This is a genomic window from Neobacillus sp. NRS-1170 (genome assembly GCF_050468025.1).
Map to the genome: position 1 here is coordinate 1 of NZ_JBITPF010000022.1, position 52724 is coordinate 52724.

A 52724-nucleotide genomic window follows, 5' to 3' on the forward strand; every position below is an offset into this window, starting at 1 on the left:
TCGGCCCGCCACCTAGCTGTCTACGCTTAAAGACTAATGTTACCATTAGCCCTCCAAGACTCGCTACGAGCGAATGGCTAGTTCTTACTCGGCGGGAATCCCACCCGCTATATGATACGACCTAGGCTCGGCCGCACAACTGCTTCGTTAGTTGAAGAAGACATGCCAATTGCAACGGCAGCTTGATCATATATTCCTGCAACAGTAATAACAATTTAAACATTAATAGTGATAATCGTTATAACAGTAGACGAAATAAAAAATCGACCATTATGGCCGACTCATTTGACTTGTCATCGTTTTTCATTCGCTCAGCTACACCTGTCGTTTCTTTGCCCTGATAAGCGTGCTTTTACTTATGCCTGTTATATTTTCCACTTGCATATATGAGTTCGTTTCGAGGAGTTTCAATGCATGCTCGATTTGGGCTTTTTTAAACTTCTTCGGGCGGCCTTCTCTAAAATCTTCACGCTGCTTAGCTAATGCTTTGCCTTCTTGGGTTCGTTCCACAATCATATTCCTTTCCATTTCCGCCACTGCTAACATGGTTTGAAGGAAGAACCGCCCCATAGTTGTGTTTTCGAGTAAACCCACATTCAGTACGTGTACGCGAACACCCTTGTTGAATAATTCTTCTACAACATCAATACCTTCCCGTACATTCCTTGCTAACCGATCAAGCTTAGTCACAACTAATGTGTCGCCTTCCTTTAACTCTTTAAGCAGTAAACTAAACTTCGGTCTTTCCAGCTTCGTACCAGTGAATTTTTCCTCAATAATCCTGTCGCATCCTTCATCTTGTAACCTTTCAATTTGTACTTCCAAATCCTGTCCTAAAGTGCTTACGCGGCAGTACCCATATTTCATAAAATCATCCTCTTTCCTGGGTTAATTTTTGAATATAAGTTATGACACCAGCTGATAGCCTTATTTTATTACTTCCATATATTGGTGTCAATACTTTTAAGTTATGACACTAAGATTCAACAAATCATTTATTTCATAAAACAAATGCCACAAGTTTTATGGGAATCCAAGGGAAATTATAAATTCCGTCGAAATGAAGATAAAGGTAGTAATCCTGGTTTATGGTGTCCACATTGTCTTTCATATAACTCTTCCGTTTTAGGTTATGTTGACAAATAAATAACACTATGAAAGTAACTTCCTAATGTTTTAGATCATTTTTACACTTTCTTTCAAGACTGCCAAGCTTTGAGAAGGAATACTATTCTTAATTAATAAAGGACTATCCATATTAGATAGTCCTCACTTAACAATAATCAATCTACTATTTCTATTTTTCTACAAGAGATCCCGTCATTTCAATCGCAAAGAGTATTATCTTCTTTCAAGATTACTCAATAAACTCTTAAGCCTCGTTATTTCAAAATTACGTTTCTTGAACCACTCCTGCGACCAAATTCGGTGTATTTTCCAACCAAGATTTTCAAGGACCTGCTGGCGTAATCGGTCTCGGTCGCGGGCTACTTTCGAGCTATGATAAGTCTTGCCGTCACACTCAATTGCGCAAAGGTACGAATCCTGTTTATGAGGATCAACAACGGCCAAATCAATTTTGTAACCAGAAGCGCCCACTTGTGTGTGTACTTCATACCCCATATCGACAAGAACATCGTAAACATCTTCTTCAAAAGGGGAATCATACATCTTTACGATATTTGAAGATTTATAAACCGGCAAGTGTCCATTCATAGCCATTTCCATATAATCTCGTAAACGGTGAACGCCTATACTCTGTGTCCGTTCCAATGGAATGTCTTGGGGCAACAATGAACTGATTAATTTAACATGATATTTCGCCCGAGTAATGGCCACATTTAAGCGACGCTCTCCCCCGTTTTTACTTAAAGGCCCAAAGTTCATATGAAGGCTGCCATCAGGTGCTTTACCGTAACCGACACTGAAGAAGATGACGTCCCGTTCGTCCCCTTGTACATTCTCCAGACTCTTCACAAAAAACTCATCATGTTTGCCTTCTTTAAAGAATCGTTCCAGGGAAGGATCATTCCGTCTCATACTATCAATTTGATCCCGGATTTCTGTAGCTTGAGCTTCACTAAACGCGATCACCCCTAAAGAACGGTTTGAATGTTGGCGGAAGTGTTCAAAAACCAGTTTGGCTGTAACCTCTGCCTCTCTTAGGTTACTTCTTGTTCCGCCGCGGTCATATAAACCATCTGGAACGTGAACAAATTTTACGCCCAGTTCATCCTCATGCTCAGAACTAGGGAAGGTAATCAAACTGTTTGAATAAAAAGCGGTGTTCGAGAAAGAGATGAGCGATTCGTGTCTGCTTCGATAATGCCAGCGTAATCGCATATTCTCAAGAACATACATACACTCATCCAAAATGCTCTCATACTCTACATCGTTTTCATCCTCAAATTCTTCTCCTACTCCGCCAGCCTTAAAGAAATCAGTCGGAGGCAGCTGTTTGTTATCTCCTACTATGATAACTTGGGATGCACGAATAATAGATCCAATCGCATCTTCGGGAAAAATCTGAGATGCTTCGTCAAAAATAACGACATCGAAAGCAATATCGTCTGCATCTAAGTATTGGCTGACCGACAAAGGACTCATCAAGAAGCATGGTTTTACCTCCAAAGCAAGGGCGGACGTCTGGGATAGCAGCTTTCGAATCGCTAGATGCCGCTTCTTTTTTCCGATTTCATGAAGCAAGACCCCTTGCTCCCTTCGATAAGAAAGGCTATCGATGGCATGTTTCCGTTTTTTCTCCAATATCTCTTGCACCCGCATAGCATTTTGATCAAGACTCCTTAAATCACTTTGACGGAAATCGGTAATTGCTCCAATAGCTCTTTCCGCATCGAAGTCATAAAGGATTTCCTCATCTTGATAAATTTGGTCCAGCCATTTGCGATAGAATCGTTTCTGGAATAATTGGACGAATGTGCCGTTTGAGGGCTTTTCGTTTTCAAGATGTTCCAAGAAAGAAGATAGTTGAGAGTCTCTTATTCTCTTTTCCAGTCTTTGATAACGAATCCATTCCTCCAGTTCCTCTTTCGACTGAATACGCTCATTAATCCAGGAATAATAACTGTGTAAGGAGCTTTTTTGTAACTCTGCACCCTCTACCACTAGGGATTCTTTCACGAAATAAGTTTCCAGCTGACGGTATAGCTGCTCATGCTGTTTCAAAACCCCTTTGCTTTTTTCGAAAAGTCGAAGTAATTCTTGCTTGTGTTCAGGATTCGCCCCTTCTGAAATGTACGTTACCAAACGAGCAGGAACTTCACCATGGGCAAAATGCTTGATCCAATCCTCAATCCACGCCAAGGCGTCAAAAATGACATCCCAATTTGTCGTATACCCAGAAAAGTAATGGCCGAAAGTATCCTTCAAGTAATCCAAATCAGCTTCAAGGGCCATCTTCTGCTCCTGAACGACGATTGCTTCTTGAAGATCTTCCTTTAGCTCTGATGGGGCTAGATATTCCCGTTTGAAAAATCCATTTATCTCATCGTAGTGTTCCATCCATTCTCGGAGACTCTGCTGAAACCATTGGAAACCGCCGGCAATGCTTTCGATTTCCCACAAGTTTGTCTCGGTTCCCTCTAAATTCCAGAAAAGGGACGGAACTTTTTGAGTTAATACATGGATCGTTTGTTCCAAGGTTTGTACTGCCCGTTCCATTTCTGAATGGTGGCCGTCATCCTTGAAAGTATCCCCTATTAAAAGTGTTTGGAGCTTTTCGGGAATATATGGAGTAAGGTTTCGTAGCGCTTTTATATCTGACAACGCCATTTCCACCATATCCCATGACGTTTGTTCCATTTTGTACCACGATCCCATGACTTCCTTTAACTGAGGCTCCTGTTCCATTATTTCATTTTTCAGCTGGATGACTGCTAATGATAGGCCGATGTCCTCCAACAGTTCTTTCAACGAAAGGCGAGAAACTGTACCTGGTTTTCGTACATCCAAAAATATTTGAGTATTCGTGTAGAATGCTTGCAGGTTTAACTGCAGTTTCTTTATTTCATGAACTGTGTCCGGGATCGGCCATTGTTCTACGGGTTGAGCACTCCGTTTCATGAAGAGATTAGGAAAATCCCCATGAAGCGTTTCCAAAATCCCCTTCATTTCAGCGGTAATCGATGCTAATCGTTCGTATTCTGAAATCAATTGCTCCAAAGGTCCCGTCGATTGAATCAAGGTTTCTTTTAAAGGCGCCGGGATGATGGAACCTGGGAACATTTGCTGAATTTCCTGTAACACGGAGTAAGAGTCTGCAATTCGATTCCATTCCGTTTCAAGCCCTTTATAATGCCTTCCGAGATAAGCTCGAAAATCCGCTTGATGGTCTTCCATCCATTTTTTGTACTCCAAAACCCGTTTGGCGGAGCGAACTTGTTTACTCAATGACTCAAAGTCGTATTTATTCTTTTGCTTCAATTTGGAAATCAGCCATTTACGATCGCGGCGGAAACTTCCGTTAAAAACCCGCATAGGCGATTGGTAAATGGTTTCAAAGCGCTCCAACATCTGGAAGATGCGTTCATCTAATACTTCTTCCTCGTAGATTTCCAATGTCGCAGATAATTCCTGCTGGTACTTCTTATGAATATTTTTGGACTCCTGAATGAAACTATAAATTTCATGTTGCCGATCCGACTGAAACCAAGAAGCGGTTGGCCTTGGGTCTTTGGCAATCAACTCCATCATCGGTTTCAATCTTGACACCGACTTTAGATTGGATAATTCCGTCTCAATCGAGTCTGATACAAATGGCTTAACTTGGTCGAATTGTTGGATCTGAATCAAAAACTTTGCCATACGCTCCTGAATGGATACCCGCTTATGAAAAAGAGCATCATCATTTGCATCCGACTGATTGGAAGGAGAGAACAAAGGCAGTAGTTCATTTCCCTGTGCCTCTATATTTTGCCGCAGAGCATACAGATCGAGTTCAAGTATGGACGGATCATATTTTTGGTTCAATTGATCCCGTTTCTGCCCCCATTCCGAATACCTTTGCTTCGCCTCAAGGATGGATTTAGTTACTCCTTCTAAATCAACGAACCACTGCTGGGTTGGGCGGGGCTTTTTTAACACTACTGACATAAGACCATTTAAAAAATGAATATCCTCCATTTTTTTTATAGGCGGAAGCCCAAATTCATCTGGAATTGTCCCCAAATCGTTCAAGGTTTGCAGCGAAGCTCTTCCCTGTTCAATCGTGTTGCTTAGGATGTCTCTCTCTTGTATGAGCGCCTTTGGATCCTCCGAACCGAATGCGTCAAAAAAGTCCTCGGACAGCATGAACAACTGAACAAAAATATTGGCGATGTCCTTTTCTAATATTTCAGGGTGAAAGATGGTTGAAAGAAACGAGCTCTCCTCTAAAAAAGAGGACATTTTCTCCTGATATTCTCTAGCCTTTCGGATTGTCAATTGAATGGATTCGTTGTCAAACCAATGTTTCGGAGGATTAGGCGAATATTTAGCCATTTCAATGATGCTATAGTTTCGGCGAATGTCTTCAATCGAATCACCGCTCAAGCCCAAAGTTTGTTGAATAGATTCCGACTGTTGAATAAACTCATCTAAATTTTTCAGAAGCTCTCGAAGAAACGATTCCAATTTCGACGCCAATTCAAGACTATAAATCGGCTTCTTAAACCCCTTCCAAACCGGAGTCTGTTCCGTTAAAAGTAATCGCCCTCGATAACGCTCCAAATTATTCAAGTGGGTCAGAATATATTCGTAATTTGTCGATTCGTCCATTTCAAAATCAAACAACATTTCTTGAATCTCATCGAGTTTCGCTAAGGTTCCATGAATTTCATAGGCGGATTTGCCAAAAGGTTCGCGGATCTGGTGCAGTTTCTCCGAGTATGTATTGAGCTGATTCCTTAAGTGATTGATGTTCGAATACAGTTCATGTTGAATTTGTTTCTGCTTGGGGTGATTATTGATCGCCTGTTGGAAAGCGTCCAATACTGAGCGTTTATTTGCTTTATGACTGTGCAGTTCCAAGCAAAATTCACCGAGACCGACCTGTTCCAAACGGGATTTCACCACTTCTAGCGCTGCCATCTTTTCCGAAACAAATAATACTTTTTTGTTCGCCGCCAAGCATTCGGCAATGATGTTCGATATTGTCTGGCTTTTTCCGGTTCCCGGCGGACCCTGTAAGACAAAACTCACACCATTTTTAGCAGCGATAACGGCTTGCTGCTGGCTCGAATCCGCATCTAACACTAGGTATGATTCCTGTGCGGGCACTTTACGATCAAGATCATGTTCATCCGGTACCGATGATAAATCCGCCAAGTTTCCGTTTTCGTCTGGTTCCATTCCGGAAATTTTACCGATAAGAGGGTGAGTTTCCAGCAAATCTCTGTAATTTTCAAGATCTTTATACATCACGAGCTTACTGAAAGAAAACAATGATAGATAGATTTCCGGAGAAACAGACCATCCTTCTATATGGTCAATTTGTTCAGAAATCGCGCTCCAGATTTTTTCAAGCTCCGCATCTTCCTGGTCAGTCAATTCCGGGAATGAGATGCCTTTTTCCTCCCTTAATTTGTGAGCCATGAAAGGATTGAGTACAATTTCATCCTCCACCATTTTCATTCGAAAAGGTTGGTTGGCACTGGAGCGGTTCAATTCAACAGGAACAAGCAACAAGGGCGACATAAACTCTTTATCGTTCCCTTGTTCTTTCCACCTGAGCACCCCAAATACAAGATACAGGGTCTGAATTCCTTGCTCATTTAATCGGGTACGAGCGTCTAACCGTAGTTTGCCGACCAATTTATTAAACTGCTCTTTCTCTTCTGCGATTTTCTTTCTTTTTTCCGGTTCTTCTTCTATTGAGTTCATCATTTTTTGGATCTGCTCAAATATAGGATTCTTCAACTCTTCTACATTTAAATTTTTAGATTCTTTCACTAAATGGTCAAACAGTTCTTGCGGTTCTTCAAAAAACTGTAAAGTGTTGTTCTTTTTGGGCCGGAAATTTAAGAGAACATTACGATTCGTTAAATCAATTAAATCCCTCTTCCATTTTTCTATCTTGGCCTGTATTAATTCGCTACCCGTGGAGACTTTCACTTTAATCCCACCTATTTCATAAATTAATCCTTACGTTAGCAAGGTGTTTATTTCAAAGAATTATTTATTGGTTTGCTAAGATTAATAAAATATATGTAAAAATTTATATAAATAAACATTATTGCCCATATAATATTTTATCATTTCAAAATTTTATACTCAATCTTTCGGAAAATAATAGTTTTAAATCAATCCTCAACTTAACCACCACGCTGAAAAAGGACTCAGTTGTCCTTTTATATTGCCAAATAACGCAACCTATTTATTTATGTAGAAAACAGATGAAATAGTCGTTTGTAAAGGATGCTTCAAGATACTTCAATGAATGGGGCAAATAATATTTCATGATTTAACCAAATCCTGTAAAATAAAAAGAAAATAGTTGGGGGAATTGAAATGGGGCTGAGTTTCCGTAAAAGTTTTAAAATCGCACCAGGTGTACGAATGAATGTAAGTTCCAGAGGAGTAGGGGCCAGTTTCGGAGGAAAAGGGCTTCGCTACTCGGTAAACTCGAGAGGCCAAAGAAGAATGACCGCCAGTATTCCTGGGACTGGAATCTCGTATTCTACTTCCTCAAGTGGCAGTAAGAAAAGCTATAAATCTTCCGCCTACCAACGGCAGCGGGAACTTGACCGTATTCAAAAAGAAAGGGAAAAGCTGCAGGAAATAGAACGGAACCGGCTTGAGGTGGATCTCTTTCAAAATAGACTGGACATGATCCGATCCATCCATAAAGAATGCGATGAAGAGGTCAACTGGACCGATATCCAGCACACGAAGCCACCATATGCCAAAGAAAATCCTGGACCAGAAGAAGGGGCAGCTTTGGAGAAAATCAAAAAATATCAGCCAGGTTTTTTCGCTAGGTTGCTTAAACAGGAAGAAAAGAAAATGGAGTTTCTGAGGAAAGAAGTGCTGGAAGCGAGAAAGCGTGATGAAGAAACATATACCGCTTGGGAACACATGGTGGAGACAGCAAAAAGGATTGTTGATGGAGACATCGATGCCTACTTTGAAATCATCGCGGATTTTGCTCCGCTGGATGATTTAAGCGAATTTGGCAGCGGTTTTGAGTTTTTTGCGGAGGATGCGTCTTCCATGGAAGTCGAGTTCGATGTCCGATCGAAGAGCGTGGTGCCTGCGGAAATAAAGAGTCTGACGTCGACCGGAAAGCTATCCGTAAAAAAAATGCCGGTGTCCCAGTTTTACGACATTCAGCAGGACTATGTTGCGAGCTGTGTGATTCGAATTGCCCGTGATTTGTTTGCCCTTCTTCCGGTCGATTCGGTCCTGATTCATGCAATGGACCAACAATTCAACACAGTGACGGGGTACGAGGAAGAGATGGTTATATTATCTGTCCGAATATACCGAAACACCTTGAACCTCCTCAATTTCAACGCAATCGACCCGTCTGACGCCTTGGCTAATTTTGAGTACCGCATGAATTTCCGGAAGACTAAAGGATTCGCCCCTGTTGATAAAATAGTGATGATTTAAGATTGAAGCCAATAGAAACAATAAAATGCAGGAAATCACTTCCTGCATTTTTTGTCCATTTAAAAGGAAATCTTAATATACTTGTTTATTGTTCGCATGCATAATTGTCATGGTCGCGGTCCATTTTTGCCTGATATGCAGGGTGGGAAGAAGGAACTCCGTCAGGATAAACTTTTCTAAGTTCCGTACAGTTTGCAAATGAAGTTTGCGTGGTTTGGACAGGCTTTGTTGTAGCCGCCTGTTGCTGCTTCTTTTGTGCCTCAGCTTGTGCCTGCGCTTTTGCTGCTGCCTCGGCTTCCGCCTTAGCCTTAGAAGCAGCTTCTGCCTGTGCTTTAGCTTCAGCCTCTTGCTTCGCTTTTGCCTCAGCCTGTTCTTTTGCTTTAGCTTCTGCTTCTTGTTTAGCTTTTAATTCTGCCTCAGCTTTCTCTTTTGCCTTTTGTTCTGCTTCTTGTTTTGCTTTTAATTCAGCTTCTTCTTTCTTTTTATCCTCAACAACAGCTTTTTGTTCTTTGTCTGATTTGTCTTTTTTATCTTCAACTTTAGTGGAACCAGCTGATTCTTTTGAGTCTGGACTAATGGCTCCACCTATGATCATTAATACAAAACAACCAGCGGCAAATAACATCCACTTCTTACCTTTTCCTGTTTTCCTAAATGCACTTACAATAGCCATAATAATAAATACAATAAGACCTAAAAAACCCATAACTCCAAGAAATACATCCATGCTTTTTTCCCCCTTATTTTTTTTAGCTAGTACACAGTCAATTAATACGATTGGAAAAATGGAAAAGTTTCAAAAAACTACAAATAAATAACCCTTCGTCAAGTAACTTGCCCCTTAGTTTAGCAACAAAAAAAAGAGCTGCCGCCGCAACCCCAATCTTAAACTCAAGCACCCTTTAGCTTAAGTACATTTTTTCACATACTTACTTTGGTAATGGATAATTAAATGCCCACCAATTCTTGTTAATTAACATACGCCTGCTTTACTTCATACCATATTCAAAAAATGGAGTTGATCTCATGGCGAAATGGATTGATGTATCAACAGCAAAACACCAATTAAAACTTTTTGATCGTCACAGGCTTTTAAAAACTTACCCCATTGCAGTTGGAAAAATATTGTCAGCAACACCTACAGGAACATACACGATTATCAACAAGGACCCCAATCCTGGCGGACCCTTCGGAGTGCTTTGGATGGGACTGTCAAGACCTCATTACGGTATACATGGAACAAATAATCCATCTTCTATAGGTAAGAATGTTTCGCATGGTTGTATAAGAATGTTTAATCATGATGTTCTAGAATTATCATCTTTAGTTCCAATTGGTACGAATGTTTTTATTCATAAATGACTCTATAATCCTCGCCCTTATTGCCTTTCTAGTTTAGGTCAATCATGCCTCTTTCACCAAACTGAACATTGAGGGGATCGCCGTGGCAATCTCCTCCTGAATAAAAGCACCCGTTAGCTTAAGTATAGTTTTTCACAATCTTACCTTTAGATTATTATTTTACTTTGTTCGTCATTAAAATATCTCTTATCTGGTCAACACTACGAACAATATGAGTAGGATTAGATTGACTTATTTCTTCAAAAGAACCGTATCCATAAGTTACTCCAATTGAATCGATACCAAGGTTTTTTGCACCAATAATATCGTGCTTACGATCTCCCACCATAATAAAGTTATCAAGTATATAATCTTTATACTTTTCAAGTATGTATTGGATAATTTCAGTTTTAGATGTTCTTGTACCATCAAGATTACTTCCGACAACGAGATCAAAATAATGATCAATATTAAAATATTTAAGAATTTGTTCTGAGAATACCGTAGGTTTGGAGGTTGCTACGATTAAGGTATATTCTTGTTCCTTTAATGATTTTAAAAGTGGTGGTATATTGGGATATAATTCATTTTCGAACATACCCCTTTGCTTAAATCGTTCTCTATAAAAATCAATTGCTTTTTGTGATTTTTCCTCAATAAAACCGTAATATTCGGCAAATGAAACTTGAAGTGGTGGTCCAATAAAACATTCAAGTTTATCAAGATTCGGTTCAATAATGTCCAATTTCTCTAAAGCATATTGAACTGATTTAGTTATACCTACTTTCGGGTCAGATAACGTGCCGTCTAGATCAAATAAAATTATTTTATATTCGTCCATAAAAAATCCCCTCCAATATCATAAAAAGCCAACCCAATTTTACCATATAAAAGTTTTAAATATTTAAATAAATCAACGGCTAATTAAACTAACCTGCATCCATTTATTGAATAACACCGCGATCTCTATAGTTTCAATTAATCCACAATGAACCTTCTCGATAATGGTAATGAAAGGATAATTGTACTATCTATGTAATACCACCTTGGGATTACATAGATAGTACTTAGAAGATATTCCCTTTTTTCAACAAAACTGCATCATTAGTTCAATAAAAAAAGATCGCCGTAGCGATCCCATCTTTAACTATTGCATCCCTTTAGTGTGAATCAATTTTTTTAATCGATAATGCCCCGAACACTTTGGGGCTTCGCTTAATAAAATTATTACTCTGCTGAATAAGCAGTTCCCCAAACGATTACAAAACCTGTTTCATCTGCAGCAATGTAGATAGATCCAGTATCGATGTCAGATGTTTCACTAGCCTTAGCCTGTGCAATTAAATCATTTAGTTCTGCCTCAGTTACTGGCGCACCTAGAGCAAGAGCAAGCTTTTTAAACAATTCTTCGTGTGCAGCATCAGCATATACTATTCCATCTGCCACAACACTAGCGATGTATTCATCCCCATCGTATAAATCATAAACAGCATTTTCTGCGTCATATTCAACAGTTACGCCGTATGGAGTAGCAACTTCTTTAATTTTATTTAATGTTGGGTCAACGGCTACAACAGCACCGTCAGCTCCAATTTGTTTACCTTCAATCGTTGTATTGACTGCCATGATTCCAGTGCTGTAGAAATAATAAGTTTTTCCGGTAATGTTATTCCAGCCAAGCGCCATTTTACCGGAAGTTGGATTTAGGTAGTACCACTTGCCGCCTGATTGAAGCCAGCCTGTTTTCATTGTTCCGTTTGCATTTAAATAGTACCAGTCTGAACCAGATTTTACCCAGCCTGTCTTCATCACGCCTGAGCTATCAAAGAAATACCATAGATTAGAAACTTTTACCCATCCAGTTTTCATGGTACCGCTCGTATCTAGAAAATACCATTTGCCACCTGAAAGTAACCAGCCAGTTTTCATGGTCCCTGATGAATTAAAGAAGTACCAGTTAGTTCCCACTTTCACCCATCCTGTTTTCATGACACCTGTTGAATCAAGATAATACCATGATCCACTATAAGAAAGCCAACCAGTACGTTTAACACCGCTGGAATAGTAATACCACTTTCCATTTATATTTTTCCAACCAGTACTTGTTGTTGTCTTGGTGCCACTAGTTGACTTGCTCGATATAAAACTACTATAATCACCAGCAGTCACTTCACATGGATACCCATCATTATCACCATCGAGGCGGTGAGGATCATTACTTGCACTATATCCATTGCTATACCAAAAATCCATTACAGCTTGTTTACTTGAAAAATCTTTACAATCCATATCGGTGAATGCCAAAGCTTTTGGCTGGTTCCCCAATAGTATTGCTGCAAGCAGCACAGTTACTAAAACAAAAGTTTTTTTCATATGTATCGCCCCCATTTTTTGGGATTTTTTCCCTAGGAAACTATAACACTATTTCTCTATCAAAGGAATAGATATTGAATTAAAATATTTAGACATTTTTCGACAGAAATAATAGTAAAACGAACTACGCTTCTAAAATCAGGATTAGTTTAATTCGAAAATTTGCCACAAAGAATTTATCATTTTTTGTCTATTTCTCATGTAAATAGTTTTATAGGATTGTGTTTTTGTGTATAAGTAGATTAATTTGAGCGTGAATGCCACAAACCCCAGCGTACTAGTCCCCCAACCATAGGTGTGAGATTCGCGTAAGTCAAAAATACAAAAAACACCCTCTACAGAGGATGTTAAGGAATTATTAAAACTCGCTAAAGTAAGAGACAACCGTAGAAATAACCATCAAATGATTTCATTAGTTAGGTAAGTTCTTTAGGTACTTATCTTTCAATAAACCCATTATTTGTAGCGGCCCAAGCTTGTTTTGTTTATATTCCAATATTGCTTCGGCCCTCCATATCGGGTCTCCTGATCCATTATATCTTTGCCTAAGTTTCCTGACTGTTGCAACTGCCTGGTGTGCCCATTCTAAAAAGTCATCTCTGTTCCAGCACATTACATTTTGTGCAAAAACGGCAGCATCAATTTCAATATATTTTGCTGTTGTGATCATTAATGGTACAATCTCTGCATCTTTATTTAGGTTATGCAATTTTTCTTTAATCCAGATAGGATGGTTAGCAGCCTGTTTTACATCCTTCGCAGGAATCCTTTTCTCGGGCGATTCATAAATCTTGTCTTCAAAAACCAAGCAAATCTCATTATTAACTATCCACCAAGGGTCAGGAGCTGAAGTTTCCTCGGAATTTTTAGCATCATATCCTAAAAGATTTCCTAATTTCTCATGTCCTTTTTCGAATTTTGTACCATCTTCTGAAATTAAATTCTCAAGAATCCCATTTAACTCTTTTTCAAACCGCCTGTTACTGGCTAAACCTAACCTATTTAACTGGTTCTCTAACCCTTCAATCACACTAGGAATAAACGGATCGACTTGTTCCTCATCTTGGACAATATTCTGGAGAGTAGCGAGTTTATTTAGCCATGGTATCGTATTTGTACAAGCAGCAGCTCTTTTATAATAATCGTATACTTGTGCTGCATAAGTGTCTATACCCTTCTTTGATGCTACCCACGCGGTACTCCCACCAATATAATACCAAAAGCTCCTATAACCTTTTACATCATCCCCACCTAATTTAACCAAAATCTCTTGAACCATTGAAATCGCTTTATCAAAATCTTGATTCCACAAAGCGTAAATAAAATTAACTTCGTATTTAGCCGCGGCAAATAACTTGTTAGAAGCTGGTAATATTGATTGTTCACGTTCATTTCTTTCATCCAATATATCCTGATCAGCAGCATTCCAATCTTCACCATGGTCTAAGAATATTTGAAAATTCTCCAATAATTCATCCCGATCTGTTGCACTTACCGACTGGTCGTACCCATATTTTATTTCAGCTTGTAACTCAGGATGAAATAGTTCCAACTTTTTACTGGAAACCAATTCATCTATTAACTCTTGTCCAAGTACACAAACAGCAGCATAATCAACAGGGTGACGGGTGCATCTACCCACCGCCTGTACAAGCCTTGTTCTTACTCTATCATTAAAAATTACTGAAGCAGCCATACGCGACATAAGAAACTTTTCCTGAAGATGGGTAGCACGGGGTATCCCCTTCAATATTAGCAACCTACAGTCATCGTCTGCTAAATCAATTCCATCAAATCGATTAGCCATTACCGCAACTACTCCCGATCCTTTAGTAAAAATGTCCTTCGAGCCTTCAATCTCCTTCGCCTTAATAACCGTATTTGTTGTTTCTTGAGTGATAAGTTGCTCTAAATTTGTTACATTCTTTTCATCTGGAACCAGGATAAGGCTTCGGTCTACTTTTGTAATCAATTGTGCGGTAAAATTTAATGCTTCTTCTTCATTCATAATTGCTTCTGGAAACAAGAAAAATCTTCGCCCTAAACCTTGTTTGTCCCAACCTTCTGGTGCTGCAAGTCTATATATATCAGGAATTCCAATTATCCTCTCCAAATCCCCATTTACACCCAATGTTGCCGACATATAAATCCTTTGTTTAGCCCCTGCAAAAGGGAGATGAAGTAAAGATGGAGGAATTAGAGGCCTTATTAATAAATCATTCCAACTCATATAGAAGTGACAGGCATGCAAATTATTTCGTATCATACTCCACGTGTATTGTAGGCTTGTACCTTGCACATTGCCATCAATTAAGGGAACAATATCATTGATGTACTCGTAAAAATTAAGTGTCGGTAATTTTTCAACCCATAATTTTTCTTGACTAAAAGGGTCTCTTGCTTTCATAGTCTCATAGTGGCTATGGCTCAAAACAGGCTTTAATAATTCTATAATCTGATTATATAATGTACTATTATCAAAGCGGTTTATTGTTAATGACCACAATGAAGGGATGTAGTTTTCTGACGTATGAGCATCATCTAAGATAATTACATCTGCATCATTGAAATATGTATTTGTATTAAATAAACCACTATAGGTTGTTACAGCTATAACATCAGCCTGAGTGTATTGTGATTTCATTCTGGGATCGTATTCTGACTGTTTGCCAGTAAATGCAACAGTTTTAATACCATACTTCTTTTCGGAATCCTCAACCACTTGATTAACCAATTGTTTAGTGGGACAAAGATATACCACCTTTTCCTTATTCACTCTTCGCCGATATTCACCAATTAACAATCCAACTAAAGTTTTACCGCTGCCTGTTGGCAACTCCATAGCGACGTCAGGTAAACCCAAGCCTTCATTCATATATTTTTCAATCATCTCATTCTGATGATCAAGCAAACCTTTTACTTCGCGATTTTTTATATCACGAAATAAAGTCACCGGGCTGGTTACGGTTCCACCACTTTTCACTCTTCTTTTAAATGCCATATTTACCACACTCATTCCATAATATTGAAAAAATCCCTTAATTTAAATATATCAGTTACTATGCATTTATCAAACTATTGAATGTTAAAATCACAGAAAATTCCCATTGTGTTTTATTAATATCACTCTTTAATCAATATGGTAAACACGTGCCTAATGATTACTTGATGATTTGAGGCTGGGAAGAATGAATTACAAGCGGGTGAAATATTCGCCTGTAGGAGACAATCCTTATGCTGTCCATTTAGTTGCAATGGTAACTTACTCTCCTTAATTTTCCAACTATGTTTGTATCATGGCATAAGACCTTATCTCCAATAATTATTGCTAAAAAAATAGAGAGAAATATAATCATTATGACTGTACCTCTCTCATTAATTAGTGCAGTATTAACAAAACATTATGCATCAGCAGCACCTGGATCAACAAATCCAAACTCGATCTTATTGTTAAAGGCACCCTGCAATTCCTTCTTTTCCACAAATGCACCATTGGTTTTGGCTATAAATTCCGATGCCTTTAAACGATCTTTCATCTCCGCATTTTCATCCCTCATAATCTCCGTCCAAAACCGCTTTGTTTCCGTTATATCCGCAATTAATTCCACATCCAATTGAGCATTCCGCTCCTTGATGTAATCTTGGACCTTAGGATTCCTGAGCAGGCGGCTGGCGTTTACCTCGGCAGCATTCCCTTCGGCTTCGTAACTTGCTCTTAGATAGCTCGCCGATGCATTTCCAGTCTCGATATAAAAATCAGCAAATTTCTTTTGTCGAATATTTAATTCGCCCAATGAAATCACCTTCTTCCCATTTATAAAAAGAACAAATGTTCTATTTAATTTTAACATATTTTATAACCATAAAGTAGTTAGCCATAACTGAAACTATAAAAAAGGTGTGTTTATTAATCCATTTTTTCTCCTTCCTTTTTGTCGTTTAGCTTCATTTGTAATATTAATTCATATTTAGCAATTTCCTCTTTAATATCGAGTGACTTAATTTTATGTTCATGTTCCAGCCTTTCCATGTCCAGTTTCCTAAAATAAATGAGGTTTTTTAAATAATAAATCGATAATTCTTCAGGATCCTCAGGGACTTGATCAAAAGGAAGCCACATTTTTATGTTTTTAGCTACCACTGCTGCACCAAATTCAATTAATTTTGAAGCCACGGTTGTGGAATCCTCTTCCTTATCTGCAATACCAGTAATAAAACCCATTTTTGAAATAGAATTACCGGGTTCTTTAACCTTTTTATCAATAAATTTTATTAGGGATGCCTGGTCAATTTTATAGATTTTTCCATCTTGTACAGCTTCTAATTCTCCACTTCTGATCCATCTACGCACTGTCTCTTCACTTACATTAAACATTTCACTAACTTTTTTTGTTGTTAACATATCAGCACCCTGTTTCTATTTTTAATGTTAACTTCCCCACTATATACAACACACATGCGTGTGAAACATGACTGAAAGATGACAAATTTTAGTGACTAATTTGTTATATATTTATGGTGTGGCTGTAGGGGGTGATGGGATGAAAGCAAATTAGGAATTAGAACTCTAGGTTGCAGATGTATTAGGGATTCTTTCGCAAACTTCGTAAAGAGCTAAATAGTGAGGAAAAGCGTTCTTTTTTAGAAATAATTGAAAAGTTAATGAATGAATCAAGAAATTAAATCACTGAAAATCCATAGTGGAACAAGCGATAGACGTTCAAAACTAAATACTCTTGCCAGAACGATTCTGGCCGGCGATGTCTACTGTCCGTTATCCAGGGAGGCACTCGACCATGCTGTAGGTAAGCTTTTTGATGTACCTTAGACAACAATGTCAAAAGTATGGAGTGAGGACGGGTTAGATGCCCATAAATTTTCCAACAAACTATTTTTAAGAACTAATAAGGAGCGATTTATAAGATTATTAATTCCATATCTCATTTTGGAAACAATTTTAAAGACATACTTGACGCATCAGCAAAAGAGCTACAGCTGATGTACCTATAGATGTTGCAATGATTATTATTGCTGAATGTGTTCTTGGACACCCATATGTTATCTTGCGTTGAATCAATATATAGGAGAAGACGTTTGAGTTTTTTAATAATTTGGGTGATTTCTGGGATTACTTGAGAACTATCATTGAAATAAATAATTTGTCATTTACTGAAGTTAAGTGTGCTAGCGATAGCGAAGGATTAATTAATTAGGAGTGAATGCAGTGATACTCAAATCATTGTCGGATGAATCATCAGTTTATACAGAGAAATTAAGAGACTTCTTTGAGGCGATAGGGATTGAGAGGGTTATTTTTGTGCCGTACGGAGTTCGCAAAATTTATATTAGGGTAAGTGAATACACTGGCCTATTTTATATCAGCATGTGGAGAAAGTGTGAGGAATTAGCAGTTTCAAATGATTTTCTTACTATCGAAGAAAGCTTGGAATATGCCAAAACGATTGCTAAAGAGTCCGGATTATCTGAAGAGGCAATTGAATTTTCTATTACCCAGTTGCAAAAAGACTTTCAATTTTATTCTGGAAGGAGACTTAAATAAGTGTTACTGCAGTAGATAACACAACAAATAGTTAAATTGATTGTTTAATATTCATTTCATAAGCCGTCCCTGGCCTGCGATGTCAGGGAACGTATTGTACTCTCAAAAAAATAACCGCCTAGTTGCAGCTAGTACGGTTTAAATGGACATTTAATTCCACCATGAAAGCTGGTGAACAAAATTAAAAATATACAACGTGATTATAACATACAGGAAATAAAAAAAAACATGTCAATCTTGGATGTGGCAAATGAATTTGGTTTGAAACTAAAACGGTCTGGTAAATCATATTTCACTTTGTGTCCTATGCATGTGGAACAAACTGCTTCCTGTTCACTCGTACCAAATTCAGATTCTACTAAAGACTATTTCTACTGCTTCGGTTGTGAAGCTGGCGGAGACCAAATTAATTTGTTTGCTAGCTTAAGTCCCATGTCAAATAGAGAAGCTATCAATTATTTAGCGAACCGTTACGGACTATCGCAGGAACAGCCATTGCCGGAGCCAATAGTTCGTGAATATGCAAGAAACAAACGGGATAGGTCCGTGGAGAGAAACTTTCTTATCAATTATAAACAAGTTTTTTACGATTTATGCACTATTCGTGATTCGGTAAACAATTTAATAAAGCAATATGAGTTTATAGAGCTATTGGTGGATGATGAATTAGTAATTAAGTATTACCAAGATAAAGAGCACTATGAAGAAATATTAGAACGGCTACAAGAAGGATTGTTTGAAAAAATTAATTTCAACAAGCAAATTGAAGTTTTTATTGAAGCAAAAGGAGTGTTAACAAAATGGAAAAAACTCTTGCAGAAACGTTAAAACAGTACAACATTGACAAGGACTTCGAGGATGAAAATCTTTTTGACTACGAGAAACATCGAAGTCTCCAGGCAAGATCACAAATGGACTTATCAGATTTGGGAAATGCCGAACGATTAATTCATGTATACGGGGCTGATTTTCGCTATCACATTGAACGTAAAAAATGGATGAACTGGACCGGAAAGTTTTGGGATGTGGATTCTAGCAATCTGTTAAATATGAAAGCAGTTGAAATTGTTAGAGAGTTAAAAGATGAAATTAACTACATTGATGGCAAGGCAGAAAAGGAGGCATTTTCAAAACATATCGTTCGCTCTCAAGCCGCCCCAAGAATCCAGGCAATGGTTCAATTAGCTGATTCAGTTTCAGAGGGTATTACAGTTACACAATCTATGTTCGATAAAGATGATTACTTACTTAATGTAGCAAATGGGACCCTTGATCTTAAGAAACTCAAGTTAGGAGGGGTTAATAAAATGGTGTTAGGCGGGCATGATCGCGCAAACTATATTACCCACTATATTGACATTCCCTTTAATCCTATTGCAAAATGCCCAACATGGGATAAATTTTTAGACGACATATTTATGGGGAACCATGAAATGATCAGGTATATTCAAAGAGTCATTGGATATGCACTAACGGGAAGCAACAAAGAAGAAGCAATGTTTATCTTTTACGGTCCAAAGGGTCGTAATGGGAAATCGACACTAGTAAAAGTAATTCAAAGGCTGCTAAATAACTATGCTGCCACAACTGACCCATCGACATTTATGAAAAGCGGTAAAACGGCAAGGCATACTCTTGCGGAGCTTGTGGGTGTACGATTCCTGTCAACATCTGAAGTTGAGCGTGGAGAAGAATTAGCTGTTCAATTAATAAAGCAAATAACCGGACGTGACCCGGTCGAAGCCGAAAGAAAATATGAAAATCCCTTCACATATTTACCGACTTATAAGATATTTATGCTTACTAATAATAAACCTGGTATTTATGAGCGCAGGAAGGCTATTTGGGAAAGGATACACTTGATTCCATTCAATAGATATTTTGAAGACCATGAGCGGGATAAAGATTTGGATGCAAAGCTAGAGGCTGAATTGGAAGGTATTCTTCGTTGGGCATTGGAAGGCTGCATGGAATGGCAAAGTCAAGGATTGACCCCTCCGCAAGAAGTTCGGGATGCGGTAAAACAGTACGAAAAAGAACAAGATATTATCGGTCAATTCATCCTAGACTCTTGCTATATAGAACCAGCAAATGAGGATTGTTGGGAAGCCCCCGACCGCTTATATCAAGATTATAAATCATGGTGCGCTGCCGGCGGTTATATACCTCTTAATTTGAATAATTTCGGGTTAGAAATAAAAGAAAGATTTCCATTTAAGAGTAAACGAGTGAATTTTAATGGCAAAACGCAACCTAAAAAAGTGTATATTGGAATACGTTTAAATTAATGCGTAGTAAACCTGTGGCAGACATATAGTAGTAAGCTCTAATCCTTACGGTTCTAAGCTGTAGTAATCGTAGTAGTCTCTCTTATATATTTCTCTATAAGAAAATATAAATATATTAAAATAAATTTTTCTTTAGAGCCTACTACGGCTACCACACCTCAAAGATGTTTGCTGAACGACAAAAAATTTATAATCCGAAGTTAATGGAAATATGAGGTGAATAATATGCCTATTGCAGAAATCAGCGTGAACGTGAATAGTGAAGAAGTAAGGAAGTACATCAATGGAAAGCTTGATGAGTCCATCAATGAGGCTTTATTTACTTGGGATATTGATCAGATGTCGAAACGAACTTGTATGAGCAAGTCGTTTCTTGAAAATGAAATCCTGCGAGACCCACGGATGAGGTTACTTGAAAGGCGAAAAGAAAAGGGCAAAAGGTATTGGTTTTATGAAGAATCTAAGCGCGTAATCAGAGAAATTATGGACGAGTGGTGAAATCATGCACTGGATTGCAAATATTCCCAAAAATGATATGGTAATATATGTACAACGTTATCTATATTTAACGAAGCGTTGTTTACATTCTTATATTCCCCCAAAGGCGTCTGTCCACGCAAGAAAGGGAAGATTTTAATGAAACTCTTAAAAACTAAAAAGGATAAGGACCTTTATTATTACTTTAACACCAAAGGAGAAAAAAGGTGGTGCTATCGATACCGTTACTATGATGAACTAGGAACTCGTAAAGAGAAATACCAGCAGAATTTCACAAGTGAAAAAGAAGCCTACAAGGCACTTCTAGAAGTAAAGACTGGTATTGTAAATGGGAACATAAAACAAGTGGAAAACTCAAATCTGACTGTTTCTGAGTGGTTAGATATTTGGTTCGAAACACATAAAAATGACTGGAAGATTACATCCCAGCTGCAGAGGAAGAACGCAATAAAATACCAAATGAAGCCGCTTCTCGGAAAATATAAGCTGGCTGAATTGGACAAGACCACTTATAAGCGAGTTTTCATTAATGAGCTCATGAAAAAATACGAGCCCAGCACGGTCCGCTTATTTCATCGGCTTTTTAAAGTGGCTGTTAATGCTGCTGTAGATAGTGAAATTATCCCGCGAAATCGATTCATTAAGATAACCATTAAAGGTAGTGAGGATGCTAATGATAACTTTCTAACTGCTGAGGAACTGAAAGTTTTTTTGGTAGCCGCTAAAAATCTGGAGAATATTACAAATTATACAATGATCCTATTACTAGCTTATACAGGAGTACGGAGAGGTGAGGCATTGGGGCTAAAGTGGAATGACGTGGATTTTAAAGGAAAAACTGTGACTGTTAATCGGACGAGAGATAAAAAAGGGGTCCGTACGCCAAAAACGAAAAACAGCTACAGGACCATTAGAATCGATGATTCTCTCATTCATCAATTAAAACTATACCTCACCTGGTGCAAACAAACAATGCTGACATTTGGAAAGCACTTATCTGACGATGACTTTATTTTTATCTCATATCAATCAGGAACACCAATGGGAGAAAACACGCTAAAATATTGCTTTGACCGAATCATAAAAAAAACTGGTCTAAAAACAATCACTCCGCATGGCTTACGTCATACCCATGCAACGATTCTAATTGGTCAAAAACAGCCAGTTACTGTGATTGCTGAACGACTAGGAAACACTCCCCAAATGATATGGGATACCTACGGTCATAACTACAAAGCCCTGGAGGAAGAATCGGTTAACGCTTTTTCCGAGGCACTAAATTTATAAACTGGGGGAAGTTTTGGGGGAGGTTTTCAAAATACCACCTTCACCCCCTAATAATACTAGGGTTTTTACAACCATTGAGCATTACTCTCGTTAATAACAATGAACCCCAAGCCACTTTTTATGGCTCGGGGTTTTTTTCTATTTTCTATTGTTTAATTTAATGGACATCCAATATCCAAATCCAAGTAGAGCATAGATTAATACAAGTACAATGGATGTTAATACCCTTTCACGGACTGCTCCATCTGCAAATATAACGGGTCCAAGCCCGAAAAATGTGACAAGTGCAATGAGAATGATAAAGAATGCATGCAATACATATTTCATTTACGTCACCCCCATTTTCTCTTCTTATTTATATAGACGAAAAAAAAGGACCTTGGATTCACCAAGGTCCTTCTTTACTTTTCTTAATAATTGATTAGAGTGTATTTCTTTTTGCCTCTTCTGATAATTGTAAACTGTCCTTCAATCCGATCTGTATCCGCGAGGACGTAAGCAGTATCTGTTATTTTTTCACCATTAATGGTAACTGCTCCATTTGAAATATCTTCGCGAGCCTGTCGCTTAGAAGGTGAAATCTTCGCTGCAACCAAAAGATCAACTAAATTTACTTCATTTGCTGACTCATAGGCAGGCACATCCTTAAAGCCTTGTGCAATCTCGGCAGCGGTTAAGCTTTTCACATCGCCGCTAAACAGAGCCTGAGAAATTTTTATCGCCTGCTCTAGTGCAGAATCACCGTGAATGAGGCGTGTCATTTCTTCCGCCAAAACCTTTTGAGCTTTACGAAGATGCGGCTCTTCCTGGACAGCTTTTTCTAATTGTTCAATTTCCTCATGAGAAAGGAATGTGAAAATCTTTAAGTACTTCACTACATCAGCGTCAGCAGTGTTAATCCAGAATTGGTAGAACTCGTATGGAGTTGTTTTTTCCGGATCAAGCCAGATTGCACCGCTTTCTGTTTTTCCGAATTTTGTTCCATCTGCTTTAGTTACGAGCGGAATAGTTAAACCATATGCCTTAGAGCCTTCCGACTCGATTTTGCGGATTAGTTCGAGACCAGATGTAATGTTCCCCCATTGGTCGCTGCCGCCAATTTGTAATTTACAATTATGATTCTGGTACAAATGAAGGAAATCCATTGCCTGTAGGATTGTGTACGTAAATTCTGTAAACGAAATTCCTGTTTCAAGGCGAGAGGCAATTGTGTCCTTAGCCAGCATGTAATTCACGCCAATATGCTTTCCAATGTCACGCAAGAACGTCACGATATCCATCGATCCGGCCCAGTCATAGTTGTTAACCATTATGGCACCATTTTCTCCTTCAAATTCAAAAATGGATTGTAATTGTTTTTTGATTCCGTTGACATTGCTCTGTACTGTTTCGAGAGTCAAAAGCTTTCGCTCTTCACTTTTTCCACTTGGGTCTCCGATTAGCCCAGTTGCACCACCGACTAATACGATGGGACGGTGGCCGTGCTGCTGGAATCTTCTGAGTGTTAAAAATGGAAGTAAGTGTCCAATATGCATACTGTCTGCAGTAGGATCCACGCCGCAGTATAAAGAAATTTTTTCCTTGCTAACTGTATCCTTTAAGCCTTCTTCATCCGTTTGCTGATAAATAATCCCTCTCCACGCTAAATCCTGTAATAAATCCATTCTAAATCCCTCCAATCAAAAATAAAAAACGCCCCTGCAAAATTGCAGGGACGAGATAATCGCGGTACCACCCAGCTTGAGGAAAATTCCTCCAACTCAAAAAATATAACGGTTTAACCGTTCTCTGCTACTGCTCTTTTCACAGAGAAAGCTCGAGGATGTAATTCATTCTTCTATTTGTGACAGCTTTCACCGGCCGCTGACTCTCTAATTTACAGGGATAGAAGAACTACCATTGGTTCCCTTCAACGCTTTTTATAAAATTAGCTTATTGCATTTTTACCATATCTTACTTCCCATGTCAAATGCGATATGGAAATTTCAGAAAAATGTAGAACGTTGTCAGTTTTTATACCTTCTATATGCTATAATGTATGTGATTTTAGATGAGGTGATGCTATTAATGAATGAAAAAATTCAAGCATGGCTGGAAAAAACAAAATCCATGCTTAACTTAATAACCCATAAAAAGGCGGTAAAAGGGGCACGAATTACATATTCTGTTTTTTGGAACCTATTCCTGTTGGTTTTAACAGTTGTCATCCTTGGAGGTTCATTTGCCACAGGTGTTGGAGCTGGTTATTTTGCCTCACTAGTAAAGGACGAACCTGTCCGTTCATATGAAAGTATGAAAAAAGATATTTATAATTATACAGAACCATCGGAATTATATTTTGCTAATAATGTTTATTTAGGAAAAATGCGCTCCGATCTTGAACGTGAAGAAGTAAGGCTAGATCAAGTATCAGACTACCTAGTCAATGCAGTCGTTGCTACTGAAGACGAATATTTTTATAAGCATCAAGGCGTAGTGCCAAAGGCAGTTTTCCGCGCCCTCTTTCAAGAAGTGACCAATTCTTCCGTCCAATCTGGCGGCAGCACATTAACACAACAATTAATTAAAAACCAACTCTTAACCAATGAGGTTTCCTTTCAAAGGAAGGCCAATGAAATTTTACTTGCCCTTCGTTTAGAGAAATTTTTCGATAAAAAAGAAATCCTTGAAGCTTATTTAAACGTATCCACCTTTGGCAGAAACTCATCAGGCCGAAACATTGCTGGAGTTGAGGCAGCCGCAAAAGGGATTTTTGGAAAAAAAGCAAGTGAATTAACCCTTCCGCAGGCAGCATTTATCGCAGGATTGCCTCAGAGCCCTTTTGGATATACGCCTTTTACGAGAGAAGGTAAGGTCAAGAACAATCTTGAACCAGGACTTACACGGATGAAAACAGTTTTAAAAAGGATGTTCGATGGCGGTTATATCAATCAAAAGCAATATGCAGAAGCATCTTCCTACGATATTACTAAAGATTTTATTAAGCCTATCAGTACTCCAAGTGAAAATTACCCAGGTCTGCCTACAGAAATTGAAAAGCGTGCTGTTGGTGTTTTAACAACAGTTTTAGCCAAAAAAGATGGCTATACAGACAAAGATTTAAAAAATGATGATAATCTTAACTACAAATATCAAACAATGGCCGACCATGCTTTACATCAAAATGGTTATCAAATTCATACCACCATCGACAAAGAAATTTACGAAGCGATGCAAAAGGTAAAGGATAATTACAAATATTACGGCCCAGATAAATCCCAGGAAAAAAAGGATCCTGAAACAGGTGAAAAGAGAACAGTAATGGAACCCGTTGAAGTCGGGGCGGAGCTTATTGAAAACAAGACAGGGAAAATTATCAGCTTTGTTGGCGGAAGAGACTATGGCAAACAACAGATGAATCATGCTACCAGTGCTCTTAGGCCAAATGCTTCTACGATGAAGCCTCTTCTTGTCTACGGCCCTGCAATAGAGTTAGGAAAAGCATCTCCTGGCACACCGCTTCCTAACGTTGCCTTAAATTTTATTCCTGGCAGAAGCAAGCCATGGCCGCAAAACTACGACTACCGCTATAGCGGCTTAGTTTCAGCGAGGTATGCACTTGCAAAATCTTATAACGTTCCGGCTGTGAAACTTTACTCAGAAATCGTCAACCAGCATCCTGCTAAGTATTTGGAAAAGATGGGAATTACCTCGTTGAGTAAAGAGGACCATACAAACCTTTCAGCTGCCATCGGTTCTATATCGGGAGTCACTGTTGAAGAAAACACAAATGCGTTCAGTACTTTTGCCAACGGCGGGAAATTTATCGATGCCTATATGATTGATAAAATTGTTGATAAAAGTGGTAAAGTAATTTATCAACACGAGGTGAAGCCTGTTGACGTTTTCAAACCGCAGACAGCCTATTTAACTCTCGATATGATGCGGGATGTTATTAAAATGGGGACTGCAGCAGGGATTAATAGTAAATTAAAATTCCGTGCCGATTGGGCTGGGAAAACAGGTACTGGTAATGAATATGTTGATTCCTGGTTCGTTGCAACCAACCCAAATGTCACTTTTGGTATTTGGACCGGTTATGATACACCAAAATCATTGCAGTCTAGAGGGATGTCATACAGCCAGCGGACGAATAATTTATGGGCTGAATTAATCAATTCTGCCTATAACCTTAAGCCGGATTTAATCGATCCTAAAGAATCGTTTCAAATGCCAGAAGGAATTGTAAAACGCTCATATTGTGCTGTTTCCGGAATGCTGCCATCTAGTGCATGTTCAAAAGCAGGATTAATTGAGAGTGATTACTTTAATGTTAATAACGTACCTTCTAAAGTTGATGACAGCTTAATTGAAGGTAAATTTGTCACGATTGGCGACAGAAGATATTTAGCCCTAGATTCTACCCCAAAAGAGTTTGCTCAGTTTGGTTTAATCCTAAATCCGGACTTCATTACTAGGATGGTAGGAAAGAGCTTTAAAAATTATAGCCAGCTCATTCCAAATAAGGACCGTTGGGGAAAAGTTCTTGTATCAAGTGCAAAGATGGTTGATAACGGAAAGAGTCCTAATGGTGTAGGGTTATCAGTTTCAGGCAGTACAATAACATGGTCATCGCCTGGTGATAATGATGTTGTCGGGTACCGAGTTTATCAAAATGGCAGTATAGTAGCCAGCATCATTAGCGGTTCTAAGCTTTCTTATACGGCAGGAAACGGGAATTACTATGTAACGGCTGTTGATATTGCAGGCAAGGAATCTGCCCCGTCTAATCAAGTTACTGTTGCTGCTGCAACAACTCCTGCACCGTAATAAAAAACACAAGAGACTAAAATCTCTTGTGTTTTTTATGTTAGGCTGTGTTAAACTAGCTTGTTGATTTCCGCTCCAATCAACAGGATTAAAAAATCAACAGAGGCCTTTAACACAGCCATACGTTAAATTATACAGATTCACTTTTTTGATGATTCCGAATCGGATAAAGTGCCTTTTCGAGTGTAAGTAAATTTTTTTCGGTAATTTCTGCTTTTCTTGGGATAGGTGTATATAAATTTTCCGGGTCATCCCATTCCCTTGGCAATTGGACAGGCGCATCTTTTTGCCAGCGCTCCACCCACTCCTTAGGCAAGCTGCCATAACAATTCGAGTTTTCAGTCATTTCAAGCCAAATGAGTGCCCAGGCTCTTGGTACCACGCGCCAAATATCATAGCCCCCTCCCCCTACCGCAATCCATCTTCCATTGCAATATTGATGAGCAATTTCATGGGCAAGCTTTGGAATTTCCCTATAGATTTTCATCGTTGCTGATAAATGTGTTAAAGGATCATAATAATGGGAATCAGCCCCATTTTGCGTGAGAATTACATCGGGTTTAAAAAACTCAGCCACTTCTTTAATTGCCTGGGAATAGGCATGCAGCCATGATTCATCTTCGGTAAAAGCATCGACTGGGATATTAAAGGAATATCCATAACCTAACCCTTGTCCTCTTTCATTGATATTCCCTGTACCAGGAAATAAATATCTTCCTGTTTCATGAATCGAAAGGGTGCACACTTTCGGATCATCATAAAAGGACCACTGGACTCCATCCCCATGGTGAGCATCTGTATCAACGTATAATACTCTGGCATTATACTTTTCCTGAAGATATTTGATGGCTACTGAACTATCATTGTAAATGCAAAATCCAGAGGCTTTGCCACGGAAGCCATGGTGCAAGCCTCCTCCAAGATTAACTGCATGGCGGGCACGGCCGGACATTACTTCGTCTACAGCTGTTAAAGTGCCGCCAACTAATAAGGCACTTGCTTCATGCATATTAGGAAAAATAGGTGTATCTTCTGTACCAAGTCCATAATTTTCAGCGATTTCGTTCGGAAGCTGCCCATATCCAGCTTTTTTTACTGCCTCTATGTAGCTTTGATCATGGATAAGGGCTAATTCTTCGTCGGTCGCCATTCTTGGAGGAATGATGTGTTCAGGATTTAATGCATTCATTTTATTTAATAGGTCTACTGTTAATTTAAGCCGGAATTGGTTAAACGGATGATGACTGCTAAATTTATAATTTAGCTGTTCTTCTGAGAAAACAAAGGAGCATTGATCTTTCATAGGGAAATCCCCGGTAGATTTGGCCATAAAACTTGGTGGCCAGCTTCTTTAAGATCTTGAATAAGCGCCGTTGGGTTCATCGTTTGCACCCTGATGACGAGAATTTTAAATTGATCATCCGATTTGTCAGGATATACTAGTACACTAAGAATATTTGCTTTCCGGTTTTTAATAACAGTAGTAATATCACTAAGTTTGCCTGCTAGATTAGGAACCCTTATTTCAATTTGTGACCCGGGCTGATGGGCACCGGTCAACTCAACCATGGTTCGCAGTAAATCAGTTTCAGTAACAATCCCAACCAACTTTTGATCATTTATGATGGGAATACAACTAATTTTATGCTCATAAAAGAGGCCTGCAACCTCTTCTACAAAGTCGAGAGGATGACCAGTAATAACGTTTTTTTCCATGATTGTCTCAAGCGGCTTTTTTAAATCCTCCGGATGCTCATTTGCATGAAAAATAGAGGGTGTTGCCTCCCTAATTTCGGCAATGGTAACAAGACCTACCAATTGTTTTTCTGAAGTGATAATCGGAATATGGCGAATTTTTCTAGATTCCATTAAATCCATTGCATCGGCAATTGTATTGGTTGGATACAGTGTTGCGACATCTGTTTTCATGATTTCTTCAACGATCATTAACAATTCCCCCTCGAGTGCAGGCAATATCAGCAATACTCTAATACATAAATCTATTCAAAAAGCGCAGGCGGTCAAACTTTTGGACCGTTTCACTGTCGACACGTTTACCAATTCTCGCCATAAGGCAATTGGCGGGATGGGAACAGATTTCAGGGTCATCTGTTGCATACCACTCAAGGCCGCCGGCATTCATCATCTTTTCCATTATTTTTCGATATTCCCACACATTTAATTTTGTTCCTTTTAAATCCCAGTGCCAATAATACTCGGTTGTTATGGTTAAATAGTCTTCCATTGCATCATCCATCATCGAAACAATTAGAAGGTTTTTACCGACCTGACTGCCTCTAAATTGGGGAATGACTTCAATGGCACCCAGCTCAATTAAATTATCCATTTTTCCTTCCGACCATCTTTCAAGCGGGTCTGGGTAAAGGAAAGTGACATAACCAACAATGGTATTCCGGTATCTGGCAATAATAATTCTGCCTTCTGAAAGATCAGCAATCCCAATTAAAGCTGTATGCTGCTGCTCGGGAGGGCGAAAGGCAATCAGGTCTTCATGAAAATCAAGTCCTGCTAGTTTATCTGACGAAATAGGCCCTTCAATAATCAGGGTCCCATGTGGTGTTTTAAGTTGTTTGGCATTATATGTTTTTTTATGTTCCATACGGTCACCTACCTAAAAAAATCATTCGTTTTCAATTTCAATTCTATTATACATAAAAACTTGTAAGTAAAGTCGACTTAACAAAATTTTCAGATTTATAAAACAGGTTGACAAATACTATTAGTATTATAATAAAATAATAGCAGGTAATATTTAAAAAATTGTGAATAGTAACTAATTGTACTATAATTATCTTAATATACGCTACAAGGGGGAGATCAAATGAAAGTGGAAGCGTTACCAGTTGTTCAAGGAGATCATAATTTACAAAATTATGAGGAAATGTATAAGAATTTTGACTGGAAAGAAACTGAAAAGCAATTCTCTTGGAGTGAAACAGGTCTTGTGAATTTGGCCTATGAAGCGATTGACCGCCATACAGAAACCTTCCGTAAAAATAAGGTTGCCCTTTATTATCGTGACGGGTCAAGGAACGAAAAGTATACCTTTAAAGAGATGAAGGAGCTTTCCAATAAGGCTGGGAATGTTCTAAAAAATTACGGTGATGTTGAAAAAGGCGACCGTGTATTCATTTTTATGCCTCGATCACCTGAGCTTTACTTTACTGTTTTAGGTGCGATTAAACTTGGCGCCATTGTCGGCCCATTATTTGAAGCATTTATGGAAGGTGCAGTCAAGGATCGCCTGCAGGACAGTGAAGCTAAGGTATTGGTTACAACACCTGAGTTATTAGAAAGAGTTCCTGTCAACGAATTGCCTGCATTGAAGCATATTTTCCTTGTCGGCAAAAATGTAGAGGAACAAGATCCATATATTAATTTTATAGAAAAATTTGAATCTGCAAGCAAAGAACTTAATATTGAATGGGTTGAAAGAACAGACGGTCTAATCCTGCATTATACATCCGGATCTACGGGAAAACCTAAAGGGGTATTGCATGTACATAATGCAATGATCCAGCACTATCAAACAGCAAAATGGGTGCTAGATTTAAAAGAGGACGATGTATACTGGTGTACTGCCGACCCTGGCTGGGTTACCGGAACTTCTTACGGCATTTTTGGACCATGGTTAACCGGAACATCAAATGTCATTATCGGCGGACGCTTTAGTCCTGAATCCTGGTATCAAATGATTGAGGATTTTGGCGTTACCGTTTGGTATAGCGCCCCAACTGCCTTCCGCATGCTAATGGGTGCTGGTGATGAATTAGTAAAAAAATTCAACCTAAGCAGTCTTCGCCATGTTTTAAGTGTGGGTGAACCGTTAAATCCTGAAGTCGTTAAATGGGGTGTGAAAGTATTTAATCACCGAATCCATGATAACTGGTGGATGACAGAAACTGGAGCCCAGCTGATAAGCAATTACCCTTGCATGACGATTAAGCCGGGTTCAATGGGCAAACCAATTCCAGGTGTTACGGCCGCTATTGTGGACGACCAAGGGAATGAACTTCCGCCATATCGAATGGGGAATCTTGCTATTAAAAAAGGATGGCCTTCCATGATGCATGCAATTTGGAATAATCCTGAGAAATATGAATCCTATTTTATGCCGAGCGGCTGGTATTTCTCTGGTGACTCTGCATATATGGATGAGGATGGTTATTTCTGGTTCCAAGGTCGAATTGATGATGTAATTATGACATCTGGTGAACGGGTAGGACCATTTGAAGTAGAAAGCAAGCTTGTCGAGCATCCAGCGGTTGCAGAAGCAGGAGTCATTGGTAAACCAGACCCTGTCCGCGGAGAAATTATTAAAGCATTCATCGCTTTAAGGGATGGCTATACGGCTTCAGATGAGCTGAAAGAAGAAATCAGGCAATTTGTGAAAAAAGGCCTTGCCGCCCATGCTGCCCCAAGAGAAATTGATTTCCGTGACAAGCTGCCAAAAACACGAAGCGGAAAAATTATGCGCCGTGTTTTAAAAGCTTGGGAACTGAATTTGCCTGCAGGCGACCTTTCCACACTAGAGGACTAAAATATCAAAAAAACACAAGAGAATTTATTTTCTCTTGTGTTTTTTTATGTTTATTTTGTGGATTGGCGGTGTTCAATCCGATGTGGGAGAATGACAATGTTCTCTGTCGTTTTCTCTTTATTCATCAGCTTAGTTAAAAGACGCATGGCAACGGCTCCGATATCATATAACGGCTGGACAATGGTTGTCAGCTGAGGACGAACCATGAGTGAAAGTCTTGTGTTATCCGAGGTAATAACCTCAAAATCCTCAGGAATTTTATAGCCTTTATCCTCTGCACCATGAACCACACCTAATGCCATTTCATCAGAACCGACAAGGATAGCTGTAGGACGCGTCTCGGCTTCAAGCAATTTTTCAAATGCTTCAATACCAGAATCATACGTATAGTCACCTTCAACGACAAGATCTTCATTATTAGGAATTCCAGCTTCTTGAAGAGCACGCTCATAGCCTTTTAATTTCTTTTGGGCATTTTTAGGTTCATGAAGCGGACCAATTACGAAAGCGATGTTTTTATGTCCTTTTTCAATGAATTCCTTTACTGAATCATAAACCGCTTCTTCGTAATCAATGTTGACAGAAGGAATCTTGTCTGATTCTTCTATTGAGCCGGCAAGGACAATTGGAACAGGTGATTTTTCAAATTCCTCAACATGATCAGCGGTAATATTCCCTCCCATGAAAACGATGCCATCCACCTGTTTCCCTAGCATTGTGCCTAATAAATGTAATTCTTTCTCTTTGTTTTGGTCGGAATTACTTAAAATGATATTGTATTTATACATCGTTGCAATATCTTCAATACCTCGTGCTAATTCAGCAAAAAAGATATTGGAGATATCAGGGATAATGACTCCGACTGTTGTTGTCTTTTTACTTGCCAATCCTCTAGCAACCGCATTTGGACGATAGCCTAGTCGTTCAATCACTTCTAATACTTTTTTGCGGGTTACTGGTTTTACATTTGGATTTCCATTCACTACGCGTGAGACCGTTGCCATGGAAACGTTAGCTTCACGGGCAACATCATAAATAGTAATATTCACGTTTAAACACTCTCCTAAAACGATCCTTATTTCTCTTATTTTACAGCAGCTAGTAAAAACCTATCCGCTTTGTGAGAAAATATACAAATTGATATATGTCTTTAACTATACGATAAGAAGATTAAACCTGCAATTGCATTGGTCACATTTTCTATATATTTTCTGTTTTTAAATAGGGCTTGTTGATTTCCGCTCCAGGCGCCCGCTTTCCGCGGGCGGTCCGTGGAGCCTGCTCGGCGCTATCGCGCCTGCGGGGTCTCCCCTGCCCCGTACCCCCGCAGGAGTCGAACGCCTTCCGCTCCATTCAACAAGTGATAAAAATAAAAATGTGTTTTAACATAGCCCAATCAAAAAACCTTCTGCAGGCAAATGCAGAAGGTTTTTTCTAAAAGATAGCAATATTAAATCTGGACAAAGTTTGATGCAAGTAATTCTTTATAGAATTGATCAAACTGCTCAAGATTCATTTGCTGCTGTGCGTCTGATAGGGCAACAGCAGGGTCTGGATGAACTTCAGCCATCACGCCGTCTGCACCAATAGCAAGTGCAGCCTTAGCAGCTGGAAGAAGCAAGTCTCTTCTTCCCGTGGAATGTGTTACATCGACCATTACCGGCAAATGCGTTTCTTGTTTCAAAATAGGAACTGCTGAAATATCAAGCGTGTTTCTTGTTGCTCTTTCATAAGTTCTGATCCCGCGTTCACAAAGGATGATTTGGCCATTTCCTTGTGACATAATGTATTCTGCCGCATTAATAAACTCTTCTATTGTTGCTGCAATACCTCTTTTTAATAATACTGGCTTCTTTACAGCACCAGCCGCTTTTAATAGTTCAAAGTTTTGCATATTTCGAGCGCCGATTTGAATGACATCTATGTAATCAATCGCCATTTCAATATCAGCAGGGTTTACGATTTCACTAATAACAGCCATATCAAATTCATCTGCAACACGTTTTAAAATTTTTAATCCTTCTACCCCTAAGCCTTGGAAATCATATGGAGAAGTTCTAGGCTTATACGCTCCACCACGAAGAAGCTTTAGACCTTTCTCTTTCATTGCCTTTGCCACAGTCGCTACTTGCTCATAGGATTCAACAGCACATGGACCAAAGACAAAATGCGGCTTACCATCGCCGACCTTTTCACCCTTTAAGGTTACAATGGTGTCCTCAGGCTTTTTCTTTCTTGAGACAAGTAATGCTTTTTCATGATCATCTTTTTGTAGATTTAAGCCAGCTTTAAAGATTTCTTTGAAGATATGATCGATGGTTGCATCTTCAAACGGACCATCGTTGTGCTCCTTGATAACCTCAAGCATTTTTCTTTCGCGAACTGGATCGTAACGGTATACTCCTTGATTACCTTTTACCTGTCCAATCTCTTGGACGAGGTGAGCTCTTTCATTAATCAGCCTCAACAACTCCAAGTTTACTTCATCTACACGCGCTCTCAATTGATCCAATTGATTTGTACCCATTACGCATCCCCGTCCTTTCTTTTGCAAATCAGTATTATTTGTTTACTGGTTCACAAGGTTAAAAGTTTGAAATTTTAAAACATTTTTTTAATTAGGCTTTATTATAGCGGAAATTAATTTTTTTGTCACTTCTTTTTTCTTTAATAGTTAGACGCTTTTAAGCGCTAAAGTGTTTTGTGTATATTTGTATATATTTAAGCAATTTATGTTTTCCATTATGAAAATGTGAATAAATTTCAAGTTATTTTTTATAGATTTTCATTCATAGCATTTGCCAAAGAGCGGTTGGTTATTTTCCAATGGGAAGCATTCCACCTAGCTTCTCCGTTTGAAAACAGAATAGCTTGCGGGGATTCATGTTTAATTTGAAATTTTTCCGCAATATCATTAGAAAGTGGGCGTGAATCCTGAACAGCTAAGAAATACGTTGGGATATCCTGGTTTTCATCTGCATATTTTTCATATTCCTTATACGCCGCATGACTGATTGGACAAGTTAAACTATGCTTTAACAAATAAAATTTACTTTCTTTTTGGAGCAAATCCTCAAGTTGTTCGACTGTATCAATTTTTTCTAACATAAAAAAAACCTCCCTAAAATAAATAAACGGTGAAGTAATTTTATCACTTCACCGTACCTATAACAAATAAACCGATTTAAAGCTTGACCTTACTTTCTTCTTCTTCCAAAGCCCTTTCAGCTTCCGCTATTCTTTTCCGTATTTCATCACTGTCTAATGTTGACTCAACATCTGTTTCTTTCGAAAAAGTTGGTTTTGGTTTCCCTATCGAAATATAAGCGGGAGCTGATTCTTCGCCAGCTTCAGCCTTATTTGCTGCTTTGTTCTTCGCCTTGTTTAACAGCCCTGAGGATTGCTGGATTAAACCTTGCGAAACTGAAGAGGTTTTTGATGCTAAATCATTGCTTTTACTCACTACATTTTCTCGTAAATCGGCTGTTTTTTCCATAATGGAACCCGCTTGATTACTTAAAGTAATGCGCAGTTCTTTCCCAGTTTTTGGAGCCAAAAGCAGTGCCGCGGCAGCACCGACTGCCCCTCCGATTAACGCTCCTAATAAGAAGCCGGATGATGCTCCTTCATTTCGGGTTTGGTTTGTTTCTCGAGATTCATAATCTCTATTTGACATTTATATTACCTCCCTTAATTTATTTAATGTGCTCTGATTCTCGGTTTAACTTCAGAATTAACTTCATTATTTACGTGCTTTCTTGCCTGCCATTTTTCCTTTAATTCGAGGAGAATATTGCTCCATTGAATGATTTGCGCAACCTTTTCCTTGCTCTCCTCCACTGTTTGGTCAACCGAGGTTGTGATGCTTTTAAGCGTTCCGTTAAATCCTGAAATAGTTGTACCAACATCCTTTACCGCTGATACCACACTATTTAGGTCCTTGGATTTTTGATGAATATCCTCCGCCAATGCATTCGTTTTTTGTAACAGCAGATGAGTTTCACCCATAACCCCATCAAGCTGTTTTTCTAATCCCTTTAACGTGCCGGAAACGCCTGTCAATGTCTCTTGAAGCGATTTAAGCGTTTTCGATAAGTAGATGACAAGCACAAGAAACGCAATCGCGATCAAGGCTACGCTTAAGTATAAAATAATTTGCATTGTGATACCTCCGCCTTAACTCTATCATTATGTATTACCCATCAGTGATGGATATAAACCTCGCTAATAATCTTATACTACTTCAATATTTTTGTCTTCAATTCCTGCCATTTGTTTGAAATAATTCATCCGTAAATCAGCAGTTGAAACTTTATCTATGAACTTTCCTTCTCGTTTCGGTTACAATAATACTTGTATGTCATTTTTTCTGTTGGAGGCGTTATGATGAAGGATCCTCGTATTGAGAAACTAGCTAAAAATTTAATTAATTATTCTGTGCAGCTTCAAAAAGGAGAAAAAGTGCTGATTGAAAACTTTGGGCTGCAGCGGGAGCTTGTCACAGCCCTTGTGAAAGAAGCCTATGAGGCTGGCGGTTACCCATTTGTTTTAATCAAAGATCATCAAGTTGATCGTTCTTTATTATTAGGTGCCCAGGAAGAACAGTTTAATATGATGGCTGAGTTTGAAGCGAATGTTATGAGTAAAATGGATGCATACATAGGGCTGCGTTCAGGCAGCAACATCAATGAACAAGCGGATGTTCCAGATGACAAAATGAAAATCCATGGTAATTCCATTGGCAAAAAGGTACACCGCGATATCCGTGTCCCTAAAACAAAATGGGTTGTTCTCCGCTACCCGACTTCAAACATGGCACAACTAGCAAAAATGAGTACCGAAGCATTTGAAGACTTTTATTTTGATGTTTGTAACCTGGATTACGGAAAAATGGATAAAGCCATGGATAGTCTGGTAGACTTGATGAACCGTACAGATAAAGTCCGCATTACCGGCCCTGGTACAGACCTAACTTTCTCTATTAAAGATATTCCAGCCATTAAATGTGCTGGAAGATTAAATATTCCAGATGGGGAAGTATACACCGCTCCTGTCCGGAATTCAGTAAACGGGTCCATTACTTATAATACTCCATCACCATACCAAGGCTTTACCTTTGAAAATGTGAAGCTAACCTTTAAGGATGGAAAAATAGTTGAAGCAGAAGCAAATGATAGTTCAAGGATAAATAAAATCTTTGACACCGATGAAGGAGCGCGCTATATCGGGGAGTTTGCAATTGGGGTCAATCCATATATCCTCAATCCAATGCAGGATATTTTGTTCGATGAAAAAATAGCCGGGAGCTTCCATTTTACCCCTGGCCAATGCTATGATGATGCTTTTAATGACAATCATTCAAACATTCATTGGGATATGGTCAATATCCAGCGGCCTGAATATGGAGGCGGCGAAATGTATTTTGATGATGTCCTAATCCGAAAAGATGGTCTATTTGTCCTTCCGGAGTTAGAGTTATTAAATCCTGATAAATTGAAGTAAGAAGAAAAAGGATGCCTTATGTGACGGCATCCTTTCTTCTTTATTGTACAATTTGTTTTTCATAGGATTCCTGGAATTTTTGAATGTCTCCGGCACCCATAAAAATAATGACGCTGTTGTTAAAATCTTTTAACACTGAAGTTGTTTCTTCAGAAAGCAATTCAGCCCCAGGAATTTTTTCTTGTAAATCCTTTATGGACAGCTTGCCGTGCTTTTCACGGGCAGAACCAAAAATTTCACACAAATAGGCTTTGTCGGCCCCTCGCAGGCTTTCCGCAAAATCATCTAAGAATGCCTGCGTACGTGTGAACGTATGCGGCTGGAATACTGCTACAATTTCACGGTCAGGATATTTTTGCTTAGCTGCCTCAATGGTTGCTTTAATTTCAGTCGGATGGTGGGCATAATCATCAATTAAGATTTGGGAACCCATATTTTTTTCGGAAAATCTTCTTTTCACACCTTGGAAGGTCATTAATCTTTCCTTGACCGTTTCTGCATTGATTTCTTCATAATGGCATAAACCAATGACCGCTAATGCATTTAATACACTGTGGTCACCGAAGGTTGGAATGGAAAAGGTATCATAAAAAGTATTTCGTATAAAGACATCAAAGGTAGTCCCATTCGTCGTCTTCACGAGATTTTTAGCCTGATAGTCATTTTCGTCCGCAAATCCGTAGAACAAGACAGGAACTTTTGCCTGGATTTTTTGCAGTTGTTCGTCATCTCCAAAAGCAAATATCCCTTTTTTTACTTGGACAGCCATCTCCTGAAAAGCAGAAAATACATCATCAATATTGGCAAAATAATCAGGATGATCAAAGTCAATATTGGTCATGATGGCATAGTCAGGGAAATAGGATAAGAAATGCCTTCTATATTCACAAGCTTCAAAAACAAAGTATTCTGCCCCTTCCTCCCCTTTACCTGTCCCATCACCAATTAAAAAGGATGTTGGCTTGGCACCAGCGATAACATGAGACATCAGCCCTGTTGTTGAAGTTTTCCCGTGTGCACCAGTAATGGCGACACTCGTAAAATTTTGCATAAAATCGCCTAAAAAGCGATGGTAACGTACTATAGGAAGTCCGAGCTCCATAGCCCTTTGAATTTCCTCATGGGTATCGGGAAAAGCATTCCCAGCAATAATCGTCATTCCTGGCTTGATATTTTCCTTTTGAAAGGGAAGGATCTTGATCCCTGATTTTTCAAGGGAGACCTGAGTAAAAAAGTGCTTTTCGACATCGGAGCCCTGCACTTGAAATTTCATATCATGAAGAACTTGTGCCAGTGCACTCATTCCAGACCCCTTTATACCTACAAAATGGTAAATAGTCATAGAAGAACCTCCAACCAACGTCTATCTGTAAAACAGTATATGACATCTGTCTGTATTTGCTAACAAGAAAAGTGGATGTGCTTATGCACATCAATCGTCCAAATTACTTTCTAAATAAATTCATTTCATTATTATAACATTGTTTATTCATAAAAACTATTTGCATCATAGAAGCTTTATTCTGTTTAACTTTGCTTTATATATTATTTGTTCACGTTAATAAAGAATACTATAGATTAACTAATAATACTAGAATCTTGAATTGACTCTAAATCAGCCTCGGTAATCAATACATCTCGAGCTTTGCTGCCATTGGCACTTGTTATATATCCATTCTGCTCGAGCATATCCATCAATCTTGCCGCGCGGTTATAGCCAATCTTAAAGCGCCGCTGCAAGCTCGAAGTAGACGCACCGCCTTGATCGACAATGAATTCACAGGCTTCAAAAAACAGTTCATCTTCTCCTTCTGCGACTTGTGCTTTTTTTAGAAGCTCCTCCTGCTCGAACAAATAGTCAGGCTCCCGCTGCTCCCTGACATGTGCCACAACAATATCAATTTCTTCATCAGATACAAATGTGCCCTGCAGGCGGACTGGCTTTGACGAGCCATTTTCTAAAAATAACATATCACCGCGGCCGAGCAGTTTTTCCGCCCCGCTAATGTCAATTATGGTACGGGAATCGACCTGTGAGGAAACAGAAAATGCAATTCTTGTTGGGATATTTGCCTTTATTAATCCGGTAATAACGTCCACTGAAGGCCTTTGGGTTGCAACGATAAGGTGTATCCCGCAAGCCCTTGCTTTTTGGGCAATCCGGCAAATGGCTTCTTCGACATCCGCAGGAGACATCATCATTAAATCAGCCAGCTCATCAATGATAATCACGATAAACGGAAGCTTATCTGAATATCTTTTATGCTGGATCGCTAATTCATTAAATCGGCCTATGTCACGAACACCCGTGTGAGCAAACAGTTCATAGCGTCTTTCCATTTCATCTACAGCCCATTTTAATGCTGCGGTTGCTGCTTTCACATCCGTAATAACAGGGCTGACTAGGTGTGGAATCCGATTGTATGGTGCAAGCTCGACCATTTTCGGGTCAATGAGCAAAAGCTTTAAATCATCAGGACTAGCTTTAAATAACAGACTTACCAAAATTGTGTTAATGCAAACACTTTTGCCAGAGCCAGTTGCTCCCGCAATTAAGCCATGTGGCATTTTCTTAAGGTCGGTTACAATCGGGTTGCCGCCAATATCAAGCCCCAGCACAGCCGTTAGTGGTGAAGCTGATTCTAGAAAAACACGGTTCCCGATAATTTCGTTTATCATCACGGGTCTTGATTTTTGATTAGGTACTTCAATACCAATCGTATGTTTTCCTGGGATCGGCGCTTCGATTCGAATATCCCTTGCTGCAAGACTAAGCTTTATATCATCGCTTAAATTAGTTATTTTATTTACCTTTACTCCTGGCTCCGGCTGGACCTCAAAACGAGTGACAGACGGCCCCTGTGTAACATTGACGACACTTGCCCCTACATTAAAGTTTTGTAGGGTTTGATTTAATAGGTCCTGTTGATAGAAAATCCAGTCATTATCCTTTTCTTCCGATATTGGCGGGCTTAATAAGCCGGAATCTGGAAACCTATATCCGTCTCGAGAGGCTGGGGGTTGATAGCTTTCATCCTTCTTTTCAGGTTCAGGAGCGCTTGCTTGAACGATTTCAATATTTATTGACTCTTTTATCGGCCTTTGCTCTCGATCTTCTCTTCTAGTTCTTTTTCTTTCTTCCCATTTTTCTTTATCTTGTTTGAGCATCATTACATTAAAAGGTAATTTTGAGCGCATAGGCCTTGATGTTTCTGGCTGCTCATTTGGTTCCTCAACAATAATCTCTTCTTCAACATCATTATTTTCATATAGTTTTGTGCTCTGCTCTGGTTCAACTGGTAAAGGAACAACTTCGGCCATCTCTTCTTCCTTAACATCTATCTGCATCTTATTATCGTCCATAACCGAAACAATCTCTTCTGTTTCATAGACTGTCTCTACAGTTGCAGCAATTGAATCTAGCTTGCTTTCAATTTCTTCTTCTAAAAAATGACTTAATTCATGCTCGATGATAGAATCCATTTTTTTAGGCCTATTAAATCCAAAAACAGGTGAGGGGATTTCTGTTGGATGAAAGGGACCGCGCATTGGCTGTTCTTTCTTTGGAATAGGTACTTTAATATTTTCTTTTGGCGTTCCCTTTTTTACCGTTTGTCTATCAGTTTTCTCTTTCCTTACCCTTTTTTCCGGAATTACAGCCGATCTTCTTTTTATTGCAGGGGTTTCTTCAATTATCCGTCTTTTGCTGATTGGACTGTGAGAAGATTTAATTTCACCTTTGGGATATTGATAAGAAATTCTAAGCTCTAAATCCTTAATGTTATCATCATTGTTCAGAAATGGATGGCCATCGTTTTTTTTATTATTTATTGTTAAATGGGCAAATTCCTCTTCCTCATCTTTTTTAAACCTTTGAAAAAAGTCTTGGATCCAACTCAAAACTATCACTCTTTCTCTTTCATCTATCATTCTATTTTATCAGTAATTGATATTTTTTCGACAAAATTTCACTGAATTAGCCGAAATATATTCGAATGAATGAAAAAAGACCACCTAGAATGTGATCTCTTTGAATTCTATTTTATTTATTTTTCCCTAAAATAAAAATAGGCTCTAATTCCCCATTTTCATATAAAAAGGATAACGCTGTAATCGGAACACGGCCATTAGCAAAAAAGCTCATAGCCATTTGCGCTAATACATCGTATCCCCGGTCATTTCGGATATCACCAATTATTAATACATCTTGATGCGGCACGGCAACCACCATCGTCCCGGTAATTTGTTTCTCAATATCATTTAGGAAGCCTTTATTTAATATCCTGCTGGCATCATACCCATCATTGGTGTTAAGAAAATAAAACGTATTACCGGCAACCTGATCCTCTTTTAGCGGCGTTGTCAGCGATCTTACATTAAATAGGGCAATCTCCTTTATTCGGGAATGGACCCACCCCTCTTTTTTCATCACACGTGCGTCAATTAATCGGTAGGTTTTACCCATATCATAGGCATAATAAATTTTTGTTTCAGCTGTATGTTCATCGATTAAAAACGGGACCCCCTCCTCTGCTTCCTTTGGAAAGGATGAGGAGCGAATGACAGGGAAAATCCTTTTTTCGTGATCCGTTAATTGGACCGTGTCCTCCATAGCACGCAGGCCTTCTTCAACATAATAAACAACTTCATCGATAGCCTTTTCTTTTTCTACATTCCATTTGGCCACAATCCCAGGCAAGGAAATGGTAATCCCTTTCTTGACTACTTCACTCTCGATTCGAAGCTGATCTTTTTCACGGTCATAAGTTATAAGTCGATCCTTGGCAGCTAACCGTGCTTCTAATTCTTTACGCATTTTGTTACTATCCATTTTCAACATGCATCCCTCCCTAAAAGGGTTTTTCTCTTATTGTACATTAAAAAACTCCCATCTCAAAAGGAGAGGGAGCTAGTTGGTATTATGATTTCAACCCCGTTATAAATCCTTCAATTTCTTCTTGCGTTTTGCGATCCTTACTTACAAAACGGCCAAGCTCTTTCCCGTTTTCATAAGCAATAAAGCTTGGAATCCCAAACACATCTACTTGCTGGCATAAATCAATAAATTGATCGCGGTCAATATGGATAAAGGTATATTCCGTAAATTTCGCTTCAATTTCAGGCAGCGCTGGTTCAATAAAACGGCAATCTCCACACCACTTTGCTGAAAACATAAAAATCGTTTTCCCATTATCTCTTAGCTGCTCAAATTCCTCGATTGATTCTAAATGTTTCAAATTCAACGCCTCCGTTTGAATTATCTCGATCTTCTCAAATCATATCAGCCATCCTGCCGATTAGTCTATCGATTTGCATTTCGAAAATGTACACTGACTTGCCTATTATTTACCAAACTTAACTGAATTAACAATTTGCATCATCGCTTTACCATCTTCAACCAAGTCACTGGTCTCCGTCTGTGTCGTTATTTTTGTGCCGCCAATTCCGACTGTCAGTTCGTTTTGATCATCATCTAATTCCTTTATCGTTAAAAAGCCAAATTTACTGTCTGAGGTAAACTTTTCATTTATATTAAGCCTCTTATACTGATTAACTGTTCCTTTATAAACCACTTCACTTAAACTGTCTTCCTGAGGATTTACGAAAAGTATATAGATTTTAGAGCCATTTTTTAAAATGATGTTATTGGGTTTTTCATCTTTTATTTTATAACCATTGGGTAAATAAAAATGAATTTTTCCACTCTTTTCATTTGGCTGTTCCGCTTTTTCCTGTAAGGCTGATTTCACAGTTTTAATTGTGTTTTTACTTTCATCATTAAGTGAAGCATGGCTGCAGGCTCCTAATACAAAAAGTAATAAGCTCAATATGGTAATAGTTTTATAAAGTTTCAGGATGCACTCCCCCAATTCACGACAATAGTCCTATCTACATCATACCTTCCAGAATATTCAAAAGACAAGACTTTTTGTCGAAAATCGCCGTCGAAAAAGAGAGATTAATCTTCTAAATGCGTTTTTTGATAGGTATATTGTCCAATCAGGAGATTCATGACATGGGTAAACATTTCCACTCGGTTAACGAGACCATTTGTGAAGATTCCAATTGCCCCTTCGTGTTTTCTGACATTTTTCTTATTAGCGTAATCATCCATGACTGGTCCGAGCTCTTCTCCCGCACGAAGTCTTACTGCTATTTCTTCAGGCAGTAAAACCCGGGCACCACCGGCAATAATCGGTGCCTTATCTTTTGATGCCAGTGCCCCCCAGTTACAAATCAGCAAGCCCTGGCTTGTTTCCTGTACGCCTCCTTCAAGGCCAATCCCAATATCACCATTACCTTGATTTAACGCTTCAACTGCCCGGTTAACCGCTCCACGAATTGTTTCTTCATCTGAAAAGGGCTGAGCATTTACTCCGGACGGAATATCCATAGAAATATACTCTGCGTCTTGATTTAGGAAGCTATTTTTTACTGCTGTAATTTTTGCCAGGTTTTTTGATCCAATTATGATTTTCATGTAAGCATCTCCTTTTGCATATGAAAAGGAGGCATGAAGAATGCCCCCCTAAAATTAACTGTTTGCTTTAATCGTATCCACTGTCGTTTGATCACAAGACTTCACTAATTTAATTAACAATTCTTTAGCGGCGGAATAATCATCTACATGAACGATGGAGGCATGTGTATGAATATAACGAGAACAAATACCAATAACCGCACTTGGAACACCTTGATTGGATTGATGCACACGGCCGGCATCTGTGCCGCCTTGTGAAACAAAATATTGATAAGGAATATTGTGCGTTTCAGCCATATCGAGGACAAATTCCCTCATTCCACGATGTGTCACCATCGATTTATCCAGGATGCGAAGCAAGGCTCCTTTTCCTAAATGGCCAAATTCTAATTTGTTTCCGGTCATATCATTGGCAGGACTCGCATCAAGCGCAAAAAATATGTCAGGATTAATCATATTGGCAGCCGTTTGTGCTCCACGCAAGCCTACTTCCTCCTGGACAGTTGCACCAGAATAAAGGGTGTTTGGCAAGGTCTCATCTTTTAATTCTTGAAGCAATTCGATCGCGAGGCCGCAGCCATAGCGATTGTCCCATGCTTTTGCTAATATCTTTTTTTCGTTTGCCATTGGCGTAAACGGACAAATCGGAAGGATCACCTGACCTGGCTTTATACCAATCTTTTCAGCATCCTCACGATCATCGGCACCGATGTCGATCAGCATATTTTGAATTTCCATTGGCTTATTTCGTTTCGCTTCGTCTAAAAGATGGGGAGGGATAGAACCGACCACTCCAATAATAGGTCCATTCTTTGTCATGATTTGTACACGCTGGGCTAGTATCACCTGACTCCACCATCCGCCAAGCGGCTGAAAACGAAGCATTCCATTATCTGTAATGGCGGTAACCATGAAACCTACTTCATCCATATGCCCTGCCACCATTACGGTAGGTCCTGCCCCTTTTTTTACACCAAAAATGCTGCCTAATTTATCTTGAACGATTTCATCCGCGTACTGTGATAATTGTTCCCTCATGAAATTTCTAACTAAATGTTCATTCCCTGGGGCTCCAGGGAGCTCTGTTAGCGTTTGAAAAAGCTTTAAGGTTTGTTCGTTCATAGTCAGACTCCTTTAGTTTTTCTCGATATTAATATGTATCCTTTTATTTTACAGAAATTTCGAACCCCTTACCACTATTTCTAATTCGACTGTTATATTATCTTCTACAATCCAAATAAGATATACTGAGGTTGGGATTGTTTGATCATGATATTTTCTGAATAGATGGGGGTGCTTTTTTTGAACTGGAAATCATTTCTCATTGGTGCTGCTTTAGGTGCCATTAGCGGGTATGCGGCAAAGGAAATCCTAAGCCAAAAGACAACTGTCACACCTGAAAAAGTTTTGGAGCACGTCAAGAAACAATTTAAACATAATGGATCTATTAGTGGTTCATGGATTCACATGGCTGTCGAGCCGTACGAAAAGCAGCAAATAAAATATCGGGTTTACAAAGGCGGCATCTCCAAAAATAACAACGGATTAAATGAACAATTTGAGTTTATCGCCGATGCTCAAACTGGTACCATCATAGATATTCAACCTTTAACCAGTAATTAAAAACAGCCGCATCCTACACGATGCGGCTGTTTGTTTTATTAAGACCGTTTTATGCCTTCGATTACTTTTCCATCAATTTCCAATTTTACTGCGCGGTAAAAGGCATCATGGTAAAACGTAAACCATGCCTTTCTCTCGATTGCATAGGATACCCATTTTTCTTTTGCGGCAATGGAGTCCATTGGATAATCATCATAGGCCATAACCCATAAAACATTTTGATGGGCATGTGTCGCCATGAGGTCGGCCATATGGATGGCCATTTCTCCTTCATCCTCAATAATAAGGATCGAATGTCCGTCGCTATGCCCGCCTGTATGGGTCATTCTAATCGCTCCGAAACTCCACGATTCGTCGAACGTCTCAACCTGTGTTTCAATGGCTTCCCAGTTTTCTTTCCAATATGTATTCTTGGACCGGATATTCGGGTTTCGCATCTCTTCCCATTCTACATTTGAAGTGATGATTTTGGCATTTGGAAAGGAAGAAGTATACCCGCCATCTTCAAGCTTCGTTAATCCACATGCATGGTCAAAATGTAAATGTGTCATTAACACATAATCTATGTCCCCTGCATTTAATCCCAGTTTGGCCAATGAAGAGTCAACCTCAGATTCCTTAGTAACCCCATAATTTCTTAGTTGTTTCTCCGTTAACTTTCCATTACCAATCCCGGATTCAACTAATAAATTTTTACCATTCATTTGAATCAGAATTGGGTCGGTTGGCAATTCAATTTGGTTTTTCCCATTGGGTGGATATTTCTTCGACCATAATCCTTTGGGAACCACGCCAAACATGGCACCGCCATCTAAATTTGTCACTCCTCCAGATAACCAGGTCAGTGTTACGTTTCCAATCTTTAATGTTTGCATTATTGCAACCCCCTTTTTTCTATTTTAGCATTGTCCCATATTTAGGAAAAATAAAAAGAACAGTCCCTAAAAGGAACTGTCCTGATTATTAGTTTTGATATTTTACTTCACAGCGGTAAATACGATTCCCCATTTCGGAGAATTTCTCTTCGTATTCCGTCATGATGTTACCTTCGTAACCACTCTTATGGAAATCTAAGCTAAGATATTTTAATAATAAGCCGTACTCTGAAAAGCTCATTAGCGAATATTCAAACAGTCCTTGATTGTCTGTTTTAAAATGAATTTCCCCGCCATCAACCAAAATATCCTCATAAAGCTTTAAGAAATCTTTATAGGTCAATCTTCTTTTTTCATGACGTACTTTTGGCCATGGATCTGAGAAATTCAAATAAACACGGTCAACATCATTTTTCGCAAAATATTTCTCTAAATCAGCTGCATTCACATTAAGCAGCCTAAGGTTTGGCAAATCCGCTTCGATTAAACGGTCTAAAGCCGCAACGATGACACTGTCATACAATTCAATGCCCATATAATTAATTTCTGGATTTGCCTTAGCCATTTCGGTCATGAATCGGCCTTTTCCAGTTCCAACCTCGATATGAAGCGGTTGTTCATTTCCAAATACCTCATGCCATTTACCTTTACACAATTCTGGATTCGCTACAATATATTGAGGATGCTGCTCTATTTTATCCTTTGCCCAAGGTTTATTTCTAAGTCTCATTTTCGCACTCCTAAAAAATAATTTCGTTCAAACCATAACACGCGGCCCTTTCACTTGCAAGCCAATCTTGTTGGAAAAAAGCAAAATGCATAAACAAAAAAAGAATTCACAACCTAACTGTGAATTCTTTTTATAAAAATCCCACTTGAAAGGGTGTTGTGTCATGCCATTAAGTCATAGTGACCAGGTTGCCTTACTTACGGATATATTAAGCAATCATCAAACGGATTGCTGCGGGTCTGTAGCAGAATGTGAACAACTAGAACGATTAGTGAAATCCCTCATGGTTAACACACAGGTTGATAAAAATGTTAAAAACATTTTGCAGGAGGTTTATCAATACAGCCAGTATGGTGCTGGGACGGCCAATTTGGATGAACATATCCAATCTAACCAAGAAAACCTATCACAATGGGTAAACGATATTGGTCAGTTTTCTTAATTAGAGGATTTCCGCTAAAAACTTTATCCACTTATCCCTTTCTTCGATGCGGTTTTTATTTTTATACCACTGGATTGAAGATAAGGTCTGTAAAGCCGTATACCATTTCATTCTAAGCCTTAAATGATCGGTCAGCGTTTTCCCGTACATGCTTAGCCAATCCTGCCAATTTTCTTCTGGAATATACCAATAAAGAAGCAGTCCAAGGTCTATCGCAGGGTCGGCTATCATCGCCCCGTCCCAATCAATTAAATACAACTGGTTGTCTTCCGCAAGCAGCCAGTTGTTATGATTCACATCACCATGACATACCACTTTTTCTTCACTATAAACATTTTTCGCTTCCTTCTTTAAGAAGTTCAATGTTTTTTGTACTTCAGGAAATTCAAGGATTTGTTCATCCAAGTCATCTATCACTGTTTGAAAAAGGGTCTCGGGATCCAATGGTGATTTTTCTAACCGGCTAAGCATACCCAGCATCGGCTCTGATTGGTGAATTTTTTTCAACAGCCTGGCAACAAGCTCCTGATTCATCTCAGATGGTTTCAGTTCCCGGCCTTCAAGCCATTGCTGTGCTGTTATGACATCTCCGTTTTCCAACCGTTTCGTCCAAACAAGCTTTGGGACGATACCTTCTGCCGATAGTACCGCAAGGAAAGGAGAAGAATTCCGCTTTAAAAAAAGCCTTTGATCTTCATATCTTGCATAAAAGGCTTCTCCTGTCGCGCCTCCAGCAGGGATAATTTCCCACTCTTGTCCTAATATATGTTCCAAAATTGTTCACCTTCAATTATGCCGTTCTAATGGGAGCTTTTAGATAAAAAGCAATGCGCCTTTTTACCTTCATTCAATAAATAAAAAAAGGCTATTGAAACCATAGCACACAATAGCCATCTTAATAAATTTTATCTCCAATTGCCTTTTTTCGTCAAGTAATCTTGGGAAACTATTTTTTCACTAAAACATTTAATGAGATTGGTTCAACAATTATTTCCTCAAGCTGAAAGGCTTTAGATGTAGAAATCCCTGCAAATTCATGATTTGCTATAACAGACCATTCCCCTTCAGGCAGTGTGATCTGCTGCTCACGGGATGACGAATTAATGATTAAGATTACTTTGGCCTTTTCATAATAAATTCCTAAAACAGGGGAGTTAAACGGTAAAATTCGAATATTCGAGCGAATTTCAGCTTGGGTTCTCATGCGAAAGCAGGAGTATGTTTTTCTGATTTGAATAAGGCCTTTCATATACTCCACATTTTCTTTATATGTGCTTTTCCGCTCCCAATCGAGTTGATTAATGGAATCTGGCGAACGATAACTGTTTCCATCCCCTTGTTTCGTTCGAAAAAACTCCTGTCCGCTATGCAGAAAAGGAATCCCTTGTGCCAATAAGACTAACCCAGTCGCGAGACGGTGATATTTCATTCGGGAAGATTCATCTATATTTTTATGACAGGCCAGAAGTTTATCCCACATGGTATGATTATCATGACATTCAACATAATTTACTGATTGGGATGGTTCATTAAACATTCCATTTCCTTTTTTATTGAAACCGATGCTTCCCGTCATTAACTCAATTGCTGCCTCAAGATAATGCTCATTTCCTAAAGCGTAGCCTTTATCAAATAAATTAAAAGTACTGCCTTTAATGCTGTCGCGAAACTTATCATTAAACTGGGCAATTCCCGGCATCTTCGCCTGATTCGCTATAATCGCCTTTTTGTCATGAGGAAGAGGCGTGTTAAGATTCCAGCCCTCACCCAGAATAATCGTGTCACTTGCTATGCTGTCACAGAGAGTTCTGACTAAATTCATTGTCTCAACATCCAAAATACCCATTAAATCAAATCGAAAGCCATCAATATGGTATTCTTCCATCCAGTATTGAATCGAGTCTAATATAAACTTTCTAACCATCTTCCGCTCAGATGCAATATCATTGCCAACACCAGTCCCGTTTGAAGGAAGTCCTATCTCGTTATGACGGAAATAATAACCAGGAACCACTTTTTCAAAAGAGGAATTTTCACGGATATAAATATGATTATAAACGACATCCATAATGACCCTGAGACCAGCACGATGAATTTGATCAATTAATTGCTTTAATTCCATAATTCTGGAATAGGGATTAGAGGGATCTGTAGAATAACTGCCTTCTGGAGCATTAAAATGGAGCGGGTTATACCCCCAGTTATAATCCTTGTTTGGTTCCAGTTCATTAACACCTGCAAAATCATGTACAGGAAGAAATTCAATGTGGGTAATCCCCAAAGCTTTTAAATATGACAATCCTGTGGGCCCACTATCTCTTCCTTTTGTGTCTAACTCACCAGCGCCAAGATAAAGACCTTTATGGTTTACTCCGCTGCCCGGATGAATAGTAAAATCTCTGATATGTGTTTCATAAATAATCGCATCAACAGGGTTTGAGATACAAGGGAGATTGACTTTGGGCCGATTTGTTTTTGCAAGGTTTACAATAACACCATGTTCACCATTTGCCGTCAAAGCCTTCACATAAGGATCAATTACCTCACGCCATTCCAGGTTAACGTGAACAAGAAAACTATAATGATAGTATTCTAAATCACCATTTACTATAACGGACCAAATCCCACGATCTTCCCGCTTCATTTTTAGAATTTCTGAAAATTGACTGTCAGGAGGACGTAATTTTAATTTGACTCCAGTTGCTGTCGGAGCCCAAATTTTTAGCTGAGTTTGCTTTTCACCATAGGTCAGCCCTAGATCGTTACCGTCATAATAAAATTTATCATCAAATGAATCCGTTCGGATGACTGCGCCTATCTGAAGATCTGTTTTTCCTCCATGTTCATCCAATATCCAATACTGTCTTCCAAACAAAATTTCCTCTGAAAGCTTGCAAATATACTTCATCTTGTTTTCTATTTGCCGCTTTTCCAAGATTGTCAAAGGGAATTGTTGAAAGTCATCGGAAACAATGAATGAAGAGGATAAACCATGCTGATATGAAAGTGGCAGAAGAATCGTAATGATCTTCATCTCATCTAAGTAGGCAAGAAAATTTCGTTCAGTGGCAATCATTAGAATCCCTCTCTTTCAAATCAACTATCTCTTTACTTGCCCTCCTTGTTAACACTGACAGGGCTTTCTGCTGCAGGTTAATGGTCAAGGGTGTAAATCCAAGATGCTCTCCATCCCCATGAACATAGAGAGAGTCATGTGAATGCATGGAGACAACCTTCCCTTTAAAGGTCTTCACTTCTTTAAAATAGATATGTTTTCCCCAAAAAACACTTATAAAAACTAGTAACAACTTAATTCTAGATAACTCATGAACAACCGTTATATCGAAGAGTCCATCATCTGGTTTGGCTTCAGGAGCAATTTTCATACCGCCTCCATAATAAGGTTGATTGGAAACGGTAACAAACCATGTTTGTTCAAATATATGCTTTTTCCCGTCAATTGATAAATCAATTGTGGATGTTTTAAAAGTAAAAACCTTTTTTAAGAGAAAATACACATAAACCAAGCGGCCCATTAAAAGCTTATTAAACAAGGCCTTTATAGGAGATTGATTCACTTCATAGGAAATGAGGGCATCAAATCCCGCACCCATATTGTTTATAAAATAGTGCTCGGAATGGTCTCCCAGCATTATTTTTCCTGTATCAATTGAGTGCGATTCCTGCTTCATCAAACTGATTATCACCTTAAGGGCTTCTAATGGATCTGAAGGGATTTGAAACCCTCGTGAAAAATCGTTTCCTGACCCCCCAGGGATAAATCCTAAAGTAATTTTATGGTTATTCACAATTCCATTCATAACTTCATGCATAGTTCCGTCTCCGCCAACAGCTATCATTAACTTTTGATCATTGTTGCTGGCAGCAATTTGGCTGGCGAGAATTTTGGCGTGACCTGGGAACTCTGTAAAAAATGCCAGGTAGGAGATTTGTTCTGCCTTTAATAAGGCTTCGATATTTCTCCAAATTTTAAAGCAGCGGCCGTTACCTGCTTTTGGATTGATAATAAAATATATTTGTTTCATTTCGCCAACCCTTACTCTATTTATTTTAAAGGATATATCGTTTTGGCCTCATATTTAGGTGTTTTCTGAAGATGTGTTTGGTAAAGCACCACTTCTTGAGCTTGAAAGGTCAGTGGTTCTGCCTGGAGCTCCTGCCACACTTCAAGCTGCTCTCTTTGAAAAGCTTGTTCCCCATTCCACTTTCTAGCTAGTGTAATATGGGGACGAAATGGACGAGTTTCTAGCTGGAAGCCAGCCTTTTCACAAGCAGAAAAGACTTTACCTCTTAGTTCATTTAGCTCCCGGCTCTCAACCGTATCCGCCCAAAATATCCTGGGTGAATCTTGATTACCGAATATTCCAAGTTTGTTTATTTTCAAATTGAATGCTTTTTCATTCTTTATGTCTTCTCTCACCTTTTTTTCTGCTTCTGCTAGATTTTCAGAAGCTGCACCCCCTAGAAAAGCCAAGGTAATATGCAAATCCTGATAATGAACCCAGCGATTAAAAGGGAGGCTTTCTTTTAATTTGTCCATCCGGTCCTTTAGGACTATTTTCGTTTCATCAGGGATTTTAACTGCAAAGAAAAAATGGTTTCGATGTTCCATGATTGTTCATCCTTTATTAAATTTTAGTCTATTTTGACATAATTGTATCTACTTAACGAAGTACATTATCCGATATTTTTTACATTGCAGAAAAAATTATTTATCATTAGGATAGAAGGTACAGAAAGGAAGGGCCCAAATGAAAGTCGTAAATAATATAGCCGAACTAATCGGAGACACACCACTTGTCAAACTAAATCGCCTTGCTCCTAAAGATGGGGCCTCTGTATATTTAAAGCTTGAGTTTTTTAACCCCAGTAAAAGTGTAAAAGATCGGGCTGCTTTTAATATGATAATCGAAGCAGAAAAAGCAGGAAAATTAACCAATGGCTCCACCATCATTGAGCCAACTAGCGGTAATACAGGTATCGGATTAGCAATGAATGCTGCAGCTCGAGGCTATCGCTCAGTTATCGTGATGCCTGATACGATGACACAGGAACGAATTAATATTTTAAAAGCCTATGGTGCGGAAGTTGTTCTTACTCCAGGGGAGGAAAAAATGCCGGGTGCGATAAAAAAAGCACAAGAATTAGCAACGGCTATTCCAAATAGTTTTATTCCGATGCAGTTTGAGAATGCTGCAAATCCTGATGCCCACCGTTTCACCACCGCTGTTGAGATCATCAAAGCAATGGAGGAAATTGGCAAGCCGTTATCGGCTTTTGTTGCCACAGCCGGAACGGGCGGGACCATTACAGGAACAGGAGAAGCCTTAAGAAAACATTATGAAAATCTATTAATCCATGTCGTGGAACCAAAAGGGTCACCTGTTTTATCTGGCGGGAAACCCGGCAAACATAAGCTCGTCGGGACCAGCCCAGGATTTATTCCTGATATCCTTAACCAAGATGTATATGACGAAATTCAAAAAATCTCGGATGAAGATGCTTATGAAATCTCGCGCAGATTAGCTAGTGAAGAAGGCATACTTGTTGGGCCATCATCAGGTGCTGCCTGCTTTGCTGCATTACAAGTCGCAAAGAAATTATCACCTGATGAGGTCGTAGTATGTATTGCTTGTGATACAGGGGAAAGATACTTATCTGGTGATTTATTTAAGTTTGAATAGAAATAAAGACGTGCTAAAAATTGGACTTAACCCCGTCAA

43 protein-coding genes, 1 pseudogene and 1 other annotated feature are annotated in these 52724 nt (G+C 38.9%); of the genes and pseudogenes, 13 read left to right on the forward strand and 31 right to left on the reverse strand.

Features of this window, described 5'->3' with window-relative positions; translation table 11 throughout:
* Window positions 1-315 precede the first annotated feature (315 nt).
* Together ACIFOT_RS09235 and ACIFOT_RS09240 are read right to left on the reverse strand one after the other, a co-directional pair.
* Complete coding sequence (locus ACIFOT_RS09235; RefSeq protein WP_430064024.1) at window positions 316-867, reverse strand: recombinase family protein; 552 nt, start codon at window positions 865-867, stop codon at window positions 316-318.
* Window positions 868-1341: 474 nt separating this feature from the next.
* The gene (locus ACIFOT_RS09240) at window positions 1342-7110 is read right to left on the reverse strand and encodes a DUF4011 domain-containing protein (RefSeq protein ID WP_430064026.1); all 5769 of its coding nucleotides are present in this window, start codon (window positions 7108-7110) and stop codon (window positions 1342-1344) included.
* A 396-nt stretch (window positions 7111-7506) separates the two neighbouring features.
* Here ACIFOT_RS09240 and ACIFOT_RS09245 point away from each other — a divergent pair, with 396 nt between their 5' ends.
* Window positions 7507-8610 (forward strand): DUF4236 domain-containing protein, encoded by a 1104-nt coding sequence (locus ACIFOT_RS09245; RefSeq protein WP_430064028.1) that lies wholly within the window; start codon window positions 7507-7509, stop codon window positions 8608-8610.
* An 85-nt stretch (window positions 8611-8695) separates the two neighbouring features.
* Here ACIFOT_RS09245 and ACIFOT_RS09250 read toward each other — a convergent pair.
* Window positions 8696-8821, reverse strand: a pseudogene (locus ACIFOT_RS09250) (excalibur calcium-binding domain-containing protein); the annotation flags it as partial.
* An 815-nt stretch (window positions 8822-9636) separates the two neighbouring features.
* On the opposite strand from ACIFOT_RS09250, the gene ACIFOT_RS09255 reads away from it, so the two are divergent.
* Entirely contained in the window at window positions 9637-9972 is a 336-nt protein-coding gene (locus tag ACIFOT_RS09255) for a L,D-transpeptidase (protein ID WP_430064029.1), read from the forward strand.
* A gap of 154 nt (window positions 9973-10126) precedes the next feature.
* On the opposite strand, the gene ACIFOT_RS09260 is transcribed toward ACIFOT_RS09255, so the two are convergent.
* From ACIFOT_RS09260 to ACIFOT_RS09280, 5 genes are all read right to left on the reverse strand, one after another.
* Window positions 10127-10792: an HAD family hydrolase gene (locus tag ACIFOT_RS09260; RefSeq protein ID WP_430064031.1), complete on the reverse strand. Its 666-nt coding sequence runs from the start codon at window positions 10790-10792 to the stop codon at window positions 10127-10129.
* Window positions 10793-11178: 386 nt separating this feature from the next.
* The gene (locus ACIFOT_RS09265) at window positions 11179-12324 is read right to left on the reverse strand and encodes an excalibur calcium-binding domain-containing protein (protein WP_430064033.1); all 1146 of its coding nucleotides are present in this window, start codon (window positions 12322-12324) and stop codon (window positions 11179-11181) included.
* A gap of 412 nt (window positions 12325-12736) precedes the next feature.
* Window positions 12737-15325 carry a DEAD/DEAH box helicase gene (locus ACIFOT_RS09270; RefSeq protein ID WP_430064035.1) on the reverse strand — a complete coding sequence of 863 codons (2589 nt, stop codon included), beginning with the start codon at window positions 15323-15325 and terminating at the stop codon, window positions 12737-12739.
* Between the two features lie 400 nt (window positions 15326-15725).
* Entirely contained in the window at window positions 15726-16118 is a 393-nt protein-coding gene (locus ACIFOT_RS09275; RefSeq protein ID WP_430064037.1) for a terminase small subunit, read from the reverse strand.
* Window positions 16119-16231: 113 nt separating this feature from the next.
* On the reverse strand, window positions 16232-16726 hold the full coding sequence (locus ACIFOT_RS09280) for a helix-turn-helix domain-containing protein (RefSeq protein WP_430064039.1): 495 nt from the start codon (window positions 16724-16726) through the stop codon (window positions 16232-16234).
* Between the two features lie 822 nt (window positions 16727-17548).
* Between ACIFOT_RS09280 and ACIFOT_RS09285 the strand changes: the two genes are divergently transcribed.
* The 5 genes from ACIFOT_RS09285 to ACIFOT_RS09305 all read left to right on the forward strand — a co-directional run bounded on the left by ACIFOT_RS09285 (window position 17549) and on the right by ACIFOT_RS09305 (window position 21957).
* Complete coding sequence (locus tag ACIFOT_RS09285) at window positions 17549-17884, forward strand: hypothetical protein (protein ID WP_430064041.1); 336 nt, start codon at window positions 17549-17551, stop codon at window positions 17882-17884.
* Window positions 17885-18055: 171 nt separating this feature from the next.
* Window positions 18056-18712 (forward strand): CHC2 zinc finger domain-containing protein, encoded by a 657-nt coding sequence (locus ACIFOT_RS09290; protein ID WP_430064043.1) that lies wholly within the window; start codon window positions 18056-18058, stop codon window positions 18710-18712.
* A complete protein-coding gene (locus ACIFOT_RS09295; RefSeq protein ID WP_430064045.1) occupies window positions 18685-20172 on the forward strand; it encodes a DNA primase family protein in 1488 nt (495 codons plus the stop codon). The genes ACIFOT_RS09290 and ACIFOT_RS09295 overlap by 28 nt, the downstream gene beginning before the upstream one ends.
* 225 nt (window positions 20173-20397) lie before the next feature.
* Window positions 20398-20670, forward strand: coding sequence for a hypothetical protein (locus ACIFOT_RS09300; protein WP_430064047.1), 273 nt, complete (start codon window positions 20398-20400; stop codon window positions 20668-20670).
* 138 nt (window positions 20671-20808) lie between these two features.
* Window positions 20809-21957: a tyrosine-type recombinase/integrase gene (locus ACIFOT_RS09305; RefSeq protein ID WP_430064049.1), complete on the forward strand. Its 1149-nt coding sequence runs from the start codon at window positions 20809-20811 to the stop codon at window positions 21955-21957.
* Window positions 21958-22095: 138 nt separating this feature from the next.
* Here ACIFOT_RS09305 and ACIFOT_RS09310 read toward each other — a convergent pair whose 3' ends face one another.
* Together ACIFOT_RS09310 and tyrS are read right to left on the reverse strand one after the other, a co-directional pair.
* Window positions 22096-22284, reverse strand: a complete 189-nt coding sequence (locus tag ACIFOT_RS09310; protein WP_430064050.1) for a DUF6954 family protein — start codon at window positions 22282-22284, stop codon at window positions 22096-22098.
* An 83-nt stretch (window positions 22285-22367) separates the two neighbouring features.
* Complete coding sequence (gene tyrS / locus ACIFOT_RS09315) at window positions 22368-23621, reverse strand: tyrosine--tRNA ligase (RefSeq protein WP_430064051.1); 1254 nt, start codon at window positions 23619-23621, stop codon at window positions 22368-22370.
* Window positions 23622-23664: 43 nt separating this feature from the next.
* Window positions 23665-23879: a binding site (T-box leader), on the reverse strand.
* 145 nt (window positions 23880-24024) lie between these two features.
* Between tyrS and ACIFOT_RS09320 the strand changes: the two genes are divergently transcribed.
* Window positions 24025-26766, forward strand: a complete 2742-nt coding sequence (locus ACIFOT_RS09320; protein WP_430064053.1) for a transglycosylase domain-containing protein — start codon at window positions 24025-24027, stop codon at window positions 26764-26766.
* A 130-nt stretch (window positions 26767-26896) separates the two neighbouring features.
* Here the strand turns inward: ACIFOT_RS09320 and ACIFOT_RS09325 are convergent, their stop codons facing one another.
* The 3 genes from ACIFOT_RS09325 to ACIFOT_RS09335 are packed head-to-tail and all read right to left on the reverse strand — an operon-like array spanning window position 26897 to window position 29386.
* On the reverse strand, window positions 26897-28069 hold the full coding sequence (locus ACIFOT_RS09325) for an acetoin utilization protein AcuC (RefSeq protein WP_430064054.1): 1173 nt from the start codon (window positions 28067-28069) through the stop codon (window positions 26897-26899).
* Entirely contained in the window at window positions 28066-28713 is a 648-nt protein-coding gene (locus ACIFOT_RS09330; protein WP_430064056.1) for an acetoin utilization AcuB family protein, read from the reverse strand. The genes ACIFOT_RS09325 and ACIFOT_RS09330 overlap by 4 nt, the downstream gene beginning before the upstream one ends.
* Before the next feature lie 40 nt (window positions 28714-28753).
* The gene (locus tag ACIFOT_RS09335; protein ID WP_430064058.1) at window positions 28754-29386 is read right to left on the reverse strand and encodes a GNAT family N-acetyltransferase; all 633 of its coding nucleotides are present in this window, start codon (window positions 29384-29386) and stop codon (window positions 28754-28756) included.
* A gap of 222 nt (window positions 29387-29608) precedes the next feature.
* Here ACIFOT_RS09335 and acsA point away from each other — a divergent pair, with 222 nt between their 5' ends.
* Complete coding sequence (gene acsA, locus ACIFOT_RS09340; protein ID WP_430064059.1) at window positions 29609-31327, forward strand: acetate--CoA ligase; 1719 nt, start codon at window positions 29609-29611, stop codon at window positions 31325-31327.
* 50 nt (window positions 31328-31377) lie between these two features.
* Here acsA and ccpA read toward each other — a convergent pair whose 3' ends face one another.
* From ccpA to ACIFOT_RS09365, 5 genes are all read right to left on the reverse strand, one after another.
* Complete coding sequence (gene ccpA / locus ACIFOT_RS09345; RefSeq protein WP_430064061.1) at window positions 31378-32376, reverse strand: catabolite control protein A; 999 nt, start codon at window positions 32374-32376, stop codon at window positions 31378-31380.
* 401 nt (window positions 32377-32777) lie between these two features.
* Window positions 32778-33854: a bifunctional 3-deoxy-7-phosphoheptulonate synthase/chorismate mutase gene (locus ACIFOT_RS09350; protein ID WP_430064062.1), complete on the reverse strand. Its 1077-nt coding sequence runs from the start codon at window positions 33852-33854 to the stop codon at window positions 32778-32780.
* A gap of 248 nt (window positions 33855-34102) precedes the next feature.
* A complete protein-coding gene (ytxJ, locus tag ACIFOT_RS09355) occupies window positions 34103-34435 on the reverse strand; it encodes a bacillithiol system redox-active protein YtxJ (protein ID WP_430064063.1) in 333 nt (110 codons plus the stop codon).
* 76 nt (window positions 34436-34511) lie between these two features.
* Window positions 34512-35003 (reverse strand): YtxH domain-containing protein, encoded by a 492-nt coding sequence (locus ACIFOT_RS09360; RefSeq protein ID WP_430064064.1) that lies wholly within the window; start codon window positions 35001-35003, stop codon window positions 34512-34514.
* Window positions 35004-35026: 23 nt separating this feature from the next.
* Window positions 35027-35488, reverse strand: coding sequence for a DUF948 domain-containing protein (locus ACIFOT_RS09365; RefSeq protein WP_430064065.1), 462 nt, complete (start codon window positions 35486-35488; stop codon window positions 35027-35029).
* Between the two features lie 225 nt (window positions 35489-35713).
* Here ACIFOT_RS09365 and ACIFOT_RS09370 point away from each other — a divergent pair, with 225 nt between their 5' ends.
* Entirely contained in the window at window positions 35714-36829 is a 1116-nt protein-coding gene (locus ACIFOT_RS09370) for an aminopeptidase (RefSeq protein ID WP_430064095.1), read from the forward strand.
* A 40-nt stretch (window positions 36830-36869) separates the two neighbouring features.
* On the opposite strand, the gene murC is transcribed toward ACIFOT_RS09370, so the two are convergent.
* The 7 genes from murC to ACIFOT_RS09405 all read right to left on the reverse strand — a co-directional run bounded on the left by murC (window position 36870) and on the right by ACIFOT_RS09405 (window position 44432).
* Complete coding sequence (gene murC, locus ACIFOT_RS09375) at window positions 36870-38171, reverse strand: UDP-N-acetylmuramate--L-alanine ligase (protein WP_430064067.1); 1302 nt, start codon at window positions 38169-38171, stop codon at window positions 36870-36872.
* Window positions 38172-38407: 236 nt separating this feature from the next.
* Window positions 38408-40729, reverse strand: a complete 2322-nt coding sequence (locus ACIFOT_RS09380) for a DNA translocase FtsK (protein WP_430064069.1) — start codon at window positions 40727-40729, stop codon at window positions 38408-38410.
* A 142-nt stretch (window positions 40730-40871) separates the two neighbouring features.
* A complete protein-coding gene (locus tag ACIFOT_RS09385; RefSeq protein WP_430064096.1) occupies window positions 40872-41660 on the reverse strand; it encodes a DUF1444 domain-containing protein in 789 nt (262 codons plus the stop codon).
* Window positions 41661-41748: 88 nt separating this feature from the next.
* Window positions 41749-42066: a thioredoxin family protein gene (locus tag ACIFOT_RS09390; protein WP_430064071.1), complete on the reverse strand. Its 318-nt coding sequence runs from the start codon at window positions 42064-42066 to the stop codon at window positions 41749-41751.
* Window positions 42067-42171: 105 nt separating this feature from the next.
* On the reverse strand, window positions 42172-42657 hold the full coding sequence (locus ACIFOT_RS09395; RefSeq protein ID WP_430064073.1) for a hypothetical protein: 486 nt from the start codon (window positions 42655-42657) through the stop codon (window positions 42172-42174).
* 131 nt (window positions 42658-42788) lie between these two features.
* On the reverse strand, window positions 42789-43310 hold the full coding sequence (locus ACIFOT_RS09400) for a DUF84 family protein (protein WP_430064074.1): 522 nt from the start codon (window positions 43308-43310) through the stop codon (window positions 42789-42791).
* Window positions 43311-43364: 54 nt separating this feature from the next.
* Window positions 43365-44432 carry a M42 family metallopeptidase gene (locus tag ACIFOT_RS09405; protein ID WP_430064075.1) on the reverse strand — a complete coding sequence of 356 codons (1068 nt, stop codon included), beginning with the start codon at window positions 44430-44432 and terminating at the stop codon, window positions 43365-43367.
* Window positions 44433-44612: 180 nt separating this feature from the next.
* On the opposite strand from ACIFOT_RS09405, the gene ACIFOT_RS09410 reads away from it, so the two are divergent.
* Window positions 44613-44933, forward strand: coding sequence for a PepSY domain-containing protein (locus ACIFOT_RS09410; RefSeq protein ID WP_430064077.1), 321 nt, complete (start codon window positions 44613-44615; stop codon window positions 44931-44933).
* 38 nt (window positions 44934-44971) lie between these two features.
* On the opposite strand, the gene ACIFOT_RS09415 is transcribed toward ACIFOT_RS09410, so the two are convergent.
* Together ACIFOT_RS09415 and trmB are read right to left on the reverse strand one after the other, a co-directional pair.
* Window positions 44972-45808, reverse strand: a complete 837-nt coding sequence (locus tag ACIFOT_RS09415; RefSeq protein ID WP_430064079.1) for a YtnP family quorum-quenching lactonase — start codon at window positions 45806-45808, stop codon at window positions 44972-44974.
* A gap of 88 nt (window positions 45809-45896) precedes the next feature.
* The gene (trmB, locus tag ACIFOT_RS09420; protein WP_430064081.1) at window positions 45897-46538 is read right to left on the reverse strand and encodes a tRNA (guanosine(46)-N7)-methyltransferase TrmB; all 642 of its coding nucleotides are present in this window, start codon (window positions 46536-46538) and stop codon (window positions 45897-45899) included.
* Between the two features lie 163 nt (window positions 46539-46701).
* Here trmB and ACIFOT_RS09425 point away from each other — a divergent pair, with 163 nt between their 5' ends.
* Window positions 46702-46980: a YtzH-like family protein gene (locus ACIFOT_RS09425; RefSeq protein ID WP_430064083.1), complete on the forward strand. Its 279-nt coding sequence runs from the start codon at window positions 46702-46704 to the stop codon at window positions 46978-46980.
* Here the strand turns inward: ACIFOT_RS09425 and ACIFOT_RS09430 are convergent, their stop codons facing one another.
* From ACIFOT_RS09430 to thpR, 4 genes are all read right to left on the reverse strand, one after another.
* Entirely contained in the window at window positions 46981-47754 is a 774-nt protein-coding gene (locus ACIFOT_RS09430; RefSeq protein WP_430064085.1) for a phosphotransferase, read from the reverse strand.
* A gap of 172 nt (window positions 47755-47926) precedes the next feature.
* Window positions 47927-50056: a type I pullulanase gene (pulA, locus tag ACIFOT_RS09435; protein WP_430064087.1), complete on the reverse strand. Its 2130-nt coding sequence runs from the start codon at window positions 50054-50056 to the stop codon at window positions 47927-47929.
* Window positions 50043-51026, reverse strand: a complete 984-nt coding sequence (locus ACIFOT_RS09440) for a diacylglycerol/lipid kinase family protein (protein WP_430064089.1) — start codon at window positions 51024-51026, stop codon at window positions 50043-50045. Before ACIFOT_RS09440 ends, pulA begins: the two co-directional genes overlap by 14 nt.
* A gap of 20 nt (window positions 51027-51046) precedes the next feature.
* Complete coding sequence (gene thpR / locus ACIFOT_RS09445; protein WP_430064091.1) at window positions 51047-51613, reverse strand: RNA 2',3'-cyclic phosphodiesterase; 567 nt, start codon at window positions 51611-51613, stop codon at window positions 51047-51049.
* Window positions 51614-51752: 139 nt separating this feature from the next.
* Between thpR and cysK the strand changes: the two genes are divergently transcribed.
* Window positions 51753-52685 (forward strand): cysteine synthase A, encoded by a 933-nt coding sequence (cysK, locus tag ACIFOT_RS09450; protein ID WP_430064093.1) that lies wholly within the window; start codon window positions 51753-51755, stop codon window positions 52683-52685.
* Window positions 52686-52724 lie beyond the last annotated feature (39 nt).

Excerpts from the sequence above, each read along its gene's own strand:
- thpR (WP_430064091.1), bottom strand. The coding sequence starts at position 51,613 with ATGGAACATCGAAACCATTTTTTCTTTGCAGTTAAAATCCCTGATGAA.
- ACIFOT_RS09245 (WP_430064028.1), top strand. The coding sequence starts at position 7,507 with ATGGGGCTGAGTTTCCGTAAAAGTTTTAAAATCGCACCAGGTGTACGA.
- ACIFOT_RS09405 (WP_430064075.1), bottom strand. The coding sequence starts at position 44,432 with ATGAACGAACAAACCTTAAAGCTTTTTCAAACGCTAACAGAGCTCCCT.
- ACIFOT_RS09440 (WP_430064089.1), bottom strand. The coding sequence starts at position 51,026 with ATGAAACAAATATATTTTATTATCAATCCAAAAGCAGGTAACGGCCGC.
- ACIFOT_RS09360 (WP_430064064.1), bottom strand. The coding sequence starts at position 35,003 with ATGTCAAATAGAGATTATGAATCTCGAGAAACAAACCAAACCCGAAAT.
- pulA (WP_430064087.1), bottom strand. The coding sequence starts at position 50,056 with ATGATTGCCACTGAACGAAATTTTCTTGCCTACTTAGATGAGATGAAG.
- ACIFOT_RS09295 (WP_430064045.1), top strand. The coding sequence starts at position 18,685 with ATGGAAAAAACTCTTGCAGAAACGTTAAAACAGTACAACATTGACAAG.
- ACIFOT_RS09265 (WP_430064033.1), bottom strand. The coding sequence starts at position 12,324 with ATGAAAAAAACTTTTGTTTTAGTAACTGTGCTGCTTGCAGCAATACTA.
- ACIFOT_RS09365 (WP_430064065.1), bottom strand. The coding sequence starts at position 35,488 with ATGCAAATTATTTTATACTTAAGCGTAGCCTTGATCGCGATTGCGTTT.
- murC (WP_430064067.1), bottom strand. The coding sequence starts at position 38,171 with ATGACTATTTACCATTTTGTAGGTATAAAGGGGTCTGGAATGAGTGCA.
- ACIFOT_RS09400 (WP_430064074.1), bottom strand. The coding sequence starts at position 43,310 with ATGAAAATCATAATTGGATCAAAAAACCTGGCAAAAATTACAGCAGTA.
- ACIFOT_RS09425 (WP_430064083.1), top strand. The coding sequence starts at position 46,702 with ATGCCATTAAGTCATAGTGACCAGGTTGCCTTACTTACGGATATATTA.
- acsA (WP_430064059.1), top strand. The coding sequence starts at position 29,609 with ATGAAAGTGGAAGCGTTACCAGTTGTTCAAGGAGATCATAATTTACAA.
- ACIFOT_RS09260 (WP_430064031.1), bottom strand. The coding sequence starts at position 10,792 with ATGGACGAATATAAAATAATTTTATTTGATCTAGACGGCACGTTATCT.
- ACIFOT_RS09385 (WP_430064096.1), bottom strand. The coding sequence starts at position 41,660 with ATGGATAGTAACAAAATGCGTAAAGAATTAGAAGCACGGTTAGCTGCC.
- ACIFOT_RS09305 (WP_430064049.1), top strand. The coding sequence starts at position 20,809 with ATGAAACTCTTAAAAACTAAAAAGGATAAGGACCTTTATTATTACTTT.
- ACIFOT_RS09330 (WP_430064056.1), bottom strand. The coding sequence starts at position 28,713 with ATGATCGTTGAAGAAATCATGAAAACAGATGTCGCAACACTGTATCCA.
- ACIFOT_RS09235 (WP_430064024.1), bottom strand. The coding sequence starts at position 867 with ATGAAATATGGGTACTGCCGCGTAAGCACTTTAGGACAGGATTTGGAA.
- ACIFOT_RS09300 (WP_430064047.1), top strand. The coding sequence starts at position 20,398 with ATGCCTATTGCAGAAATCAGCGTGAACGTGAATAGTGAAGAAGTAAGG.
- ACIFOT_RS09255 (WP_430064029.1), top strand. The coding sequence starts at position 9,637 with ATGGCGAAATGGATTGATGTATCAACAGCAAAACACCAATTAAAACTT.
- ACIFOT_RS09335 (WP_430064058.1), bottom strand. The coding sequence starts at position 29,386 with ATGGAACATAAAAAAACATATAATGCCAAACAACTTAAAACACCACAT.
- ACIFOT_RS09310 (WP_430064050.1), bottom strand. The coding sequence starts at position 22,284 with ATGAAATATGTATTGCATGCATTCTTTATCATTCTCATTGCACTTGTC.
- ACIFOT_RS09350 (WP_430064062.1), bottom strand. The coding sequence starts at position 33,854 with ATGGGTACAAATCAATTGGATCAATTGAGAGCGCGTGTAGATGAAGTA.
- ACIFOT_RS09415 (WP_430064079.1), bottom strand. The coding sequence starts at position 45,808 with ATGCAAACATTAAAGATTGGAAACGTAACACTGACCTGGTTATCTGGA.
- ACIFOT_RS09370 (WP_430064095.1), top strand. The coding sequence starts at position 35,714 with ATGAAGGATCCTCGTATTGAGAAACTAGCTAAAAATTTAATTAATTAT.
- trmB (WP_430064081.1), bottom strand. The coding sequence starts at position 46,538 with ATGAGACTTAGAAATAAACCTTGGGCAAAGGATAAAATAGAGCAGCAT.
- cysK (WP_430064093.1), top strand. The coding sequence starts at position 51,753 with ATGAAAGTCGTAAATAATATAGCCGAACTAATCGGAGACACACCACTT.
- ACIFOT_RS09270 (WP_430064035.1), bottom strand. The coding sequence starts at position 15,325 with ATGGCATTTAAAAGAAGAGTGAAAAGTGGTGGAACCGTAACCAGCCCG.
- tyrS (WP_430064051.1), bottom strand. The coding sequence starts at position 23,621 with ATGGATTTATTACAGGATTTAGCGTGGAGAGGGATTATTTATCAGCAA.
- ACIFOT_RS09280 (WP_430064039.1), bottom strand. The coding sequence starts at position 16,726 with ATGTTAACAACAAAAAAAGTTAGTGAAATGTTTAATGTAAGTGAAGAG.
- ytxJ (WP_430064063.1), bottom strand. The coding sequence starts at position 34,435 with ATGTTAGAAAAAATTGATACAGTCGAACAACTTGAGGATTTGCTCCAA.
- ACIFOT_RS09325 (WP_430064054.1), bottom strand. The coding sequence starts at position 28,069 with ATGAAAGATCAATGCTCCTTTGTTTTCTCAGAAGAACAGCTAAATTAT.
- ACIFOT_RS09320 (WP_430064053.1), top strand. The coding sequence starts at position 24,025 with ATGAATGAAAAAATTCAAGCATGGCTGGAAAAAACAAAATCCATGCTT.